The 57671-nt window shown below is 52.9% G+C and carries 46 protein-coding genes (1 of these 46 only partly in view); 19 read left to right on the forward strand and 27 right to left on the reverse strand.

Features of this window, described 5'->3' with window-relative positions:
* The 12 genes from J5069_RS12135 to J5069_RS12190 form a co-directional block, all read right to left on the reverse strand.
* A protein-coding gene (locus J5069_RS12135) for a DJ-1/PfpI family protein (protein ID WP_264644121.1) crosses the window boundary here: on the reverse strand, positions 1–64 show its beginning. The gene continues 512 nt to the left of window position 1, outside the view; 64 of the gene's 576 nt are visible here — the first part of the coding sequence; it begins with the start codon at positions 62–64; its stop codon lies off the left edge, out of view.
* A gap of 10 nt (positions 65–74) precedes the next feature.
* On the reverse strand, positions 75–374 hold the full coding sequence (locus J5069_RS12140; protein ID WP_264627160.1) for a BMC domain-containing protein: 300 nt from the start codon (positions 372–374) through the stop codon (positions 75–77).
* Between the two features lie 28 nt (positions 375–402).
* Complete coding sequence (locus tag J5069_RS12145; protein ID WP_264644122.1) at positions 403–1929, reverse strand: aldehyde dehydrogenase family protein; 1527 nt, start codon at positions 1927–1929, stop codon at positions 403–405.
* A gap of 50 nt (positions 1930–1979) precedes the next feature.
* Positions 1980–2765 carry a propanediol utilization microcompartment protein PduB gene (pduB, locus tag J5069_RS12150; protein WP_264644123.1) on the reverse strand — a complete coding sequence of 262 codons (786 nt, stop codon included), beginning with the start codon at positions 2763–2765 and terminating at the stop codon, positions 1980–1982.
* Between the two features lie 25 nt (positions 2766–2790).
* Positions 2791–3072: a propanediol utilization system shell hexameric protein GrpH gene (gene grpH / locus J5069_RS12155; protein WP_195312699.1), complete on the reverse strand. Its 282-nt coding sequence runs from the start codon at positions 3070–3072 to the stop codon at positions 2791–2793.
* 291 nt (positions 3073–3363) lie between these two features.
* Positions 3364–4563 carry a propionate kinase gene (gene tdcD / locus J5069_RS12160; RefSeq protein WP_264644124.1) on the reverse strand — a complete coding sequence of 400 codons (1200 nt, stop codon included), beginning with the start codon at positions 4561–4563 and terminating at the stop codon, positions 3364–3366.
* 53 nt (positions 4564–4616) lie between these two features.
* The gene (locus J5069_RS12165) at positions 4617–5126 is read right to left on the reverse strand and encodes a GlcG/HbpS family heme-binding protein (protein WP_264644125.1); all 510 of its coding nucleotides are present in this window, start codon (positions 5124–5126) and stop codon (positions 4617–4619) included.
* Positions 5127–5399, reverse strand: a complete 273-nt coding sequence (locus J5069_RS12170) for a EutN/CcmL family microcompartment protein (RefSeq protein ID WP_264644126.1) — start codon at positions 5397–5399, stop codon at positions 5127–5129.
* 9 nt (positions 5400–5408) lie between these two features.
* Complete coding sequence (locus J5069_RS12175) at positions 5409–6170, reverse strand: flavoprotein (RefSeq protein WP_264644127.1); 762 nt, start codon at positions 6168–6170, stop codon at positions 5409–5411.
* Positions 6167–6988 (reverse strand): ethanolamine utilization protein EutJ, encoded by an 822-nt coding sequence (gene eutJ, locus J5069_RS12180; RefSeq protein WP_264644128.1) that lies wholly within the window; start codon positions 6986–6988, stop codon positions 6167–6169. Before eutJ ends, J5069_RS12175 begins: the two co-directional genes overlap by 4 nt.
* Positions 6981–7670 carry a phosphate propanoyltransferase gene (gene pduL, locus J5069_RS12185; RefSeq protein ID WP_264644129.1) on the reverse strand — a complete coding sequence of 230 codons (690 nt, stop codon included), beginning with the start codon at positions 7668–7670 and terminating at the stop codon, positions 6981–6983. The genes eutJ and pduL overlap by 8 nt, the downstream gene beginning before the upstream one ends.
* Positions 7671–7852: 182 nt before the next feature.
* Complete coding sequence (locus J5069_RS12190; RefSeq protein WP_264644130.1) at positions 7853–8971, reverse strand: 1-propanol dehydrogenase PduQ; 1119 nt, start codon at positions 8969–8971, stop codon at positions 7853–7855.
* A 342-nt stretch (positions 8972–9313) separates the two neighbouring features.
* Between J5069_RS12190 and J5069_RS12195 the strand changes: the two genes are divergently transcribed.
* The 6 genes from J5069_RS12195 (at position 9314) to J5069_RS12220 (ending at position 21391) form a co-directional block, all read left to right on the forward strand.
* Positions 9314–12007: a hypothetical protein gene (locus J5069_RS12195; protein ID WP_264644131.1), complete on the forward strand. Its 2694-nt coding sequence runs from the start codon at positions 9314–9316 to the stop codon at positions 12005–12007.
* Between the two features lie 71 nt (positions 12008–12078).
* Positions 12079–14778: a hypothetical protein gene (locus tag J5069_RS12200; RefSeq protein ID WP_264644132.1), complete on the forward strand. Its 2700-nt coding sequence runs from the start codon at positions 12079–12081 to the stop codon at positions 14776–14778.
* A 725-nt stretch (positions 14779–15503) separates the two neighbouring features.
* Positions 15504–16871 carry an NCS2 family permease gene (locus J5069_RS12205; protein ID WP_264644133.1) on the forward strand — a complete coding sequence of 456 codons (1368 nt, stop codon included), beginning with the start codon at positions 15504–15506 and terminating at the stop codon, positions 16869–16871.
* 328 nt (positions 16872–17199) lie between these two features.
* Positions 17200–18846 carry a Na+/H+ antiporter gene (locus J5069_RS12210; protein WP_264644134.1) on the forward strand — a complete coding sequence of 549 codons (1647 nt, stop codon included), beginning with the start codon at positions 17200–17202 and terminating at the stop codon, positions 18844–18846.
* A gap of 363 nt (positions 18847–19209) precedes the next feature.
* On the forward strand, positions 19210–19902 hold the full coding sequence (locus J5069_RS12215; protein WP_264644135.1) for a response regulator transcription factor: 693 nt from the start codon (positions 19210–19212) through the stop codon (positions 19900–19902).
* A complete protein-coding gene (locus J5069_RS12220) occupies positions 19892–21391 on the forward strand; it encodes a sensor histidine kinase (RefSeq protein WP_264644136.1) in 1500 nt (499 codons plus the stop codon). The genes J5069_RS12215 and J5069_RS12220 overlap by 11 nt, the downstream gene beginning before the upstream one ends.
* An 18-nt stretch (positions 21392–21409) precedes the next feature.
* Here the strand turns inward: J5069_RS12220 and edd are convergent, their stop codons facing one another.
* On the reverse strand, positions 21410–23233 hold the full coding sequence (edd, locus tag J5069_RS12225) for a phosphogluconate dehydratase (RefSeq protein ID WP_264644137.1): 1824 nt from the start codon (positions 23231–23233) through the stop codon (positions 21410–21412).
* Between the two features lie 828 nt (positions 23234–24061).
* Here edd and gntR point away from each other — a divergent pair.
* Positions 24062–25057: a gluconate operon transcriptional repressor GntR gene (gene gntR, locus J5069_RS12230; protein ID WP_264644138.1), complete on the forward strand. Its 996-nt coding sequence runs from the start codon at positions 24062–24064 to the stop codon at positions 25055–25057.
* Between the two features lie 4 nt (positions 25058–25061).
* Here the strand turns inward: gntR and J5069_RS12235 are convergent, their stop codons facing one another.
* Entirely contained in the window at positions 25062–25589 is a 528-nt protein-coding gene (locus tag J5069_RS12235; protein WP_264644139.1) for a gluconokinase, read from the reverse strand.
* A gap of 297 nt (positions 25590–25886) precedes the next feature.
* Here J5069_RS12235 and gntT point away from each other — a divergent pair, with 297 nt between their 5' ends.
* Positions 25887–27221, forward strand: a complete 1335-nt coding sequence (gntT, locus tag J5069_RS12240; protein WP_264644140.1) for a gluconate transporter — start codon at positions 25887–25889, stop codon at positions 27219–27221.
* Positions 27222–27265: 44 nt separating this feature from the next.
* Here the strand turns inward: gntT and actP are convergent, their stop codons facing one another.
* From actP to acs, 3 genes are all read right to left on the reverse strand, one after another.
* A complete protein-coding gene (gene actP, locus J5069_RS12245) occupies positions 27266–28921 on the reverse strand; it encodes a cation/acetate symporter ActP (RefSeq protein ID WP_264644141.1) in 1656 nt (551 codons plus the stop codon).
* A complete protein-coding gene (locus J5069_RS12250; RefSeq protein WP_264644373.1) occupies positions 28921–29229 on the reverse strand; it encodes a DUF485 domain-containing protein in 309 nt (102 codons plus the stop codon). The genes actP and J5069_RS12250 overlap by 1 nt, the downstream gene beginning before the upstream one ends.
* 269 nt (positions 29230–29498) lie before the next feature.
* Positions 29499–31460: an acetate--CoA ligase gene (gene acs / locus J5069_RS12255; protein ID WP_264644142.1), complete on the reverse strand. Its 1962-nt coding sequence runs from the start codon at positions 31458–31460 to the stop codon at positions 29499–29501.
* A gap of 784 nt (positions 31461–32244) precedes the next feature.
* Between acs and J5069_RS12260 the strand changes: the two genes are divergently transcribed.
* The 5 genes from J5069_RS12260 (at position 32245) to J5069_RS12280 (ending at position 38197) form a co-directional block, all read left to right on the forward strand.
* Positions 32245–32643, forward strand: coding sequence for a transcriptional regulator (locus J5069_RS12260; RefSeq protein WP_264644143.1), 399 nt, complete (start codon positions 32245–32247; stop codon positions 32641–32643).
* A 294-nt stretch (positions 32644–32937) separates the two neighbouring features.
* Entirely contained in the window at positions 32938–35286 is a 2349-nt protein-coding gene (locus J5069_RS12265; RefSeq protein ID WP_264644144.1) for a TonB-dependent siderophore receptor, read from the forward strand.
* Positions 35287–35523: 237 nt separating this feature from the next.
* Positions 35524–36048 carry a sigma-70 family RNA polymerase sigma factor gene (locus J5069_RS12270; protein WP_264644145.1) on the forward strand — a complete coding sequence of 175 codons (525 nt, stop codon included), beginning with the start codon at positions 35524–35526 and terminating at the stop codon, positions 36046–36048.
* A gap of 8 nt (positions 36049–36056) precedes the next feature.
* On the forward strand, positions 36057–36992 hold the full coding sequence (locus J5069_RS12275; protein WP_264644146.1) for a DUF4880 domain-containing protein: 936 nt from the start codon (positions 36057–36059) through the stop codon (positions 36990–36992).
* 194 nt (positions 36993–37186) lie between these two features.
* Positions 37187–38197 (forward strand): AI-2E family transporter, encoded by a 1011-nt coding sequence (locus J5069_RS12280; RefSeq protein WP_264644147.1) that lies wholly within the window; start codon positions 37187–37189, stop codon positions 38195–38197.
* 45 nt (positions 38198–38242) lie between these two features.
* Here the strand turns inward: J5069_RS12280 and J5069_RS12285 are convergent, their stop codons facing one another.
* Entirely contained in the window at positions 38243–39769 is a 1527-nt protein-coding gene (locus tag J5069_RS12285) for an MFS transporter (RefSeq protein ID WP_264644148.1), read from the reverse strand.
* Between the two features lie 565 nt (positions 39770–40334).
* On the opposite strand from J5069_RS12285, the gene J5069_RS12290 reads away from it, so the two are divergent.
* Positions 40335–40544 (forward strand): helix-turn-helix domain-containing protein, encoded by a 210-nt coding sequence (locus tag J5069_RS12290; RefSeq protein ID WP_264644149.1) that lies wholly within the window; start codon positions 40335–40337, stop codon positions 40542–40544.
* A 41-nt stretch (positions 40545–40585) separates the two neighbouring features.
* Here the strand turns inward: J5069_RS12290 and J5069_RS12295 are convergent, their stop codons facing one another.
* Positions 40586–42076: a mannitol dehydrogenase family protein gene (locus tag J5069_RS12295; protein ID WP_264644150.1), complete on the reverse strand. Its 1491-nt coding sequence runs from the start codon at positions 42074–42076 to the stop codon at positions 40586–40588.
* 204 nt (positions 42077–42280) lie between these two features.
* On the opposite strand from J5069_RS12295, the gene J5069_RS12300 reads away from it, so the two are divergent.
* Complete coding sequence (locus J5069_RS12300; protein WP_264644151.1) at positions 42281–43564, forward strand: O-acetylhomoserine aminocarboxypropyltransferase/cysteine synthase family protein; 1284 nt, start codon at positions 42281–42283, stop codon at positions 43562–43564.
* Between the two features lie 88 nt (positions 43565–43652).
* Here the strand turns inward: J5069_RS12300 and J5069_RS12305 are convergent, their stop codons facing one another.
* The 6 genes from J5069_RS12305 to J5069_RS12330 all read right to left on the reverse strand — a co-directional run bounded on the left by J5069_RS12305 (position 43653) and on the right by J5069_RS12330 (position 49517).
* Entirely contained in the window at positions 43653–44690 is a 1038-nt protein-coding gene (locus tag J5069_RS12305; protein WP_264644152.1) for a L,D-transpeptidase family protein, read from the reverse strand.
* Positions 44691–44968: 278 nt separating this feature from the next.
* The gene (locus J5069_RS12310; protein WP_264628165.1) at positions 44969–45769 is read right to left on the reverse strand and encodes an amino acid ABC transporter ATP-binding protein; all 801 of its coding nucleotides are present in this window, start codon (positions 45767–45769) and stop codon (positions 44969–44971) included.
* Complete coding sequence (locus J5069_RS12315) at positions 45769–46671, reverse strand: amino acid ABC transporter permease (protein ID WP_264644153.1); 903 nt, start codon at positions 46669–46671, stop codon at positions 45769–45771. Before J5069_RS12315 ends, J5069_RS12310 begins: the two co-directional genes overlap by 1 nt.
* 64 nt (positions 46672–46735) lie before the next feature.
* Positions 46736–47614: an ABC transporter substrate-binding protein gene (locus J5069_RS12320; RefSeq protein ID WP_264644154.1), complete on the reverse strand. Its 879-nt coding sequence runs from the start codon at positions 47612–47614 to the stop codon at positions 46736–46738.
* Positions 47615–47688: 74 nt separating this feature from the next.
* Positions 47689–48492 carry a deaminated glutathione amidase gene (locus tag J5069_RS12325; protein WP_264644155.1) on the reverse strand — a complete coding sequence of 268 codons (804 nt, stop codon included), beginning with the start codon at positions 48490–48492 and terminating at the stop codon, positions 47689–47691.
* 41 nt (positions 48493–48533) lie between these two features.
* Positions 48534–49517, reverse strand: a complete 984-nt coding sequence (locus J5069_RS12330) for a nitrate ABC transporter substrate-binding protein (protein ID WP_264644156.1) — start codon at positions 49515–49517, stop codon at positions 48534–48536.
* 131 nt (positions 49518–49648) lie between these two features.
* Here J5069_RS12330 and J5069_RS12335 point away from each other — a divergent pair, with 131 nt between their 5' ends.
* On the forward strand, positions 49649–50980 hold the full coding sequence (locus J5069_RS12335) for an aminotransferase class I/II-fold pyridoxal phosphate-dependent enzyme (RefSeq protein WP_264644157.1): 1332 nt from the start codon (positions 49649–49651) through the stop codon (positions 50978–50980).
* 60 nt (positions 50981–51040) lie between these two features.
* On the opposite strand, the gene nifJ is transcribed toward J5069_RS12335, so the two are convergent.
* Positions 51041–54574, reverse strand: a complete 3534-nt coding sequence (gene nifJ / locus J5069_RS12340; protein ID WP_264644158.1) for a pyruvate:ferredoxin (flavodoxin) oxidoreductase — start codon at positions 54572–54574, stop codon at positions 51041–51043.
* A gap of 350 nt (positions 54575–54924) precedes the next feature.
* Here nifJ and J5069_RS12345 point away from each other — a divergent pair, with 350 nt between their 5' ends.
* The 3 genes from J5069_RS12345 (at position 54925) to J5069_RS12355 (ending at position 57024) form a co-directional block, all read left to right on the forward strand.
* Positions 54925–55353 carry a hypothetical protein gene (locus J5069_RS12345; RefSeq protein WP_264644159.1) on the forward strand — a complete coding sequence of 143 codons (429 nt, stop codon included), beginning with the start codon at positions 54925–54927 and terminating at the stop codon, positions 55351–55353.
* Positions 55354–55665: 312 nt separating this feature from the next.
* Complete coding sequence (locus tag J5069_RS12350; RefSeq protein ID WP_264644160.1) at positions 55666–56325, forward strand: metallophosphoesterase; 660 nt, start codon at positions 55666–55668, stop codon at positions 56323–56325.
* Between the two features lie 207 nt (positions 56326–56532).
* Entirely contained in the window at positions 56533–57024 is a 492-nt protein-coding gene (locus tag J5069_RS12355; RefSeq protein WP_264644374.1) for a GNAT family N-acetyltransferase, read from the forward strand.
* A gap of 52 nt (positions 57025–57076) precedes the next feature.
* Here J5069_RS12355 and J5069_RS12360 read toward each other — a convergent pair whose 3' ends face one another.
* A complete protein-coding gene (locus J5069_RS12360) occupies positions 57077–57454 on the reverse strand; it encodes a cytochrome b562 (protein ID WP_264644161.1) in 378 nt (125 codons plus the stop codon).
* Positions 57455–57671 lie beyond the last annotated feature (217 nt).

A 57671-nucleotide genomic window follows, 5' to 3' on the forward strand; every position in this document is an offset into this window, starting at 1 on the left:
GCCATGGCACAATGACTTCATAATCCTCAGAAAAATCACCCGCTAACAGCAGTATTTTTTTCATAGGTTGGTTCTCAGAACGCCGTGTTGTCATTTTCGATCATCCGCATGGCCTCGTTGACCGCAGCGACTTCGCCAAAGATTGCCAGCGTCGTGATGTGCTGAGGGCAACTGCCAAAGATTTCCGAAACCACCACATTGGCACTTTTGCTGGCCAGATCGGCATAGAAATAGAGATCCGGCACCGGCAGCATCAGTAGCCCAATGGCGTCAATGCGCAACAGATCGAGCCGTGAGCGGAATTCGCCGGGCATCCTTCGCTTCAGCATCGCCACAATGTCGGGTGTTGGTGCATTGATGATTCGTGTTTTCATTGGCAAATGACCCTCAGCCTCGCGACGATTAACGGATATTGAGCGATTCCACCATCACACAGCGGCGGGTGCGAGCAAACGACCGTGCGGACGTCAACCCTTCCCCGGTCGGCCCGGCGATAGTGAAAGTGGCATGCCCTTCGCCGCCGACGCCGATGCCGGCATAAGACGGCCCGTTTTTAACAAAGATGGTGGTTTGAATCAGCTTCGCCATCTTGGTCAGTTTTTCGACGTTGGTGGAGTGCATGATGGCGGTATGACGGTTGCCGTGTTCCACTTTAACGGCCAGGTCGATAGCGTCATCGACGTTATCAACGCGCACCACCGGCAGAATCGGCATCATCAGTTCATGCACAACAAAGGGGTGATTTTTTTCCGTTTCGATCAGGATAACTTTGGTGTCCGGTGCGCTGGAGATCCCCAGTTGTTGCAGGATGAAACGCGCATCTTTACCGACAAACGCGGTATTCGGACCGGTGCCTTTCTCATTCAGCACCAGCGTTTGCAACTGCTGGATCAACGGCTTGTCACACAGCAGGTAGGCGCCGCTTTTCTTCATGCAGTGGATCAGATAATCCGCTACCTGATTTACCACGATCACCTCTTTTTCGGCGACGCACGGCAGGTTGTTATCGAAGCTGCATCCCTTGATGATATCGCGCGCGGCCCGTTCGATATTGGCCGTTTCGTCCACCACCGCAGGCGGATTGCCCGCACCGGCTCCGATGGCTTTCTTGCCCGATGACATCACTGTTCTCACGATCGCCGGACCACCCGTTGCCACCAGCAGGTTGACGCGTGGGTCTTTGATCAAGGCATTGGTGTTGTCGATGGACGGGTTCGCTACGGTGACCACCAGATTGGCCGGTGCGCCCAACTGCGCCAGCTTCTCGTTGATCAGCCGCACCGCGAGGCGCGATACGTTGCGCGAACGCGGGTGCGGGCTGAATACCACGGTATTGCCTGCCGCCAGCATGCCGATGCTGTTGTTGATGATGGTTTCCGTCGGGTTGGTGGTGGGGGTGATGGAACCGACCACGCCGAACGCGGAGTACTCGATTAATGTCAGCCCACCGTCACCGCTACACGCCTGCGTTGCCAGATCTTCCGTGCCCGGCGTTTTCAGCGCTGCGATGCGATTCTTGGTCAGTTTGTCCTCGTAGTTACCCATGCCGGTTTCTTCGACGGTCATGCGGGAGATGTTATCCAGCACATCTTCTTGAAGAAACACCTCACGCACGCCCTTCACAAAGGCATCCCTGTCTTGCATCGAGCAGTGACGATACTGCACTTGTGCTATCGCGGCGGCGGCAATGGCTTCGTCCATGCTGTCGAAGATACCCGCGTCTTGCGCTGACGGTTGCGGTGCGGTGGTTGTCGGCTGTTGCTGCGCCAACACCTGCGCCACAATGCTGCTGACCAGCGATTGCTCGGTATGAGGTGCTGCTGTAGCGGCCGGTGTGGCGGCTGCGGCGGCACCCGCGCCGGAGGCGACGGGGTTACTGTATTTGCTCAGGATGGTGGAGACCGCCTGGGCGATTTCAAGGTCGTTCATCTTTTGGTTCCTTTCCTCACATCGCACGGCACGCGAGCGCGCCTGACGGATCAGATATACGGCGTGGTGGTCGATCTGATTTCCGCTGGATCTAACGTGGACAGCAATTGCAAACCGACTTCGCGGGCGGCGATCACCGCCTGGCGTACCGCGCCAGAATCGCCAGCGAAGGTGAAGATCACTTCGTTACTGTAGCTGGTGCCTTTGCTCGGGCTGGCATACCCGACCGGGTCGATCACCGCCGCCTTGGCAGCGGTATCTGCAATCAGCACACCGATAGCCGCCGGTGAGGCGCAGGTCATACCGAACGACTTACCGATAGGTGCGCCAAAGGCTTTGTTCAGGGCAAAGCTGGCGCGTGCGGTGTACTGGAATTCGAGATGACCAGCGGGAGAGCCGTAGACATCGCCCATGGTGCGGTCGATTTCGTTCAGGGCGACTTCCACGGCGCGGCGGGCGTCAGAGACGTCTTCTGCACCGAAGATGATCATACAGCCGTGCCCGCCACCGCCTTCGGTGTCGCGCGCCAGCTCGATGATCAACACTTCGCTGTTGGTGGCTTTCACCGCTTCATCAGCGGCAAAAATATGCGGACCCGCGCCGGTACGTGCGCCGATAATACCGATGGAGCGGAACTTCTTATCGATATTCATCAACTCATGCAGTTGGTGATCCACGTTGGCGATCACCAGACCGATGGTGTGGCCCAGTGCGGTGCCGACAAATTCTGTCAGCCCGCAGCCCGCGATGCTGCCGAGCGCTTTGCCAGCACGTGGCGCGTCGTTCTGCTTGTTCATCACGTCAGATATAATCTGTTCGACAAGATTATCTCTCATAGGAATAATCCTCGCGGTTTAGCGATCAGCCCAGTGCCTTCGGCAGAATTTTTTCCACTTCGGTATGCGGGCGAGGGATCACATGCACGGAAACCAGTTCACCGACTTTATTGGCGGCTGCGGAGCCCGCGTCGGTGGCCGCTTTCACGGCACCCACATCGCCACGCACCATCACGGTGACCAGGCCGGAGCCGATTTTTTCGTAGCCGACCAGCGTAACGTTGGCGGATTTCACCATGGTATCTGCGGCTTCGATGGCGGAGACCAGACCTTTTGTTTCAACCATACCCAATGCTTCTTGTTGCATATCAACCTCGACGTTTTGTAGTAAAAAACTGGTAGTAAAAAGTGCGGGGAATCTGTCCGGCGGACCGGGGTCTGCCCTCATTCCGCAACCGGCAACTCACCGATTTTGCTGTTTAGGATGTTATGAATATCCCGGCCAAATGTTTTGCCGATGAGCGAGACTTTTTTGTTATCACTTTCAGCGGGGCGACAATAAAATCCACGCTGGTTTATCAGGGCCGCAGCGGCGTAGTGCCGTGCTGCCCTAAACTGTTAAATGGGTCACGTTTCAATACGCTGGGGACGCGGCGCTTTACGCCAACTGCGCAATCTGTGCCGCGTCCATCGCGATCATTTTCTCTTCGTTGGTGGGAATAACCGCGATAGTGGGGAAGCCTTCGGCGGAAATTACACCGCTGCGCCCGCCTACCATGTCGCTGTTTTTTTGCTTATCCAGCTTCAGCCCCAACACCGACAGTCGTTCGATGGTCAACTCGCGGATCAGCGCCGAGTTCTCGCCGATGCCGCCGGTAAACACCAGCGCATCCAAGCGTGAGAGCGAGGTGAGGTGGGCGCCCAGGTGGCGCGCCAGACGATGCACCATCACATCAATCGCTAATCCAGCGCGCTCGTTGCCGTTTTCCCGTGCTTCTTGCAAGGTGCGGCAATCGCTGGAGATGCCGGAAATGCCGTACAGGCCGGAGGCGTTATTCACCGTTTGGTAGATTTTTTCGATGGGCTGCTGGGTGCAACTGGCGATATAGGCGGCGGCACCGAAATCAAGATCCCCACTGCGCGTGCCCATCACCAGCCCTTCCAGCGGCGTCATGCCCATCGAGGTATCGACGCTGTGCCCGTTTTTCACTGCGCAGATGGAGGAGCCGTTACCCAGATGAGCGACCAGAATGCCGTGATCGTCCGCCTTGAGATCCAGCATGGCGCGGGCTTGTTCCGCAATGTAGCGGTGTGAGGTGCCGTGAAAACCGTAACGTCTCACCTGATACTTCTGCTGATACTCATAAGGAATGGCGTAGGTGTAGGCGGCTGGCGCGAGCGTCTGGTGAAAGGCGGTATCGAACACCGCAATGTGTGGCAGTGACGGCAGCAGCGCCTGAGCCGCTTCGATCCCGGTCAGGTTGGCGGGGTTGTGCAACGGTGCCAGCACCGACAGCGCCTGAATTTTTTCAATCACTTCCGGTGTGATCAACACGGAGTGTTTGAAATCGCTGCCGCCGTGGGCGACGCGGTGGCCGATAGCGGCAAGTGAATCGATCAGATTTTTGCTGCGTAGCGTAGCGAACAGCACTTTCAAGGCTTCATGGTGGCTGGCGGATTCGAGCGACAGCACAGACTTGTTGCCTGCGCTGTCTTTGACGGTAATCACCGCGTTATCCAGCCCTAAGCGTTCAGCCAGGCCGAACAGTAGCGGTTGTCCGTCGTTGACGGGCATAACGGAAAACTTTAATGACGATGAACCACAGTTAATCACGAGCACAAGGGAAGATAAGGACATAAGCCCCCCGAAATAAGAGATGACAAAAAAATCCAGCGTGTTATTCGCGGCTGTCAGGCAAAAGGTGACAGGGAAAAACGTTGCTGAGTGAATTGGTGCAGAACGTGGCGCGCGATCGCGACATCTTCTTCGGCGGTGCCGCCGCTGATGCCGATACCGCCCAGCAGGTGTCCCTGATGCCAGCAGGGCAGTCCGCCACCGACGGCGCAGATATCGGCCTGTTGCTGTAGTCCAAACAGGGGTGCACCGGGTTGTACCTGTTCGGCCAGTTCGTGCGTCGGCATACGCAATGCCACGGCGCTGTAGGCTTTTTGTCCGGCGAGGCGGTGGCTGACCAACAGCGCGTTATCCATGCTGACGAAGTAACGTGGATGGCCGTGTGCATCCACCAGGCTGACGACAATCGCCAGGTGCATGGCGCTGGCTGTCTCCTGCGCCAACTGCGCCAGCAGGGCGAAATCGGCAACGGTCAATATCGTGTGGTCTGACTGAGGCTGGGCGGCAATGGCCTGCGTAATCCAACCGTCCAAATCGCGCAGTGCAGGGTGCTGTTGTGTCAACATTTAGCCCTCACTGTGCTCGGTGGCATCGACGATACCGACGATAGCGGCATCAATGACGGAATGCTCTTTGCTGTTGGTCATGCGCGCTGAACTGCCGGTGGCGACGATCACAATTTCTCCGTTGCCTGCGCCGACGGTATCCACCGCCACCTGCGTGCGTTGCGTGGGGTTCATGTGCTCATCCAGACGCGTGACGAGCAGCAGTTTCATGCCGTTCAACGATGCATGTTTGGTGGTGGAGACCACCGTGCCGGTGACTTGGGCCAGATACATGGTGCCTCCTCAGGATGCGGTTATTAACGTGATGCGGCGCGCGGCTAGCTCATCGCGTGCTGCCGGGGTAATCAGGGTGCCGGGTCGGACACTTAGCGTGTTTTCGCTATGCAGGCGTACATCGCGTGCGGTGAGTAATGACTTACCAACGGCGGCGACAGCGCGGTGTGGCACAGATGCCTGTGGTGCAGCCGGTTGTCCCATCATGCGAATGCCGAATTGGCGCAGCGTCTCCTGATAGCGCGAGAGTTGTGCCAGATAGGCGGCTGGCATGGCGGCATCAGGGTGATGCAGTGCGATGATGCGCACGTCCTGCGCCAGCGCCTGAAAGACCCATTGGCTGGCGGCGTTATCACGCAGGCCGAGCGCTATTTTTGCCAGACTGTTATCGGACAAGGCTGGCAGCAGCAGCGTATCGCCGCTGCGTAGCGTGGAGTCAGTGGCCTGTTGGCACGGCACCTGTGGTAGCAGGCGGTTCAGGGCATCGGCAAAGCGTGTGTGCAAGCGCTGTGCGCTGTGGGAGAAGTGCACGCTGAGCAGGCAGCCTGCCTGCGCCAGTGCTGCCAGATAGCGCAGCGTGGCTGGGAATGCGGCTGCATCATCGCCAGTGATCAGCACAAAGGTGGTTGGCTGCCGTGGGATGTCGGCCTGCGTGCTTTCGAACCCTAAACTTTCGATCCATAAAGTACGGCGGGCAAGCGCATCAGTGATGGCTTTGTCAATCAACGAAGAGAGCGTCTGGCTGTTCATGCTTCCTCTCGTGAACGTCATGGTGCCGCCTGCATGGCAATCCCCAGCGGGGTGACCAGCAGCGGCTCCACCGCAGGAATGATGTTTTTCCCGGTGACCTTGCGGAACACGCCGGGAAATTCGCTAAAGCTGCTGGCACCGCCCACCACGTGAATGTTTCTGACGTTATAGGCTGTCAGCCAGTCACGGGTCAGGCAGGCCATTTTTTCCACCACCGGGCGCACCAGCGGGAAGATATCCGCTTCTTGCGCCGGGTCGTGTTTTAACTGCTCTGCATCGGCATAGGCGAGACCCAGCGCGCCTGCCAGCACCAGCGTCATATGCGTGCCGCCGGTCGGTTCGTCGGCGGAAAAGAGCACCTTGCCGTTGCGCAGCACGCTAAGTCCCGTGGTGCCGCCGCCGACATCCACCACCGCGCCGTTACGCATATTCAGCGCCGTGGCGGCCGCCACCGGCTCATCGACCACATTCGTCACCAACAGTCCCGACGACTCCACCACGTTGGCGATCACCTTGGTATTGCCCTCGGAAATCCCCGGCGGAATGGCAGTAGCGGCGTGGGTCAGTGATTGGCCTAAGCGGGCTTCCAACTGCTGTTTCAGGTGCTTCACCACCCTGGTTGCAGACAGGTAGTCGACCACGATGCCGTCTTTCACCACGGAGGAAGGATAGGTAATGCCGGTGAGGGGGGCGTTGTGACGGTCTACCACCACCATGGCAATATTTGCAGTTCCCAGATCGACGCCGACTTTCAGCACGCCATCATGCTCACGGCATTCGGCATCGCGGATCAACTGTGCCAGCGTGCGCAGTCGCGTCTCAACGGAAACGTCAGCCATGGAGTTGCTCCGTGATAATGTTGACCAGATCGCCATTGCGCAGGCCGTAGGCATTGGCTTCTTCCACATCCACATGCAATTCCAGCACCGATGCCTGCGTGGCGCGCACCACCACGTGCTGCATGATGCCGGCACGCTGTCCCTGTGCCTGAATGCTCACTTCCATGCCGTCGCGCAGTGCGTGGCGTTCTGCGTCTTCCGGCGAAATATGGATATGCCGCCAGGCGACAATCGTGCCCGATGCTTTTTTTACGCTGCCTTTCGGGCCAACGATTTCAATACCGGGAGAGTCCTGAAGATCGCCCGACATGCGCACCGGGGCTTTCACGCCCAGCACAAAACTGTCGGCGACAGAAATTTCCACCTGCGTCGTGGGGCGCAGTGGGCCGAGCACACGCACATTCTTGATTTCTCCTTTCGGGCCGCGCAGCGTGACACACTCTTCGGCGGCAAACTGACCGGGCTGTTTCACGGCTTTCATGCGCGTTAGCGTCGCGCCGTAGCCAAACAGAATGTCCATGTCTTCCCGCGCCAGATGGATATGGCGATTGGAGATGCCAACCGGCACCTGAAGCGGCGCGCTGGGTGCGTTAAGGATTTCAGCGCGGACTGAGCCCTGTGCGGCCAGTTCTTGCATTACCTGCTGGGTGATCCATGCAATCTGTTGCTGTGTTGCGTTCATTGATTCAGTTACCTGCGTTTTCCTGTCTTTACGTCATACACCGGTGCCGTTGGTGCTGTTGTGGCACGTCACGGTGGTGCTATTCACCCTAATCAACGCGGCGCGCCCGCGTTTGTGATTCGCGAGGACTTTATTGCGCAGCCCGTGGCGGGCAGGACAATTTCGTCCAGTCGCGATTCTGGTTAGCCTGCAATCTGGCTTATCAACTGGCTGACCGCATCGCGGGTGGGCGCGTGTGGATTACTGGCGGTGCAGCCATCTGCCAGTGCGGCATCGATCAAGCGCGAGCGCTGTTGCTCAACGTCATGGGCGCTGATATTCAATTCTCGTAACGTTGCCGGGATACCGAAGCGTTGATTTAACGCGCGAATTTGTTGGGATAACTGCCGGATGCGCGTGTGCTGATCGCCCTGTTTAATGCCTGCTAACGCCGCGCAGCGCGCGTAGCGTTCGCGTGTGGCATCACTGCCGGTGGCCGCGTTGTAATCGATCACCAGCGGGAGCAGCATGGCGTTAATCTTGCCGTGAGGAATGTGGAATACGCCGCCCAGAGAATGCGCCAAACCGTGCACCAGCCCCAATCCCGCCGTGCTGAATGCCATGCCCGCCATGCAGGAGGCGTTGTGCATTTTGGCGCGCGGCGTAATGGCTTGCGGTTGCTCAAACACCTGTGGCAGATAGTCCCACACCAACAGGATGGCCTTTTCGGCCAGCGCGTCACTGAAATCGTTAGCCTGGGAGGAAACGTAGGCCTCAATCGCGTGAGTGAGCACGTCCATACCGGTATCAACGGCGATACCGCGCGGCACGCTCACCACCAGTTGTGGATCGAGAATGGCGATATCCGGCTGTAACTGGTCGGAGACCAGCGGGTATTTTTGACCGTGCTCGGGATCGGAGATCACCGCGTAGGTAGTCACTTCGGAGCCGGAGCCGCTGGTGGTTGGGATCGCCACCAATACTATCGGGTGCTCCGGGTGTAACGCTTCCAGCGTGACCTTGATGCCTTTGGCGGCATCCAGCGAGGAACCGCCGCCGAGCGCGATAATCACGTCTGGCTGTAGCGTTTTGAAGGCGGCGGCCCCGGCGTGCAGCACGTTAACATCAGGGTCGGGTTTAACGCCGCTGAAGATGCTGATGCGCGCCTGTGGCATAAAACCGGCGAGATAATCGGTTTTGCCGGATGTCGCCATAAAGTCATCGGTGACAATCGCGACGGTTTTATGGTTATAGGCGCGTAAGGCTTCCATTGCCGTGTCACCGAAATAGACGCGCGGCATGGCAAACACAGGAATATTCATGGCGTGATGTCGTTCCATGGGGGTGTCAGTGCCAACAGGCAGCAAACAGCGTAGGTTTCTCAATGAGGGCTAACCTAACATGCAGTGAAAAAGGAGCGGCAGCGGCAGCGTTGCGCAGGAGTTGGATTCTTTTGTCCTGTCGTAACGGGGATATCAAAATAATCCACGCAGGGAGGTTCGCTCACTGGCTAAACAAGGAGGTGGTGCGGTAGCGGGATGGCATCAGGAAGGCCTGTCACTAATCGATTGGAAATGCGCTTTTTTTGAAGCGGTCGCGCTTATTGATATACGCACTCACGGCTATTGTTTATTAATTGAGCAATCACACAGGGAGGTGAGCTTATGCCAATCAGCGCGCAGGATTTCAGGCGAAGTGCGGGATGCTACGATGATAAAATGCAAGGATATGTCGCAGACTCCATTATCCAACAGCGGTTAAATCGTATTTCTGCGTCGCAAACCCGTAAACTTCCTCAGCAGTTTGGATGGATGACGCTCTTGGCTTTACTGAGCGTGGTGTCAAATAATACGTTGCGCAGACATGTCTCTGAGCGTTTTTTTTCTGATTCAGAGTATTGTCGAAAAAGGGGAGAAGAAAATAACCCTGCTGCTTCTTATAATGTCACTGGAAATATTAAAAATGTTTTTCCGAATGATGTCACTTTATGTGATAAGTTCGATAGCCATTATTCTTCTACAACGATTGTTCCTCCGCTGAATCCACAGCAGTTGATGCATGGTTCATCCTCATTGAGGCAAACGAGAAAAAGTATTGAGGATTTCTTGCCATTCAGCTTTTACTCATTCGCTGATGCCTTTAGACGCTACGATCCATTATCTTTTCCTGGTACCCATGCCGCGGTTGTTGAGTCTACACTGGCGCCCCTGTCAACACCGTCGGATTCTGTTGCAACCGTCAAAAATGATTACACCTGTATTCATGCAAGACAAAACCTTTCTTCCCTCGATATTCTTTATCGTGTCGCGGATACGATCGATTATCCTATTTCTACTTTGGCGATAGAAATTAAGGTGATTACCTCTTATTTGCAAAGTGGCGTGTGCCCAACCGAAGCTTCGCTTTCTCATATTAGTGTCATCGCTAAATCTATCGATGCCATGCTGTCTTCAGTGTTGGGTTTTTTTTCGGAATTCAATCCGCTTGGAATTATTAGAAATATAATAACCCCTGCCATTAAAATGGTCGTGGATGATTACAGAGGTAGAGGAATTACTATTGATGATGCTTTATCTCTAAATGAAAATATTTTAAGTTATGCTCGAGGTGTGGTAGATATATCCACTAGAGAAATTGACAAAAAGTCTGGCATTAACACTGTGTTTGTGCCGCAAGGTATGTCGTTTGAAAATGATTATATTTATGTTCATATTAATAAAAAAATATGGAGATTAACAAAAGTAGACGGCAAGTTGTACGCGGCCAGAGACAATGTTTTATATAGAACCAGTTATGTTGAAGATACCGGTGTTTGGCATATTTATGAACAAGAGTTAATCAATGCTGAGAAGAATGACGATCTGTTTAATCAACTTTGTGAAAGCAGATATCGTCGAGGCGTATCTTCAGGAAAATTGTGTGGCACTTTTGCGATTGCTGATGCTTCTGAATCAGGTTCTTCGCACGCTTCAGCGTCCCAGCCGGTTACTGCGTCTGATTCTTATCCGTTTACCCACATTGAACGCGATATTATAAACAGACTGGATATAGGTTTAAGTCCACACTCATTTCGCGTGGATAAGGTTATTTTTCCTGATAATTGGGTCATATACCGTGTTCGTGATGAAGATAAATTGATTTCAACCGTCTACCATGCGGTAGAAATGAATGGAAAACTGGTGCCGATTAAAGCGACTGCTATCATAAACAATCATATCTCTTGCGAAATTTATGACTTGAAGGACTGGCATGCCAGTCATCGGGTTGAGTTTTATAATAATCAGTGGCGGTTTGAACCGGTTACCTCTTTTTATCTTTCTCATGACTTGAAAGAAGCCATTAGCCACTATGCCTATCATGCTATGTTTTATGATACTTTAGATTTAACAAAAATATCGATGCCTGGCCCTCATGGTTTGCAAGTGGATAAAAATGGTCATACCTATTTAAGAATTAATAACAAGTATATAAAAGTCCATCAGCATGATATCGATGCATGCTTAGCAGTGAAAAATGAAGGGCGAATATATATTACCAAAACAGACGGTAAGTTCCACTTGTCGCATGCTCGGCTAGAAAGAGGGAGGCTGGAAGTAAATGCCTTAACTATAAAAGAAGATATCAACCTGCATTCAAGTAAAGGGGTGAGTAGTAATAAAAATCATCTGCTAAATTATCATTGGAATTTAGTTCATGTTAATATAAAAAATTATAATTATCACACTTATAACTCCATTGGTTCAGAACTGGAAGTTATGCTAAGAATGAAATATAACGTTAATGGTTTTAGTGAATTTTTTGAACCACCAGATCTGCAATGGCATGAAATTATCAAGGTGGATGACGATGGGCAGGTGTGGCGGTTTGTTGCTGATATGTATCAGCATAATCGACACAGTCCGACATTTCTACCCTGGAATGAAAAATATCTTTTGGCTTATTCCTACACAAAGAAAGAGGTTAAGAACGGGTACAATGAACCGGCTCGAATTTATAACCATGATATGGAGCCCTTGGCACCTGATGCATTACCCAACGTACTTTCTAATGATGAAAAAATTGCGTGTGTGAAAAATTATCTTAAAAGAAACGGAGGGTTTCTTGATATTACTCTCAGTGATTATCCTAAATTACAGAATATAGATGCACATACCAACAAGGAACGATTGCTAAAAATAACTATCAGTTTTCTGGATAAGACGATTTTTTCCGTTAACCAGGGCATTGTGCTGCAGGAAGGCAAGCCGCCATTGGTGTTTGTCACCACAGGGCACAATATCAATGTTGCAGAGAGCCCGGTTAACGCTTCACCGCCTGAATCTGTCGCCAGAAAAAGAGTGAAAAAATCGCACCATTAAAAAAGGCGGGTATCAGAGATACCCGCATTTTTATCAACTTATTTTACAGGAATTAACCAAGGAGGTGAGGAATGCCTGTCAATATACAGCAGTATAGACGCGGCATAGGGCGTTTTGAATGTAGACGTCGAGATTATATGACGCAATATACTGTTCAGAAAAAATTAAATCGGTTATCAGAATTGCAATCAACCAAGCTGCCGACAAAATGTGGTTGTATGAGTATGTTAGCAATGATGGGCGTGCTATCTTCGTTGTCTCGTGGTGAAAACTCTGTGGATGAAATACCACAAAAAAGTGTTGGTAAATACCAAGTAAATCACGTTGATGGTGGTGTTTCACATCAAATAAGGTTTGTGGATAAACAACCCTGTTCGGCCTATAAAAATAGGTTAAGTCAGATGATCTACAATGAGTTCTGCTCTTCATCTCCCGTACCTCACGGTGTGCCGGAAAAAAAACAAAATACTCTTTTCCCAATGGGTAATCTGCAAGACAGCATCATCGATTCGATGAATCAAGCCGTAAAATCACTATCGGGTTTTATTGATTATTATGATCCGCTGCGTTTTCCCGCTGCTGATGCTGCCGTGCCAGTCGCAGTACCAACGACAACCGTCGTGCCACTCGGAGATGATGTAAAAATAAAAAAGCTGAATGTCGATTGTCTCGATAAAAGAAGGGCTCTTACCGTCAGTGATGTATTGAAAACCATTGCAGATTCTTTTGAGCGTCCTTTCGAATCATCGACAATCGAGTTGCAAGTGTTGTCCCATTATTTAAAAAGTGGCATCTGTCCTTCGGAAGCTGAGATAGAAAAAGTGAGAAAGATAACCACGGCGGTTGACAAGGTCTCTTCGATAATGTCTTCATTAGTCCCTGAATTGACATTTATCTCATTTGTACAACGTATTTTTTCTCCAACCATTAGGATGATCTCTAATGACATTAAAGGTGACTCAATGTCACAAGTAGATATTGAGTCTATTTATAATGAGGTGCTTGGGTTTTCTAAGGCTATGGTCGATATTACTATTCATGGAAATATTCATCCTACCACTATAGACGACGTTAGAATACCAAAGTCTCTATTTTTTGAAAACGATAGGGTTTGTATAAATCAAGACAATAAAGAATGGCTGCTTTTTCGTCGCGGTAATATGCTTTATGCTGAAAACGAGGGGAGGGAGCACCCTGTTGGATATCTTCAGTGGGAAGAAAAATGGCGCATTGATGAAGGTAAAGAAGTCGCCAGCGAACCTGAAAGCAGTGATCCTTTTTTTACCAACTGCGATCGAATAATTAAACGAGGCATAACGTTTGGGAAAATTTGCGGTAAACCGATGGAACGTGTGTATGATAGTGAAGGTAATTATTATTACGTTGAAAATGCTTCTCGGGATACACCGCGGATTGTTCCGTTTAACGAGTATCGCTTTAGTAATGCTGAGCAGGAGATCATTAAGCGATTTGATATTGGGCTTCCTGTAACATCGCCTCTTGTCAAGCAAGTTCATTTTGAACATTATGGTAATATATATCGTGTTTATTCTGATAATAAATTGTATCGCAATTTTTATAATACGATATCTATAGATAATAGGTTAGTGCCAATAAGGGCGAAACCTATTTATAAACATCATCTGGATTGTGAGATCTATGACTTGAAAAAAACACACGTTTCTTATTCCGTTGAGTATACCGGCGGACGATGGCGTTTTGAACCCTCAACCTCTTCATCAATGTCAGAGCAGTTAAAAAGTGCCATTACTCCTGCGATGTATGATAAAACAGTAGATATACATAAACTCTCTATGCCAGGAAGTCATGGGCTAAAATTTGATTGCCAGGGGCATGCTTACTTAAAACAAAATGGGGATTTGATAAGGGTACTTGATTTTGAATCAAAACCTTATATTAAAAATAATAAAGGTGACGAGTTGCATTTAATATATAAACAACATGAGTATTCATTGTCTCATGTTGACGCTTATAATAAAAAACTATCATTAACTGCCGAAGAGTATCTAAGGGATAAACAGTTGAATTCAGAGGTAGGGATTAGTAATGATAATATTATGCAATTGGACCCTCATTGGGATCTATTAAAAACACATGTTAGGTCGAGTTCCTATGATATCGGTGATTTTGTGGGTTCTAGTATCTATGTCACATTTAGGTTGAGGTATAAAAAAGGGTCCTCTTCATTTCATGAACCGCCTGATATGCAATGGAGAGAGTTGATTAAATGTTCAGATGGTAAAAATGTATGGCAATTTCAGGCAGATATGTATCAGCATAATAAAAATAGCGGAACGTTTTTTTCATGGCATTTGAAGTATTCTGAAGCTTATTATTATTCAAAGGCAGTGAATAAAGACACTTATAATGGGCTTGTGAAAATTTATAATAGAAATATGAAACCATTATCACCAAGCAGTTTACCAAGGGCGCTTGGCAGGGATGAACGGATAGAGAACGTACAAAACTATCTAAAATTGCACGGGGGTATTCTGGATGTGACTATTCAGGATAATCCCAGGATAATAAAGCGAGAACTTAAGTATAATAAAGAAAGGGTAATTAAGTTCGATTTGGCAATGAACGACAAAAGTCTATTAACGTTTAACCAAGGTATCTTTATTGCCGACGGGCAACCCTCTGTTGCTTTCGTGACCACGAGCGATAATATTGCCATTGCTTCTGGAGAGGTAAATGCTGAACCGCCTGTTGAAGTGAGTCGGCAACGGATATTAAAGCACCGCAAATAAAAAAAGCGGATATCAGAAGATACCCGCTTTTCAGTCGCACACTACGTTTTCGGCAGTGGCGGAAATTTGTGCTAATCGCGAGCGATTAACGGAAGATAGCGTAGGGAGCCAGACCGCGATAGGTTTTGCCCAACGCTTTTATTACTTTGTTGATATTACGGACAATACTCATCTTCTTATTCCTACGCTTTCTTGAATCTTAGTGGTTAGTGAACATGTTGAAGTTAACGCTAACGTTTTCGAACATGGCAACGATTTTTTTGATCAGTTTCATTTGTCTCTCTCCGAGTGATTGTTCATTTTTCTGTGATGCTCTTCACGTTTTTAAAGATACGCCGGTTGGCCGCGCTGGTCAACTTTTTTGTGAGCCTAATCACAAAAAAATGGTTCATGGGTTTTCTGTGCATGAAACGCCGTTCTGTTTTGTCGAGCGATAGATAAATTGTCTGGATTATCAGTTGAAATACACCGCCCAGAAGCAGGATAATCCCCCGTTTCTCCTCCGACCTGCCAAATGCACCTGTGATGCGTCCCGCAAGCTAATCGTTTGCGTCCATTTTCAGTGTGATGTGCATGGTGTTCGGGGGCGTCTGATATTTGCGCTGCGGCGCGGAAGCGCCGTTGTTGTGGGTGCGTGCAGCGATGGGAGATCGTCATGGCAGGCAAGGCCATATGCACCCTCCAGTTTTACTTTTACAAATAATGACATCTCAGGGGATACCACCATGTCAAATAGCACTCGTCAGGCTGGCAATGCGGCGCGTCCGCAAAGCTCACTTGATGCTTTTTTTCACATCACACAGCGCGGCAGTAATGTAAGACAGGAAGTGCTGGCCGGGTTAACCACGTTTCTGGCGATGGTGTATTCGGTCATTGTCGTGCCTGGCATGCTGAGCAAGGCGGGGTTTCCGCACACGCCGGTGTTTGTGGCAACCTGTCTGGTCGCAGGGCTGGGTTCCTTGCTGATGGGGCTGTGGGCCAATGTGCCCATGGCAATCGGCTGCGCCATCTCGCTTACCGCTTTTACCGCGTTTAGCCTGGTGCTGGGCCAACAGATCAGTGTTCCGGTGGCCTTAGGGGCGATCTTCCTGATGGGGCTGCTGTTTACCGTGATCTCGGTGACCGGCATCCGTTCCTGGATCCTGCGTAACCTGCCGTTGGGCGTGGCGCAGGGTACCGGTATCGGTATTGGCCTGTTCCTGCTGATCATCGCTGCCAATGGCGTGGGTCTGGTGATCAAGAACCCGATCGACGGTCTGCCTGTTGCGTTAGGTAACTTCACCTCGTTCCCGGTGATCATGTCGTTATTGGGACTGGCGGCCACCATCGGTCTGGAAAAACGTCGCGTGCCGGGCGGCATCTTGTTGGTGATCGTGGCTATCTCGATTATCGGCCTGATTTTCGATCCGAACGTGAAATTTCAGGGCTGGTTCAGCCTGCCGAGCCTGACTGATGAAAACGGTCACTCGCTGATGTTTAGCCTGGATATCATGGGTGCATTGCAACTGGCGGTGCTGCCAAGCGTGCTGGCGCTGGTGATGACGGCGGTGTTTGACGCCACCGGTACTATCCGCGCGGTTGCCGGGCAGGCGAACCTGCTGGATAAAGATGGGCAAATCGTTAACGGTGGCAAAGCGCTGACGGCTGACTCGGTGAGCAGCATGTTGTCCAGCCTGGTCGGGACGTCTCCGGCGGCGGTCTATATCGAATCTGCGGCGGGTACGGCAGCGGGCGGTAAAACCGGGTTGACGGCGACCGTGGTCGGTGTGCTGTTCCTGTGCCTGCTGTTCCTCTCTCCGCTGTCTTATCTGGTGCCGGGATACGCCACCGCACCGGCATTGATGTATGTCGGCTTGCTGATGCTGAGCAATGTCGCCAAGCTGAATTTTGATGACATTGTTGATGCCATGTCTGGTTTGGTGTGCGCGGTGTTTATCGTGCTGACCTGCAATATCGTAACCGGGATTATGCTGGGCTTTGGTGCACTGGTGCTGGGGCGTATTTTCTCGGGTGAATGGCGCAAACTGAATATCGGTACCGTGATTATCGCTATCGCGCTGGTGGTGTTCTACGCCGGTGGCTGGGCGCTCTGATTGTTCTGTAAGTGAGTCATTACGGGGAGCCTGGCTCCCCTTTATTATGCCTGCGGTTTCGCTGGCGTGGGTGATCAGGAGCTCTTTGCTCCATGACGCCACTCATCGTTTTGCCTCCTCCCTCATGCTTTCCTTGAAGTGCCCCGCCGCGGTGATTTTTTGACGTAATTATTTGCAGGGTATTCATGCAAAAAATATGCGTTTTACCCTGAAATTTTGCCCCGCTGAGCGATATTTTCATGTAAAAATAATGGGGCACCATCTCATAACGTACAAAGGGCAGCTCAGCACACGGTTAGGCCATTATTGGACATCTCCTAAGGAAAGCATGGAAATCTTTTTTACCATTCTGATTTTAACCCTGGTGGTATCACTATCAGGGGTCGTTACACGTATTTTACCCTTCCAAGTTCCGCTGCCCTTAATGCAAATCGCCCTCGGGGCTATTTTGGCCTGGCCCCAGTTTGGTTTGCATGTTGATTTCAACCCTGAACTGTTTATGGTGCTGTTTATCCCGCCGCTGCTGTTTGCCGACGGCTGGAAAACGCCAACGCGCGAATTTATCAAACACAGCCGTGAGGTGATTGGTCTGGCGCTGGTGCTGGTGTTGATCACCGTCGCGGGGGTGGGGTATCTGATTTACTGGATGATTCCGGGTATGCCGCTGGTGGCGGCCTTCGCGCTGGCCGCCGTGCTATCGCCGACCGATGCGGTGGCGCTGTCGGGGATTGTGGGCGAAGATCGCATTCCGAAAAAGCTGATGAGCATCTTGCAGGGCGAAGCGCTGATGAATGATGCTTCGGGTCTGGTATCGCTTAAATTTGCCGTCGCGGTGGCGATGGGCACCATGGTATTTACCGTGTCCGGCGCGACGCTGGAGTTTGTTCAGGTGGCGGTCGGCGGCCTGTTGGCGGGCGTGGGTGTAACCTGGCTTTACAGTAAATCATTGCGCATCATTAACCGTTGGAGCGGTGATGACGCCGCCACCCAGATTGTGCTCCTGATGCTGTTGCCGTTCGCCTCCTACCTGATTGCGGAACACATTGGGGTGTCAGGCATTTTGGCGGCGGTGGCCGCAGGCATGACCATCAGCCACTCTAACGTGATCAGTAACGCGCCGCTGGCGATGCGATTACGCGCCAACAGCGTCTGGTCGATGCTGGAGTTCGTGTTTAACGGCATGGTGTTTATCATGCTGGGGCTGCAATTGCCCGACATTTTGGAAACCTCGGTAACGCAGGCGGAGCTGGATCCCACCGTTGAAACCTGGATGCTGTTTACCGATATCGCCATTATTTACGGTGCGCTGCTGCTGCTGCGTTTCTGCTGGCTGTGGTTTATGAAATATTACAGCCGCCTGTTTCAGAAGAAACGTCCGATGCTGTTTGCTCAATACACTACGCGTGAAATCTGGATCGCTTCTTTCGCCGGGGTGCGCGGTGCGATTACCTTGGCCGGTGTGCTGTCCATTCCGCTGTTATTAAACGACGGCACCGCGTTTCCTTCCCGCTATCAGTTGGTGTTTATCGCCACTGGCGTCATTCTGTTTTCCTTGCTGTGCGGGGTATTGACGCTGCCGTTACTGCTGCGCGGGGTGACCGTGGTGGACAAATCGCTCTATAAGAAAGAAGAGCGGATGGCGCGCATGGCGATTGCCGAAGTGGCGATCCGCAGCTTGCAGAAAATGGAAGAGCGTCTGGCGGCGGATCGAGAAGAAAATATCGATGAGCAGGTGGTGCGCGAAGTCAGTGCGCGTGTCATCGGTAATTTGCGGCGTCGCGTCGTCGGCGAGAGCGATTTGGAACACAGCCTGGAGATTGAAAATCTGGAGCGCCGTTTCCGTTTGACTGCCGTCACCGCTGAACGCGGCGAACTTTACCACCTGCGCGCCACGCAGCAGATCAGCAACGAAACCCTGAAAAAGATGCTGCACGATCTCGATTTGCTTGAAGCCGTGCTGAGCGAGAAAGTGTAACCCTGCCTTTGTTTCGCGGATGCAGGCTCAATGTGCGTTGAGTCTGCGTCGCAACTCCACGCCTTGTTGATCCCGCGATAGCGTGTTCCGAAGCCTGTCAGAGAACGTATCTGCACGAGGAACGCACGAAAACCCCACGATCGCGGAAAAACCCTACAAAATCTGGCTAATTGTCAGCATTGTAAACTACTTGTCATTAAATGATAATGATTGTTATTATCCTATAACGCGTTGACGCATAAGAAGCCGCCAGACAGGTTATTGCCTGTGTCAGAGTGGCTCAGATCCTATTGTGGTGGATCGGGAGCACGTCAGTACGCGTGATGTGGTGTAAGCAACCATCACTTTGACAGAGGGAAAACAATGCGCGTTTTAGTGGTTGATGACGACTCGGTGTTGTGCCATTGGCTTGGTGCAAAGCTGCACTCACACGGTTATGCCTGCAATATCGTTCATGATGGCGAACATGCGCTTAAAGCCATTAAAGATGAAATTTATGACGTGGTGCTACTGGACCGAATGCTGCCAACGCTGGATGGTTTTAGCGTATTGCGTGAACTGCAAGGATTGCGTCACCCGCCTATTATGCTGCTTTCGGCGCTGGATCGCGATGTGGATCGCGTGATGGGGCTGGAACTGGGCGCCGAAGATTATCTGGGTAAGCCGTTTAATTTCAATGAGCTGCGTTTGCGCTTAGAGATTATGGTGCGCAGAGGAAAACCGCAGGAGGCACCGTCATCGCTGCTGACGTTTGAAGATCTGCAACTTGATCGTCTGCAACGGGTTGCCTGGCGTAGCGGGCAGCGCATCGATCTGACCGATAAAGAGATCAAGCTGCTGATCATTTTGATGGAGAACCCAGGGCAGGTGATCACACGGACACTGTTATTGGAACGCGTCTGGGGGTATCACTTCGATCCGCAGACTAACCTGATCGATGTTCATATGTCCAAGCTGCGGGCCAAGATCGACAAAGGCTTTCCCCGCCCGCTGATCAAAACCTTGCGATCGTTGGGCTACGCCCTGGGCGCTGTGGAAAAGACGGATGCCGCGTAGCGCACACAATGAACCCGCGCTGAGATGGCCGGCTAACGGATGGCGTGAGAAAATTCGCCATTTGTGCGTGCACGGCGCTAACCGTTATCCGGTATTTCTTCGCACCGCGCAGTTTCGCCAGTTTATTACGCTGGTGTTTCTGTTTTTGCTGATGGTGCTGTGCTGCATTGTCGGCTTCAGCGTATTGAGTGAAACGTTGATCCGCACCCATGTGCGCGACGTCATACTGGGCAATATCCATGACCATGCCACCCAAGCGCGGCTGACCGATACTTCTACGCTGATCGCTCAGCTCAAACGCGATAATCAGGCTAAAACCGATGAGTTGCCCCTGTTTCTGGTGATGAGTAAGCAGGGCGAGATCCTCTATCACAACGCGGGTTGGATGTTGTCTGGGCCAAGTCATACCGCGTGCAAAATGGACGTTCCTTGCCTGAAGGCGTTGTTGGTAGAAAAGGGCGCGCTGAAAGCCAGCGATCGAGGACGTAGCGCGCCCGAGAGTAACCTGGTCGGTATGTCGGTGGCGCTGGACGATGGCGGCGTGCTGTTCACCGCCTATAATCTGCGGCCGATGCTGGAACGTATTCGTACTATTCCACTGGTCGCGGGGGCAGGGCTGTTCGTGGTGCTGTTGTTTTCGCTGGTGGTCAGCCGACATTTCAGTTTGCGCAGCCTGCGCAGCGTAGAGCGCATCCGCACCGCGCTGCACCGCTACAGCGCCGGTGAGCAGTACGTTCGTATGCCGCTCTCAACGCGCGATGACGATTTTCACAGCCTGAGTCACGACATTAACCAGAACCTGGAGCGCATCGAACGCCTGATGGAGCAGGTGCGCAGCACCTCAAGCCATATTGCCCACGAATTGCGCACGCCGCTGACACACTTGCAAAACCGGCTGTACAACCTGACCGAGCGTCAAGGTCTTGAGCATGAGATGCGCGAGGAGTTGCATCAGGCAGTGGAAGAGGTGCACAAGATTTTGGGGCTGTTTCGCACCGTTATGCGCATCGGCGAGATTGAAAGCGGGCGCTGTGTTCATCAGTTTGCCCGCTTTGAGGTGCGCCCGTTGTTGGAAGAGGTGTCGGAGTATTATCAACCGTTAGCGGATGCACACCATTGCCAATTGCTGATTGATGCACCCGCCGGGACGCCGCTTTTTGGCGATCGGGCGCTGCTGTTTCAGGCGTTGGCGAATCTGATCGAAAACGCACTGAAGTATGCGGCTGAAGGTAAAGCGATCACCTTGAGCGTCACCCTTTATCGCGGCTGGACGGCACTGCGTGTGTCCGATCGTGGCCCCGGCATTCCTGAAAACCTGCACGCCACGGCGTTGGAGCGATTTCAACGCCTTGAAGGGACGCAGCAGCAGCCCGGTTTCGGGCTTGGCCTGTCTCTGGTGAAAGCCATCGCCGAACTGCACGGTGGTCAACTCAGCATGGCATCGGCCAATCCCGGTCTACATGTCTATTTGTGCTTAAAACGCACCTGACCGCTTACTGCGTCGATGCTACTGGGCGTAACGGTAGGGGATCGCGCTGGCACCCTGCTCCGCACCGGTAATGTTCTCGCGCAGTGCGGTAAACAGTTCGCGCCCCATTCCTACGTGGGAAGCGGACAAGTCCGGTTGTTCCGGGTGACGCTGCGCCAGCTCTGCTTCATCCACCAGCAGGCTGATCTCACCCGTGATGCCGTCAACGCGGATCATGTCGCCATCCTGAACTTTTGCCAGCAGGCCGCCTACGTAAGCCTCCGGTGTCACGTGGATGGCGGCAGGCACCTTGCCGGATGCGCCTGACAGGCGACCATCGGTGACCAGCGCAACGTTGATGCCTCGGTCCATCAACACACCGAGCGGCGGCATCAGTTTGTGCAGTTCTGGCATGCCTATCGCTCTTGGCCCCTGATAACGCACCACCACCACGCAATCGTTGTCCAGACGGCCCGTTTTAAAGGCGGCATCGACATCGTTCTGATCGTTGAATACGATGGCTGGCGCGACGATGGTTTGTCGCTCTTGCGGCACGGCGGAGGTTTTCATCACTGCGCGTCCCAGATTGCCGGAAAGCACTTTGGTGCCACCGTGTTTGGCAAACGGGGTTTCCAGCGGTGCGATCACTTCGGCGTCCAGCGACACCAGCGGGCCGTCGCGATAGACCAGTTTACCCTCTTCCAGGAACGGCTCCTGGGTGTAGCGATGCAGACCAAAGCCCGCCACGGTGTGGACATCTTCGTGCAGCAAGCCGCCGCGCAGCAATTCTCGCACCAGCAGCGACACGCCGCCTGCCGCCTGAAAGTAGTTGATGTCGCCAGGCCCGTTGGGGTAGATACGACACAGCAGAGGCACCACCTCGGACAGTTCAGAAAAATCATCCCAGGTGACGGTAAAACCGGCGGCTTTCGCCATGGCGACCAGATGCATGGTGTGGTTGGTCGAGCCGCCAGTCGCCAGCAGGGCGACAATACCGTTGACGATCACCTTTTCGTCCACCAGTTGACCGACGGGCAGATAATCGCCTGCGCTTTCCGTCATTCGGGTGACCTGACGCGCAGCGGCCTCTGTCAGCGCATCGCGTAACGGAATATCCGGGTAGACAAACGAGGAGCCGGGCAGATGCAGCCCCATGATCTCCATCACCATCTGGTTAGAGTTGGCGGTGCCGTAAAAGGTACAGGTTCCTGCGCCGTGATAAGCACTGGCCTCGGATTCCAGCAGCGCATCGCGGCCGACTTTTCCTTCAGCATACAGTTGGCGGATGCGCACTTTCTCTTTGTTGGAGATGCCGGTGCGCATCGGGCCTGCGGGCACGAAAACGGTCGGTAGGTGACCAAAAGAGAGGGCTGCAATAAACAGTCCCGGGACAATTTTGTCGCATACGCCTAAAAAAAGCGCGCCATCAAACATGTTGTGTGACAAGCCGATCGCCGCCGACATCGCAATCAAATCGCGGCTCAGCAGGGAGAGCTCCATGCCGTCTTGCCCTTGTGTCACACCGTCGCACATGGCAGGGACACCGCCCGCAACCTGACCGACAGCGCCCACGGCGTTCAGCGCCTTTTTAATCAGATCCGGGTAGCGTTCATAGGGCTGGTGGGCAGAGAGCATGTCATTGTAAGAGGTGATGATGCCGATGTTGCTTTTGATCATGTTCTTCAAATCGGCTTTGTCTTCGGGCGAGCAGGCCGCGAAGCCGTGTGCCAGATTGCCGCAGGCCAGCTCGGAGCGGTGTACGGTTTTGCTTTTGGCGGCGGCAATCAGTGCCAGATAACGGCTACGCTCGGCGTGAGAACGAGACAGGATGTTGTGGGTAACGCGTGCAACAATAGGATTCATGCTATGCCCCATGTGTTTAACATTGATGCTTTGCTTAATTAAAATCAAATGCCAATGACGTCGAGTGAAATAATTGGGCTACAGCAGCTAGCGGGTGTTTTAATTATTTTTAAGATGATAAAAACGCTCGTGCAAATAAACGCACGATACCAGATCGTCAATAAATAAAGAGCCCGTTGCTACGGTGAGTTACCGTAAAGGATAGGGGCGCATTACGGGGTGCTGATGGGGTTCATCGCAGCCTCATGTGATCCAGACTTTCATCTTTGCCGCTAGTGTTTCTCTCCAATAGGCTCGACATCAGGACACCCTGACGGTGATAAGACCACTATATACGCAAATGATACCGGTAACAATGGATTTTACGGTCACGCTTTACTCGATTCAGCCGAGGTGAAAATAATTTTGTGATGGAGATCACGTTGTTATATGCAGGGGGTAACAACGGTGCAAAAAGTGCGATATCGGCATGAGGGTAACGGGCGATAATATCTAAAATAATAATGGAAAAAATAAAAATTAGTTTGGTTTTTTTTAATATTGGTATCGGCAGGTAAATATTATTTTCTAGCAGAAAAGGAATGCGCCGCGCTATTAATTACGGGCAGTGAGGTGTTTTTTTATCACTGCGCAACCTTGATTATTTTTAGTGGCGTTTTTTTAACGGAAAATAAGGAAAACGCAGGGTTGTTTCATCATTATTGGCAGTTGGGTTGCTATGGTGGCTCGGGGATTGTACTGGTGACCATCATGTCACCGTCACACAGACAGCGCGGGTTTTCTTTGTTACACTAGAGGACCGGCCAACAATATTTCAATCGATTGAAAATGAAGAAGAAAAGACCAGGTTTGCAAGATGTGGCCAATCGTGTTGGCGTCACTAAAATGACCATTAGCCGCTACCTGCGCGATCCGCAGAAGGTATCGGCGGCACTGCGTGACAGCATCGCCGCTGCGCTGGATGAGTTGGGGTACATCCCCAACCGGGCGCCGGAGATTTTATCGAATGCCACCAGTCGGGCGATTGGCGTTCTGCTTCCTTCATTGACCAATCAGGTGTTTGCTGAAGTATTGCGCGGCATTGAACGCGTGACGGATGCGCACGGCTATCAGACGATGCTGGCACACTATGGGTATCACGCCGAGCGCGAAGAGATGCGCTTGATGTCACTGCTTTCCTACAATATTGACGGTCTGATCCTCTCTGAACGTTCCCATACGGAGCGCACGCGCAAGATGATTGAAGTGGCGGGCATCCCGGTGGTTGAAATCATGGACAGCGAGTCTCCCTGCATCGATCTGGCAGTGGGGTTTAACAACTTTGAAGCGGCCTACCAGATGACGCAGGTGCTGTTGGCCCGTGGGCACCGTTTTCCGGTTTATCTCGGCTCGCGTCTGGATGAGCGTACCTTGATCAAGATGCAGGGGTACGAACAAGCGATGCGCGATGCCGGGTTGACGCCGCGTGATGTCAACACCGATCGCCCCTCGTCCTACAGTCTGGGCGGTGAACTGATGAGAGAAGCGCGCGAGCGCTACCCGGAAACCGACAGCCTGTTTTGCACCAACGATGATATCGCGATCGGTGCAGCCTTTGAGTGTCAGCGGCAAGGGTTGCGCATCCCCGATCAAATGGCGATCGCCGGTTTTCACGGACACGATATTGGGCAGTCGATGGAACCGAAACTGGCCAGCGTGCTGACGCCACGTGAACGCATGGGGCAGGTGGCCGCAGAGCGGCTGCTGGCCAGGCTGCGCGGCGAGGTGGTTACCCCGCAGCGGTTGGATTTGGGCTTCACGATCCTGCATGGCGACAGCATTTAACCCGTTAGCGACGAGAAACGACACCCGCGTTGCGTAGTGCCGCCAGACCGCGGGCGACAACCTCATCAAAGCTGCCATCGATATCGATGCTCACCACGTCAGTTTCATCTGTCGCAGGCTCTTCCAGCGCATCGAACTGACTTTTGAGCAGATCGGTGGGCATGAAATGTCCGGCGCGCGCTTTCAGGCGTTGCAGAATAACGTCGAAACTGCCCTTCATATAAAGGAACAACATATCCGGGTTGCCCTGACGCAAGCTATCGCGATAGCGGCGTTTTAACGACGAGCAGACGATCAAACCCACTTCATTTTTGTGGCGCAGACTGTAGGCCGCATCGTTAAGACGCTCAAGCCACGGCGCACGATCGTTGTCGTCCAAAGGCTGGCCGCTTGCCATTTTCTGAATGTTGGCGCGCGGGTGCAGATCGTCGCCATCAATGAATTTAGCGCCCAGCGCATTTGCAATAGCCGCTCCAGAACTGGATTTACCACACCCAGATACGCCCATGATGATGATGCTTTGTCCCGCCATAGTTTGATCTCTATCTCAAAATGAATATTTAAGCCGATATGATAGTTTCGCATTTTATCACGTTACCGGTATCATGATACCGGTAACAAGCAGGGGTGTGACAAAAATCACAGATTACCGATGAGGCTAACGAGGGCATAAACCGCTACTCCAAGGCGTCAGGCTTTGGCCCCCAAAGCTCGGTAGCACGCGCTGCCAGGTAACAAAAAGAACGCTACGTTGATGCAAAAGTAGCATTTATAGATCTGACTGTATTAGTTAACAGCATCTGTACGATTCCTATATCGGAGAATTATTATGCCATTAATCATTGTAGCAATCGGGGTTGCCCTGCTGCTGCTATTGATGATCCGTTGCAAACTGAACGGGTTCATTTCATTGATTCTGGTGTCGCTGGCCGTTGGCTTGGCGTTGGGCTACACCTCTCAGGGTGGGTTTAACGTTAATGGTGTCATCACCTCCATCAAAAACGGGGTAGGCGGCACGCTAGGCAGCCTGGCGCTGATCATGGGCTTTGGTGCCATGTTGGGCAAACTGCTGGCAGACTGCGGCGGTGCCCAGCGCATTGCAACCACGCTTATCGATAAATTCGGTAAGGGGCGCATCCAGTGGGCGGTGGTATTAACCGGTTTCACCGTTGGTTTTGCACTGTTTTATGAAGTGGGCTTTGTGTTGTTGCTGCCGTTGGTGTTCACCATTGCTGCTGCTGCGCGTATCCCATTGCTGTTTATCGGCGTGCCGATGGCCGCTGCACTGTCCGTGACCCATGCGCTGTTGCCTCCGCACCCGGGCCCGACGGCTATCGCTATTCTGTTCAAAGCCGATATGGGCAAGACCCTGCTGTACGGGACGTTGATTGCTATTCCGACCGTAATTTTGGCCGGACCGGTCTATGCACGTTTCCTGAAAAGTATCGATAAGCCTATCCCTGCTGGGTTACACAACCCGAAAGTGTTTGCCGATCATGAGATGCCGGGCTTTGGTATCAGCGTGTTCACTACCCTGATTCCGGTTATCCTGATGACCGGTCGTGCGGTGGCAGAAATGACGCTGCAAAAAGGCCATCCGGTGCTGGGTTACGCTGAGTTCCTAGGCGATCCGGTGATGGCAACGCTGATTTCCGTGGTTGTAGCGATCTTTACCTTCGGGCTTAATCGCGGTCGCTCTATGGATCAGGTGATGGATACCATCAACGATTCCATCAAGATCATCGCGATGATGCTGATGGTGATCGGTGGCGGCGGGGCGTTCAAACAGATCCTGGTGGACGGTGGCGTTGCGAAGTACATCGAAACGCTGATGGCGGGCAGTACGCTGTCGCCGTTGCTGATGGGATGGGCGATTGCCGCTGCGCTGCGTCTGGCGCTGGGGTCAGCGACCGTTGCGGCCATGACCGCGGGCGGTATTGTGGCGCCGTTGCTCACCATTACCGGCGTCAGTCCTGAACTGATGGTACTGGCCGTCGGTTCCGGTAGCGTAATTTTCTCTCACGTGAACGATCCGGGTTTCTGGCTGTTCAAAGAGTATTTCAACCTGACGATTGGCGAAACCATGAAGTCATGGTCTGCGTTGGAAACCATTATTGCGGTATGTGGCCTGATTGGGTGCTTGCTGCTGAGTATGGTTATCTAAACGACAGGTTGTGGTTGCCTCCGTTTCGGAGGCAACCGAATCACTTAATGAGACACACTGCCTGATGCGCCTACGCCGGTTTGTGAGCGAACAAACTGCGCATAGAAACGTTCGCGTTCCTGCTTGCCTTCCTCTGAATTATCGGTAATCGAGAAGAACCAGATCCCGATAAACGCCACCAGCATTGAGAACAGCGCCGGGTATTCATACGGATAAATAGGCGTGGCGTGACCAAGAATTTTCACCCAAATGGTGGGACCCAGGATCATCAGCACGATAGCCGTCAGCAAACCCGCCCAGCCGCCCAACATTGCCCCACGCGTGGTCAGCTTCGACCAGTACATTGAAATAATGATGATGGGGAAATTACAGCTCGCCGCTATCGAGAAGGCCAGCCCGACCATAAAGGCAATGTTTTGTTTTTCGAACAAAATGCCCAAACCGATAGCCACCACGCCCAGCGCCAAAACGGTGAGTTTTGAGACTTTCAGTTCATCACGCTCCGTGGCCTGCCCTTTCTTGATCACATTGGCATACAGATCGTGTGAAACTGCTGACGCGCCTGCCAACGTCAGCCCGGCTACCACCGCCAGAATGGTGGCGAACGCTACTGCGGAGATAAAGCCGAGGAAGAAGTTGCCGCCCACCGCATCGGCCAAATGCACCGCGGCCATGTTATTCCCGCCAATCAATGCGCCTGCGGCATCTTTAAAGGCGGGATTGGCGCTGACCAGTACGATGGCACCGAAGCCGATAATAAAGGTCAGGAAGTAGAAATAGCCCATAAACCCGGTGGCGTAAAACACACTTTTACGTGCTTCGCGTGCATCGCTCACCGTAAAGAAACGCATCAGAATATGGGGTAAGCCTGCGGTACCAAACATCAGGCCCAGCCCGAGCGATAGCGCAGAAATCGGGTCCGAAACCAGTCCGCCGGGGCTCATGATGGCAATGCCTTTCGGGTGGACCGCTGCGGCCGCTTTAAACAAGCCGTCGAAGCTGAAATTGACCGATTTCATCACCATGACAGCCATAAAGGTGGCGCCAAACAGCAGCAGCACGGCTTTGATGATCTGTACCCAGGTGGTGGCGAGCATGCCGCCAAACAGCACATACATCACCATCAGAATACCGACCAGCACGACGGCAACGTGGTAGTTCAGGCCGAACAGCAGCTCTATCAGTTTGCCTGCGCCGACCATCTGGGCGATGAGATACAGCGCTACCACCACCAGCGAGCCGCAGGCGGAGAGGGTGCGAATCGGTTTTTGTTGCAGGCGGTAAGATGCTACATCGGCAAAGGTATAGCGCCCGAGATTGCGCAACCGTTCTGCAATAAGAAACAGGATGATGGGCCAGCCCACCAGAAAGCCCAGCGAATAGATCAGTCCGTCGTAACCGGAGGTATACACCAGCGCCGAAATGCCGAGAAACGACGCGGCAGACATATAGTCACCCGCAATCGCCAATCCGTTCTGAAAACCCGTGATATTGCCGCCTGCCGTATAATAGTCGCTGCGCGAACGTGTGCGCTTCGAGGCCCAATAGGTGATGTAAAGCGTGCCGCCGACAAACAGCAGGAACATGACGATGGCCTGAATATTCAGCGGCTGGCGTTGAACGTCGCCGGTGAGGGCATCCGCGTAGGCCATGACAGGGAGCATCAGACCAACAAGCGGTAATAACAGACGCGTTTTCATTACTTAACCTCACTCAGCAGCTTTTTGGTCATACGGTCAAATTCTCCGTTGGCGCGATAGACATACACCCCTGTCGAGATAAACGAGATAACGATAAGGCCAATCCCGATGGGAATGCCGCGCGTAATCGTTGCGCCGGGAGAGATGGGGGTACCCAGCCAGGCGGGGGCGAAAGCAATCAGCAAAATAAAGCTGATGTATAACACCAGGATGATCAGAGAAAGCGAGACGGCAAAAAGCTGACGTTTGCGCACCAGTTCCTTAAACACCGAGTGGTTGCCAATGCGTTGGTAGAGGACGTCATTCATCATAAATCTCCGGTAAATGGGTCTGGTCTGTATCCGGTTGCAAGTAAAAGCGTTGCCGATTTCAGGGTACAGCCCACTCAGCCAGACCCGTTGGGTCTGGCGTTGTCTGCTATCGGTTCGCTTAGCGCATACTGCGTTATACCCGTCATACTTCGAGTTGCAGATGCGTTGGCTGCGTTCTCTCACCCGAATCACTTACCTAAGTAAGCTCATCGGGGTTCGTTCGCTTGCCGCCTTCCTGCAACTCGAATTATTTAGGGTATAGATGTTTAAGACTGTGGCGTGTCCATGGTTTGTTTCTCTTCCAGCAGTTTTTCAACGACGCCAGGATCGGCAAGCGTGGAGATATCCCCCAGATTACTGGTGTCTCCCGCCGCGATTTTGCGCAGAATGCGCCGCATAATCTTGCCGGAACGGGTTTTCGGCAGCGAATCCGTCCAGTGCAGGATATCGGGCGTAGCAATCGGACCAATCTCTTTACGCACCCAATTGCGCACTTCCGTGTAAAGCGCACTGGAGGGCTCTTCACCGTGGTTGAGCGTAATGTAGGCGTAGATAGCCTGGCCTTTCAGGCTGTGCGGGATGCCCACTACGGCGGCTTCGGCAATCTTCGGGTGCGCCACCAGTGCAGATTCTATTTCCGCCGTGCCCAGACGATGGCCCGCCACGTTCAACACATCATCGACGCGGCCGGTAATCCAGTAGTAGCCATCTTCATCGCGGCGGGCACCATCGCCGCTGAAATACATGCCTTTAAAGGTCGAAAAATAGGTCTGTTCGAAACGCTCGTGATCGCCAAACAGCGTGCGCGCCTGTCCGGGCCAGGAGTCGGTGATCACCAGATTGCCTTCCGTTGCCCCGTCCTGCGGCGTGCCCAGGTTATCGACTAACGCAGGCTGCACGCCAAAGAAGGGAAGCGTTGCCGAACCCGGCTTGGTTTCGATCGCCCCCGGCAGCGGGGTAATCATTAACCCGCCGGTTTCCGTTTGCCACCAGGTATCGACGATCGGACATTGGCTGTTACCGATCTTGTTGAAATACCATTCCCAGGCTTCCGGGTTGATGGGCTCGCCCACCGACCCCATGATCTTCAGCGAACGCCGATTGCTGCCTTCGATGGCCTTGTCGCCGTCAGCCATCAACGCGCGGATTGCGGTGGGGGCGGTATACAGGATATTGACGTGGTGCTTATCGACCACTTGTCCCATACGGCTCGCATCCGGCCAGTTGGGTACGCCTTCAAACATCAGCGTGGTCGCACCGCAGGCCAGCGGGCCGTAGAGCAGGTAGCTGTGCCCGGTGATCCAGCCGACATCGGCGGTACACCAATAGACATCGCCGGGATGGTAATCAAACACATATTTGAAGGTCATGGCGGCATAGACCAGATATCCGCCGGTGGTGTGCAGCACGCCTTTAGGCTTACCGGTCGATCCGGAGGTATAGAGAATAAACAACGGATCCTCGGCGTTCATCGCTTCTGGCGGGCAGTGATCGTCTGCACCGACGATCAGATCGTGCCACCAGAGGTCGCGTCCTTCATGCCAATCGATAGCGGCACCCGTGCGTTGGTAAACAATGGTATGGGCCACCGTTTTAACGCCTGGGTTGCGCAACGCGTCATCAATATTCTTTTTCAGCGGGATAGTGCGCCCTGCGCGGATACCCTCATCAGAGGTAATAACCAGTTTGGCACTGGAATCGATAATACGCCCGGCGATGGATTCGGGAGAAAAGCCGCCGAAAATAACGGAATGAATGGCACCTATGCGCGTGCATGCCAGCATGGCAACCGCTGCTTCCGGCACCATTGGCATATAGATAGCGACCACATCACCCTTTTTAATACCTAGTGATTTCAATACATTAGCAAAACGACAGACGCTCTGGTAAAGCTCGCGGTAACTCACCGTTTTGCTTTGGCTCGCATCATCCCCTTCCCACACAATGGCGGTTTGATCGCCAAGCGTGGCTAAGTGTCGATCGAGACAGTTGGCTGCAACATTTAACGTGCCGTCTTCGAACCAGCGAATGCGGATATGACCTGGATCGAAAGAGGTGTTTTTTACCTCAGTGTACGGTTTGATCCAATCGACGATCTTGCCATGCTCCCGCCAAAAGTTTTGGGGATCATTGATCGATGCCTGATACCACTCGCGATACTGCTCGGGGTTAATCAGGGCGTTCTCCGCCACTGAGGCGGGTATGGTGTGTTTATTATATTGGCTCATAGCGCTCTCCTTAAACCTTGTTAAATGTATGTCAACAAATCGTTAAGTGTAGTGGTGCGCCAGAGTTTGTTTCTTTTTTGAGCGATGGATCACGCAATAAGGAGTAACGCAGTGAAAGGCAAAGCGTGGAGAATGGCGGGCCCAAAGCGTTTTCTGTTATTTATAAAAAAGCAAACCGGAACATGATTTGTGACATGTATCACATTATTGTGTCTGGCTTGCTCGTTCACATGATCGTAAAGCATATAACGATCAATTTATTATTTTCAATAGATTACAACTATTACTTTTTATTATTTGATCGTCCTTTACGATCAAACGGCATAAAGATACTGCTTATTCAGCCGATAGTGTGCATACCAACACGGGTATATTTTGATCCAGAAGATGCTTTTCGATCGTTTGATCGACAGGTACGTTAAAATTTTAGTACATATGTAAAAAAATGAGAGCGGTATAAGCGACGAATGTGGTACGGGTTCACGGGATCTTTTGGCCTTTTACTTCTACACTTGAATAGCAATTCGTCGATGCAGGCTTCAGCCTGATCGTTCGAGATCAAAATACAACGTCGCGCTGCTTGAACATTACGCTAACGGAAGTACAAGATATTTTATCTATTTGTTTTTATTGATTAATTACGGTTTGCGGTTTCGGGCTATTGGAAGCATCTACGCAATGCTTTGCGATCCTGCGTGTGAGTCGCGCAGATCGGTAGAGGGTTGACGCAGCTTCTCAGTGTGTCCGTGGAGTTATCTTGTCATAGCATGAAGCAGAGGAAACGATGAGTCTGATATTTGGACAAAATGAGATCATAGGCATGCTGAGCAAACCTGTACAAAATGACAGGCGTGCCGTCGCCGTTATTGATGATAAATGCAAGGTTCTCTGTGCTAACTCTGCATTTAATGCCCATTTCGGGCTGCATTCTGAGACGAACAATCCGGTATCTATCGATGATGTCCTGCCGATAAACGTGAAGTTTGCCTATCAGGACTTTCTGACCAACAGCGACGTGATGAGTACGCGTGTAGTGTCGGATCTTCTGTCGGATGGCTTCACGAAAAAGCAGCTAAGCACGCTCTCTTTTTCTAAGCTGAATGTTGAAAACCGTGTGTTTTCTCTGATGATCTTGAATCAAGAGATCAACGAACCGGCTCCTGCCATTAACCTTGTTTCTTAGGGAAATAAAACAAGGACGTTCGAAATTACTAACATTACGGAATTATTAATTGCCAATGGCAATATAAGCTACGTCTTTTCGGGCGTAGCGAATGTTATTAATGCAACTTAACGCAAATTATCGACCCTTTATTTTGTCCTGCCCGAACGAATAACCCCCGTTATCTACTAATTCATATAGCGTTATTTGTACGCCTGCCGTCAATACGCATTTTTTTCTTTTTCTGGTTCCCCTTTTGGTGACCGCCATTGGCATACCCATTAACAGCAATGAAAAACTGACAGGGGTATAACAATGAAATCATGGCGAACCGGGCCGGTAACGCTGGCGCTAAGAGCCGCACTTTGGGGAATGGCGCTGGGCGGTGCCGCTTCGGTCACGACCGTTTCGGCAGCAGCACAGGAATTTCATGTCACTGCGGGAAGCCTGGCTCAGGCATTAAACCAATTGGCGCAGCAATCCGGCGTTCTGTTGTCTTATGATCCGGCACTGACGGTGGGTAAACAGAGCAGCGGATTGCAAGGGCGTTATGAAGTGGAACAAGGGTTTGCGCAACTGCTGGCGAACAGCGGTCTGCGCGCCGAGCGCCACGCTGACGGCAGCCTCTCTATTGTGGCGCAGCCGGTAGCGCAAACAGCGGCTGCGGTGCCAGCGCGTAACGACCAGATCGTCGTCACCGCGCCGCCCAATACCGCGTTAAAGCTGGATGTGCCGGTTTCGGAAACGCCGCGTGCGATGTCCGTGGTGACACAGCAACAGATGGAAGAGCGCGGTGCCAAGAAGGTCGATCAGGCTTTGCGCTACAGCCCCGGCGTGCTGGCATCCTATTATGGGCCGGATAACAAAGCGGAATGGCTTTCTATCCGTGGCTTTAAGGATCAGTCACGCTTTCAAAACGGCCTTGCTGCTATTAATGAAAACGCGTATTTCGTTCAGCAGTTTGAAGCCTTTGGCGTGGATCGCGTCGAGGTTCTGAAAGGGCCTGCGTCTGTGTTGTATGGGCAAAACCCACCGGGCGGCCTGGTCAACATGATCTCCAAGCGACCAACGCGTTTGCCGCAGGGGCAAATATCTCTGGATTACGGCTCCAATGATTACCGCCAATTGGGCATTGATAGCGCAGGGCCGCTTAACGATGATGGCACGGTGCTTTATCGCGTTGTTGGCCTCGCGCGCGGCACGTCGGGTGAAATGGATCATGCCAAGAGTAACCGCTTCTATCTGGCACCCAGCATGACATTCCTGATGGGGGATGACACTGAACTGACCGTACTGGCAAGCTACATGGATACCCATTCCGATGTTACCAGCGGTTTTAAGCTGCCGTATGGCACGCTGCACAATACACCGTTTGGGAAAGTGGGTTACAGAACCTCACTGGGTGAACCCGGGCTCGACCGCAATAACACCCGCCAATTTACCTTGGGTTATGAGTTCACCCACCGTATTAACGATACCTGGACGTTCCATCAGAACACCAATTACAACTATCTGAATATGGATTTGCGTACTGCTTATGCTTCCTATCAGGTTAGTGAACGAGAAGCTCAGCGGGGCATGGTGTATCGCGATGGCTTTGCGCAAAACTGGGCGACGGATAACCGTATGGTTGGGGAGTGGCAGTGGGGAGATGTGGAAAACACGCTGCTGTTGGGGATTGATTACCGTCGCGCCAATTCACAAAGCCGCGATGGTGATTTCTACGGTATTGGTGCCATTGACATGTTTAACCCCGTCTATGGCAATGCCGTTCTGCCGCTCAACGATTTGTATTCTCACCGTACTGGACGCCACCAAATCGGTTACTACGTTCAGAACCAGTTTCGTTATGACGATCGCTGGATTGCCTTGATTGGCGGTCGTTACGATAAAGCGAAATCGCGCGATCAGAATCTGACTGATGGCAAGGGTAGCCGTAAGGATGACGACAAGTTCACCAAAACGGCTGGGCTGATGTACCTGTTTGATAACGGTGTTTCTCCCTACATTAGCTACTCTGAATCCTTTATGCCGCTTGTGGGCAATGATGGTAAAGGCAATCCCTATAAACCGACCGTGGGTAAGCAGACCGAAGTGGGGATGAAATATACGCCGCACGGCTTTAACGGTTATGCGACCGTAGCGCTGTATAACCTGGTTCAGGATAACGTATCGACCACTGACCCTGATCACTCAGGCATCTCAATGCAAACCGGGCAGGTTCGCTCTCGCGGTATCGAGTTGGAAATGAGCGGTGAGGTGGCGCGCGGCCTGACGGTGCTGGCCAATTATAACTATGGCAAAGTCGAGACCACCAAATCACTTGATCAAGCCGAAGTAGGTAAACGCTTTGTTGAGCAGCCATTACAACAAGCGTCCGGTTGGGTGAATTATGCGTTCCAGGGAACACTCTCCGGTTTATCTGTGGGGACGGGTGTGCGTTATGTCGGTAGTTCTTTTGGTGATTCAAAGGAAAGCCCCAACCTGAAATCCCCTGCCTATACCCTTTGGGATGCCATGGTAGCCTATGACTTCACCAAGGATTGGCGCTTGCAGGTTAATGCCACCAACCTCAGCAACCGTGAATATGTCAGCGTGTGTAACTTCTGGTGTTACTACGGTGAAGGCCGCGTGTTCAATGCCAACCTGAGTTACCGCTGGTAACTGCTGAGACTGGTGTTATTCGCACCCTCTAACCGTCATTCCCGCATACCACCCGTCATTCCCGCGCAAGCGGGAATCTCCCACAGGAAAAACAGATTCCGCCTGCAAGAGATCCTCGGCCTGCGCCGAGGATGACAATGAGTGGAAGGCTCTCTGCAAAAGTCATTGTGCGATAGTGATTGACTTTGCATTTAATGATAATGAAAATCATTTCATTGTTATTAAATGAGACACAACGTGAACGGTCACGCGGCTACCTATGCTGATCCCGTCGAATCTTTGGCGGTACAGCGAATTTATCACGAGCACCATGTCTGGTTACAGGCGTGGCTGCGTCGGCGTTTGGGATGCTCGCAGCAGGCGGCCGATCTGGCGCAGGATACTTTCGTGCGTTTGATCAGCACGCAGCAGGCTACCCAACTGCGTGAACCTCGCGCCTGGTTGACCACCGTCGCCCATGGTCTGGTGGTGAATTTCTGGCGGCGGCGCGACATTGAAAATGCCTATTCGCAGGTACTGGCAGAACAGCAGATTGATGTGGAGCCTTCTTTGGAGCAGCATGCCATCATTATTGATACGCTGCTGGAGATTGATCGTATGCTCAGTACGCTGTCTGCCAAGGCCAGGCAGGCGTTTCTGTGGGTGCATATTGATGGATTGACCTATCAGCAGGTGGCCGATCGCCTTGGTGTCTCCGATCGCATGGTGAAAAAATACATGGCACAGGCGATGTTCGCTTGCCTGACCTGCCAGGAGCGCTAATCCCTGCCATGCGATCCGACGATATTCCCCAGGACGTGTTCTACGATGCCGCAGAATGGTATGCCATTCTCTACGCGGATGATTGCACGGCAAATGAGCGCCACGCCTGGCAGCAATGGCTGAATAGTCATCCACTGCACCAGCAGGCGTGGCAGCGTGTCGAGCAGATTCATACCCGTTTTCATTCCGTCGATAGCCCGGTGGCGTCCAGCGTATTGAGCCGTCAGGGAACCGAACGGCGTCACCTGTTAAAACTGTTGGTGTTGATGACGCTGCTGGGCGGTGGGGCCTATAGCGTCCCCTGGGAAACCTATGCCGCTGACTATCGCACCGCCAAGGGAGAAAACCGACGCTGGGCGTTGGCAGAGGGGCTGACGCTGAACCTGAACACCGATTCAGCGCTCTCACGCTACGACCAGGACGGAAAGATTGCTTCTCTACGCTTGCTGAAAGGGGAGTGCTTGCTGGAAAGCGCTGTGCCTTACCCGCTACTGTTTTCCACCCCTCAGGGGGAACTGACGCTGAATTCACTCTGCCGGTTTGATGTGCGCTGCGATGACAGTGAAAGTACGCTGGCGGTGTTTCAGGGGGAAGTATTGCTCCGCCCGGCGCAGCAATTGCAGGCGGCTGTGCGCGTTCTCGCTGGGCAACAAGTCACCTTTACTGTTGCGATGAGTCAGCCTGCGCAACCGGTGGAAGGCTTCCGCCAAAGCTGGCTGGATGGCGTGTTGCTGGCGGACAATATGCGGCTGGATAGCTTGATGCGTGAATATGCGCGCTACCGTAACGGCTACTTTCCCCTCGATGCCAAGGCGGCAGCGCTGCGTATTTCCGGTGTCTTTCCCTTGCAGGATGATGCGCGTTTTTTCAGCGCCCTGACCCGCACCCTGCCCATTATCGTCGAACGACGCTTTTCCTGGTGGATTACTCTGCGCGCCCGCTAATCCCTTCTGGTTTTTAATGCTAAAAACGCTAAGAATAGGACGGAGAAAAAGCAGAATTATTACCGGGCTTGTTTCGTGCGACTTTTCTCATGCGTCTTTTCTGGTGCGCAGAGAATGGTGCGATAAACCGAGTGCTATTTTTGGTGTCGTAAGTACGTGTACAGGTCCGATCATTACGCATACAGGATGTCGTCATGCAGTTATTGAATTTAAAACAGGCCAGATGGCTGAGCCTGGGTTTTATGTTTGGGGGATTGCTGCTGCTGCTGTCGCTACGGCTGTTAACGTGTTTCGTTGCCGGATTTTTGGTGTATGAAATCGTCAATCTGCTGACGCCCCATTTCCAAAAAATTATCAGTGGCAAACGCGCGCGTTGGGTGGTGGTGGCGATCATCAGTACGCTGGTGGTGAGTCTGCTTAGCCTGCTGTTTGGTAGCCTGACCGGGATTGTGATGCAGGAAATGCGTGACACCTCGGCCTTCAATGCGCGTATCGGCTTGATTCTCAATGACGTACAACGGCACATCATGGTCTATTTGCCGGGTTACTTGCCGGTGAGTGTCGAAGAACTACAGCACGAATTTATGCGCTGGGTGCAGGAACATATCGTGATGCTGCAATCCATGGGCAAAGATTTTCTGCACGGTTTTGTCACCATGTTGATTGGTATGGTGTTGGGGGCGATCGTCTCACTGTACAACGTGCAAGAGGACACGGAAAAACCGATGCTGAAATCAGAACTGATGCGGCGCGTTTCGCTGCTGTCGATGTCATTTCGCAATATCGTGTTCGCCCAGGTAAAAATCTCTTCGGTTAACACCATTCTCTCAGCGGTGTTTATTCTCGGTGTTTTGCCCTGTTTTGGTGTGCATCTGCCGTTTGCCAAAACGCTGGTGGTGCTGACCTTCATCTTTGGGTTGATACCGGTGATTGGTAACCTGATATCCAACTCCATCGTGTTTATTTCTGGTTTGTCGATTTCCCTGCCGGTGGCATTGGCGGCGCTGGTTTATCTGATGCTGATTCACAAACTGGAATACTTCCTCAATGCACAGATTGTGGGCACCCGAATCAAGGCGCACGCGTGGGAAATCTTGCTGGCAATGCTGGTGTTTGAAGCGGCGTTTGGCATTCCGGGCGTGATTGCTGCACCGATTTACTATGCCTACCTGAAAAGTGAATTGAAGGAAGCGGCGCTGATTTAAGGTGGGAAAATAAGTCAGCCCGCGAGCGCGGGCTGACTGAAGGTATTAGCGTTCAGAAGTGGCAACTTGCGGTGCAGCGGCCTGCGGTTGTACGCCCAGCGGGTTATTCCCCCAGCACTGTTCGTATTTCCAACCGGTCAACTCTTCCGCGACGGCTCTGGCGTGTACCGGCACATCGGCGATAGCGCCACCGGCCTTGATACGCTCAATCTCTTCCAGCAGGATGGCGTGATTTTCACGATCAAGTTTCATTTGCGTGGTGTAGTAGATGGCTACCAGCGCCAGCCCGATAACCCCCAGCGAGAACACGCCGACAATCGCCAGCACGGCGCTTTCAGGCTGTGCGGCATGACCAGAAACAAAACCGAACTGCGTCAACGTCCATCCCATGGCAAACACGATTACTGAACGCACCATTTTGCCTGCGAAAGTCATGGCACCCGCATAGATCCCTTCACGACGGCGACCCGTCAACACTTCATCCACATCGGCCAGGAAGGTGTAGACCGTCCACGGAATGTAGTAGATACCGCCGGTACTCAGACCAAAAATAGCGGTAATACCAAACAGCACGGCGATCGTGGCGCCGTCTGACCAGTTGGCAAAGTACAGCGCGGCGTAAGCGATAACGCTCACGATCACCACCATCAGTGCCAAACGGAACGGACGCGCAAAGCCCATTTTCACGCAGATGCCGATGAACGCGGCGGTAGAGATAAGCTGCATGATGGAGCTAAAGCTGTTCAACTGCGAGACCAGCGCGGTGTTTTGCTTTAACCCAAAGACGATGAAATAGGTAAAAGCAGAAGCGAACAGCCATTCAGCGCCAAAACCGAACAGGTACATTCCCAGGTGCTTGCGGAAAATACGCAAACGGAAGGTGGAAAGCATGTCCGCGCTCAGTTTTTTCAGCGTTTGCCACAGGTTGGCGGTTTTTTCATGCACCAGTTCATTCAACGGGCGCTCCCAGGAGGTGGTGTACAGGGCAATCATTGCCGCGCACATGATGAACCCGTAGGTCAGGCCGGTGTAAAAGAATGGCGTGGCGGAGTCTTTACCATAGATGGCGATAAACTGGCCGGGGATAAAGGCTGCCAGGAAGTTAGCCAGCTTGCCGAAAATGGCTTTAGAACCGGTCAACTTGGAGCGGATCTTGAAGTCGTGCGTCATTTCGGTCGCCAACGTTTCGTATGGCACCATAATGGAGGTGTAAATCAGCTCAAACAGCACGTACGTCGCCATGTAGTACCAGAAGCCAAAGCCACTGACCCACAGCAACGGATAGACCAGCACCAGCGGCACACCCAGCAGAATAAAGAAACGGCGACGCCCAAACAGGCGGCCCAGCCGAGTATTATGAAAGTTATCACTGACATACCCCATCACCGGATTACTGATGGCATCAATGATACTGGCAACGGAGAAAATGGACGCGGCTTCAACCAGCGTAAGTCCACAGAAGGTGGTATAGAAATACATCAGCCATGCGCCGCTGATCGCCAGCGCACCGCTGCCAAGCAGGTTTGCGCTGCCGTAGCAGAACGTGTGCTTAAAGGAGATAGATTTACTCATGATCAATTTGCCTACATTTTTAAAACAATATTTCATTTGGTATGAACCGATATTCCTATCATTTGCTCTATTCCTATGAAAGTAAACTGACGATCACGCTTTTCGGGTGATTTAATGGCAATTTGTCAACTTGATCATGAAATTACATTTTCTAATTTGACCGTAGTTATTTGATATAAACTCTTATTTATAATCACGCAATGCGATAATTAATTATCGCAACGCAATAAAATTTGGTTTTATCTCATTCTGAATGAAGAACGTCTGGCGCTATTAACTGCTAAAAAAGGGTGATCTTCATCATAAAAACAGATGAATACGGGAAAGTGACATTTCATTGGCCTCCATGGCCTTCAGCCTGAGTGGTAAGTGGTGTCCGGCATACCGGGAACAGTGAGAGGGGGAGACGGGGCAAATACATCTGTCGCAAATGCTACCGGTGTCGCAGTTGCTACCACGATCGCAATCGTTTTTACTTACAAACTGATACCATCAGACAGTAGAATTCGTTGCTATCTCGGAGCAGCGGAAATAACACAGCCAATTAATTTAATTAAAAAACCCTATGCCAATAATAATAAATCTGGATGTGGTGCTGGCACAAAAGAAGATGCGATCGCGTGAGCTGGCCCAACGTATCGGCATTACCGAACAAAATTTGTCGTTATTAAAATCAGGTAAGGTGAAAAGCATTCGCTTTGCAACGCTGGAAAAAATCTGTGAGGTACTGGAATGCCAACCCGGCGACATCCTTGCCTGCCGCCGGGAAGCGTAGCGATGCGGTGTGGCGATTGCGTGTGGTGATTGAGTGGGGTGCTAGTCGCAAAGGCTTTGTGCCAGTTTAGTGACCGTCGCCAATGCGCCTTGGTCGCGTAGACGCAAGTAGGCGTCGGTCAGTGCCTGTACCAACGACGGGTCGGTGCGCAGGTCATCACCAAATACCGCCGTCAGCGTCAACAAGCCCTGCACGCGTCTTTCGTCGTCCGGGGTGGATGCCACTATGCTCTGTAAGGTGGTCTTTAGCGGATCGCGAATATCAATCGCCTCGCCGCGATCGTCGTGCCCGCCAATGTAGCGCATCCATCCGGCCACACCGAGGATCAGCGCTTCGCAACGGCTGCCATTGCGCCGATGCCAGCGCAATCCATCGAGCAGGCGCTGCGGTAACTTTTGCGATCCGTCCATCGCTATCTGCCAGGTGCGGTGGTGCAGGGCAGGGTTGGCAAAGCGCGTGAGCAGGCGTTCGGCATAGCCTGTCAGGTCAACGCCGCTGATGGTTAACGTCGGGGCTTGCTCTGCCAGCATCAGGTGGCGCACCGCACGGCGGAAGTGCGCATCGGCCATGCAGTCGCTGATATGGGCATAGCCCGCCAGGTAGCCGAGATAGGCCAGAAACGAGTGACTGCCGTTCAGCATTCTGAGCTTCATGGTTTCATAAGGTGCAACATCCGCCACCAGTTGTACCCCTGCCGCCTCCCAATGCGGTCGACCCAGCGTAAAACGATCCTCCACAACCCACTGAATATAGGGCTCGCAGGCGATAGCGCAGGGATCGTCAACGCCGACAGCTTCTGCCACGTCATGCAACGTTTGGGCGGTGGCGGCAGGCACGATGCGATCCACCATGGTGGAGGGGAAAGCCACTTCACGCTCAATCCACGCTGCCAGCGCGGGCGCAATCAGGCGTGCGAAATCAAGAATCGCGCGTTGGGCGGCCTTACCGTTTTCTGGCATGTTATCGCAGGAGAGCACGCTAAAAGGAGGGATGCCTAGAGCATGGCGTCTACGCAACGCTTCGGTAATGATGCCCGGCACCGACAGCGGCTCGCGTGGATAGCGCAAATCATGCTGGATGTGGGCATTGTCGGTGTCCAGATTGCCGTGCGCACCCGCCAGACAATAGCCTTTTTCCGTAATGGTCAGGGAGACAATCTCCGTTTGAGCATCGGCCAGCTGTGCCAAAATGGCCTCTTTGCCCTCAACGGCGGCGTGCAGCGAGGCGCACACCGCGCCCACTACGATAGCCTGATTGCCGCTTTCTCCCTTTTCCAGCACGGTAAACAGGTGCTGCTGCTCGCGCAGCGCTGAAATCAGGCTGTCATCGCTGAACAGCACCACTTCGCACAGCCCCCAATCGCCACCTTCCTGATTGAGGACGCGGTGCGTCAGCAGCGCCTGATGGGCACGGTGAAATGCCCCAAACCCGATATGCACAATACGCGGGCGTAGGGCCGTGCGATCGTAGAGAGGTACATCGACGTTATCCGGTAGGGTTACAGTGGCGATATTTTGCTTTTTATCAGTCATTTATTTGTTTTTTTAGCAGGTGATCATCAGCTAAAGGTAGCTGTGATTTTGCACCGGCGCAACTGGTGGACTCGAGAGGGGAAAACTTATGCTCGTTTCTCCTAACTTATCGCGTTTTCTTCTAGCTGTGGCTCAGTCGCTGTGATTTTTGTCTGCTATTTTAGGAAGATACCCACCATCCACACGCATAGAAAGGTCTGCGCGATGAAACTGGAATCCCTCGTGTTACACCATGGCTATACCTCGGAAGCAACCACCAAGGCTGCTGCCGTACCGATTTACCAGACAACCTCTTACACGTTTGATGATACGCAGCATGGCGCTGACCTGTTCGATCTCAAAGTGGCGGGTAATATCTATAGCCGCATCATGAACCCCACCAATGCGGTGCTGGAAGAACGTTTGGCGGCGATAGAAGGCGGGATCGGTGCGTTGGCGCTTGCCTCGGGCATGGCGGCTATCACCTATGCGCTGCAAGCGCTGACGCAGGTGGGAGACAATATTGTCAGCACCAGCCAACTGTACGGTGGCACCTATAACCTGTTTGCGCATACGTTGCCGCGTCAGGGGATTGAAGTGCGTATGTTTTCTGCCGAGGATTTTGCTGCGCTTGATGCGTTGATTGACGATCGTACCAAGGCGGTATTCTGTGAATCCATCGGTAATCCGGCGGGCAACGTGGTGGATATCGCACAGATTGCCGCCATCGCCCACCGCCACGGCGTGCCGGTGATTGTCGATAACACGGTGGCAACGCCAGTGTTGTGTCGCCCGTTTGAGCACGGGGCGGATATCGTGGTGCATTCCCTGACCAAATATATCGGTGGGCACGGCACCACGATTGGTGGCGCTATTATCGATAGCGGCAAATTTGACTGGGCTGCCAACAAGGCGCGCTTCCCGCTGCTGAGCGAGCCGGATCCCTCTTACCACGGCGTGGTTTATACCGAGGCATTCGGCCCGGCGGCGTTTATTGGCCGCTGCCGCGTCGTTCCCCTGCGCAATACCGGCGCGGCGCTGTCGCCGCACAGCGCCTTTTTGTTATTACAGGGGTTGGAAACGCTCAGCCTGCGCGTTGAACGCCATTGCAGCAATGCCGAAGCGCTGGCGGGCTACCTGTCGTCGCATCCGCTGGTCACCTGGGTCAACTATGCCGCCTTACCGAACAGTCCGTACAAACCGACCTGTGATAAAATTTCTGGTGGCAAGGCGTCCGGGATTATCAGCTTTGGCATCAAGGGTGGCAAAGCGGCGGGCGGCCATTTTATCGATGCGTTGCAGATGATCCTGCGACTGGTGAACATTGGCGATGCCAAATCTCTGGCGTGCCATCCGGCCACGACCACGCACCGTCAGTTGAATGCGCAAGAGTTGGCTCGCGCGGGCGTGAGTGAAGATCTGGTGCGTATCTCCGTCGGGATTGAGCACATTGACGATATTATTGCGGATGTGTCACAGGCGTTGGATGCTTCACAGCGCGGGGAGTAACAGGGCTTAGCCGAAGGGATGTGCGAAAAGGGATGTTCGATAAATTCCCCGGCTGATGCCGGGGATAGCAGGTAGATTACTGCGCTAATCAGGAATGATTGGCATCTGTCTGCGGTGCGGCAGCGTCAACCGGTTGCTGAACGTCATCCGGTACTGCAACCGGCGCGTCTTGCGGTGCCAGCGTTTCCAACGGCTGTGCAGGTTCCAGCGCACCGTTTATCTTGGTCGGCATACCGGAACGCGTTCTGATGGCGTTATCCACATCGCTGGTGTTCACGCTCGCGTCAGCAACCACTTTGCTGACTTTTGCAGTGATGCTGATCGGGGCCGGAGAGTCGGAGTGAAACTCTTCTACGGTACGAGACAGCGGATCGTGTACTTCAACGTAGCGGGAGCCGTCTGGCTCAACGGTGGCTTTTACCGGCTCATTGATAAACTGAACGCGAGTGCCAACCGGCACGTTGTTGAACAGGAATTTGATGTCGTCAGCGCGCAGACGCACGCAACCGTGACTCACGCGCAGGCCGATACCAAAGTTGGCATTGGTGCCGTGAATCGCATACAGGTTGCCGATGTAAAGCGCATACAGCCCCATCGGGTTATCCGGGCCTGCCGGATAGACTTTGGGCAGGTACTCGCCGCGTGCTGCGTATTCAGCGTGCATTTTGGCGGTTGGTGTCCAAGTTGGACCTGCTTTTTTACGCTGTACGCTGGTGGTCCAGTTGACCGGCGTATCTTTACCCAATTCACCGATGCCGATAGGCAGTACGATGACGGTTTTGCTGCCTTTCGGGTAGTAGTACAGACGCATTTCGGCGCTGTTGATAACGATGCCTTCGCGCGGCGCATCTGGCAGGATCAACTGCTGTGGAATAATCATCTTGCTGCCCGGCTGCGGCAGGTAGACATCCGCATTGGGGTTAGCTTCCATCAGGTTGCTCAGGCCCATTTGGTATTGGGCAGCAAAGGCTTCCAACGGCAGCGTGCTGTCGGTTGGAACGGTAATTTCCAGGTTTTCCCCGATCAGACGGCTGTTGGCCGGCGGCAGCGGATAAACAACGGCAAATGCTGATTGACTGAAAGCAGCAGCGGCCAGAAGGGTGGTTAAGATCGCGCGAATACTCATCTTCATATCTTTATTGAGTGTGTGATGCCCGAAGGGCTGTGGTGTCGGTTTTTGTTAGCGGCTGAACCGCCTGGATGCGCATTATATGGTCAGAACGGCCTCGGAGGGAAATGGCATGTGCAATGAATCACATTTTTTGCCTCCGGGATGCAAAAAAGGGGAGTAATGACCGTCATTCCCGCCTACATTCCCTCATTCCCGCGCAAGCGGGAATCTTCTGCAGGCTAAACGCGTTCCTTTTGCCAGAGGTCCCCGGCCTACGCCGAGGACGGCGGGGGTTAAATAAAACGGCTCAGGAAGGCTTGAGTACGCGGATGTTGTGGTGTTACCAGTACATCGTCCGGACGACCTTGCTCCACCACTACGCCCTGATCCATAAAGATCACCCGATCGGCCGCTTCACGTGCAAAACCGATCTCATGGGTGACGACAATCATGGTCAAACCTTGCTCAGCCAAGGAGCGCATGGTGGCCAGCACTTCACCCACCAACTCGGGATCGAGTGCCGAGGTGGGTTCGTCAAACAACATCACTTTCGGGCGAATAGCCAGCGCACGCGCAATGGCGACGCGCTGCTGCTGCCCGCCAGAGAGGTGGCGCGGATAGGCATCCGCTTTGTGCTCCAGCCCAACGCGTTTTAACAATTCTATGGCATACGCCTGCGCTTCATGGCGGTCCTGCTTATGTACACCGACCGGTGCTTCAATGATATTTTGCAACACGGTCATGTGGGGATAGAGGTTGAATTGCTGGAACACCATGCCGATATGGCTACGCTGGCGCGCAATGTCGCGTGCCGACAGGGCATAGAGTTTCTCGCCGCGCAATTGATAGCCGATCTGCTCATCGCCCATCATGATATAGCCTTCATCCATCTCCTCCAGATGGTTGATGCAGCGTAGGAAGGTCGATTTTCCCGAACCCGATGGCCCCAAAATCACCACGGTTTCACCGCTGTTCACTTCCAGATCGATGCCGCGCAGCACATGGTTGTCGCCAAAATATTTATGAACGTTTCGCGCGCGCACCAATGGCGTTTTTTCCGGATTTTCCGTCGCGGTCGAATGCAGTTTGCTCATTAAGACGCCTCCTTGCTGGACGCACTGGCTTTAGCGGGGGGCGTGCGGCGCGTTTCCGATGCCGGGCGACGCTCTCCGCGGGAGTAATAGCGTTCGATGGCAGATTGCCCAACGTTAAGTAGCGAGGTAATAAACAGATACCAAATCACTGCCACCATCAGCATCGGAATCACTTCAAACGTGCGGTTATAGATGGCTTGCACCGAGTAGAGCAGATCGCCCATGGCGATGACGCTGACCAGCGAAGTGGCTTTGATCATGCTGATCAACTGGTTACCGGTAGGCGGAACAATGGCGCGCATCGCTTGAGGAATGATGATGCGGCGCAGCGCACGGCTGCGGCTCATACCGAAGGCCTGTGAGGTTTCCACCTGACCGTTATCGACAGAGAGCAGGCCGCCGCGAATGATCTCCGCCATATAGGCAGCTTCATTCAATGCCAGACCGGCAATAGCGGCAGTGAGCGGTGTAATCAGATCGTTGGTGTTCCAGCTTATCCACTCCGGGCCAAAAGGAATGCCCAGTGAGACGCGTGGAAAGAGCGTGGAAAGGTTGTACCAGAAAATCAATTGCACCAGCAGCGGCGTGCCGCGAAAGAACCAGATGTAAAGGCTGGAAAGCCCGCTCAGCAACCGATTGCTGGACATGCGGCCAACCGCCAACAGCAGCCCCAATATAACGCCGATGATCATGGCCACAACGGTCAGGCCCAGGGTCACCGCCAATCCTTCGAGAACGGTTTTCTCGTTGAACCACTGATAAACCACATGCCATTCAAAGTTTTTATTGGTGCTGATGGACCAAAGGACATAAAAAGCGATAACCAGCGTTAAGCCCCAGGAAAGCCGCTGGCTAAAGCGGCTCGGTGGCAGGGCTCTGGCAACATTTCTCAGTGTATCCACGACGAAAGAATACCTCTCAACGTTGTTGGCGGTGTAATAAACGGTTTCTACCAAGAAACGTTAATTACTTGGCTAAATTGACGCCCGGCGCAGGCAGCATGTTGTCCGACAAGTGCCATTTTTTCATGACGGCGGCATAGGTGCCGTTATCAAACAGTTGTTGATAGGCTGCTTGAATCACTGGCGTCAGCGGTGAACCTTTGGAAAACACCGATCCTTGGTAGAGATCGTTAAAACCGTTGTGTTGTCCGGTACCTGCCAGTTCGAGCTGTCCGTTGGTCTGCTCAACGAAATAGGTCAGCGGTGCCTGAGAGGAGAAGAAGGCATCTGCACGGCCAGAGCGAACGGAAAGAATTGAGGTGGGCTGGTCAGTGTAAGACTGCACCGTAATCGCAGGTTTTCCGGCGGCAGTACAGGCTTCTGATTGCTTGACGATCACTTGTTCAGCGGAACCGCCGGACATCACGGCAATACGTTTACCGCAGGTATCGTCCAGCGTATTGATTTTTTCCGGGTTACCGCTTTTCACTGCGAACACTACAAATTCACGCACAAAATCGACGAAATCATTTTTCTCCTGACGCGCAGGGAAATCACCGATTGGCCCCAGCGCAAACTGGTAACGGCCAGACTGGATGCCGCTCAACAGGCCAGATAGCCCACTGACGGAAGCATGCTCGATTTTAACGCCCAGCAGTTCGCCCAACGCTTTAGCGAGATCGGCGCTGGCTCCATCGAGAGAGTGTGTGCCGTTAACAATCTGGTAAGGAGGGAATGAGCCATTATTGACGGCATTCAGCACGCCGGTTTTTTTCACATCATCCGGCAAGCGATCGTGCAAACTTTTGTTCAGGGTTTGGGTCGGTATGTCAGCAGCCAGCGTGCTTGCAGAAAACAGTGAACCCATGAGTAGCGCGGTATATCCCAGTCTTTTCAGTGTCATGCTGTGTTCTCCTCTGCCTTTGTTGGAATGCAGATGTCAGTGATGGTAGTGAAAATCAGTGATGGTGATGAAAACTATCCTTGTATTTCATGTGGCAAACGCGGTGCTACAAAACGGCGGTTAGCCAGTGCCGGTAAAATATCACGGGCATAGGCAGTACGTTCAGGATCGATATCAGCATAGACCAGCGCGGGCGTTTCGGGTGCCTGAACAACCACGACGCCGAGGGGATCGACGACCATGCTGTTGCCAATGTTGCGCACACCGCACTCACCCACCGCTACCACATAGGTGGTGTTTTCCAGAGCGCGTGCGCGTACCAGCAGTTCCCAGTGTGTCTCTTTCAGCGGCCCTTTCACCCAGGCAGCGGGCAGCACCAGCAGATCGGCACCGTCCAGTACCAGACGACGAGCGAGTTCGGGGAAGCGGACGTCGTAGCAGGTCATCAGTCCAACGTTCAATCCGGCAACGTTGACCAACGGTGGAACCTCTTCGCCGGGCACCACGTTTTCCGATTCCTTCATGGCGAACGCATCGTACAGATGTAATTTGCGGTACTGCGCGACGATGTCGCCGTTGCGAACGGCAACCAGCGTGTTCCACACTTTTTCTGTACCGTTAGGAACATGGATGCTCATCATGGTGGTCATGTTGTTGCCCTGACTGGCTGCCAGCACCTGCGTCATAAACGGGCCATCAAGGGGTTGCGCGGCGGTTAGCACCAGCTTGGGATTGGTGATATCACGGGCCAGAATACCTTCAGGTAACACCAGAAGATCGGCCCCGGCCCGTTCGGCCTGTTCCATCAGCGAGAGCGTGGTGGTGACATTGTTTTGCCACTCTTTATCTACCGCAAATTGTCCCAACGCAACTTTCATAGCAACCCCTGTTATCCATCACTTAGTTAAGGTTCACATCACTACCGGCACGACCACGGGAACAGCGCTTCAGGGGTTAAACATTCCTCTGTGAGCTTCTGCGCATGCAGTTCTCGGGCGAAATCAGCGATCATCACTTTATTCACCTCAAAGCCGTTATCATTCCAGTTGGCGGGCAAATCCTGCGCAGTTCTACGCAAATCGTCCAGCAGCCACGGCGTGGTGTCGGCGTACTTGATGCGTTTGTTCATCCACATGGCGTAGGATTGATCAATGACCTCGCTCAACGCTTCCGGCAACCAGGGGTGCTCTTGGGCTATCTCTGGTTTGATGCCAAGCACGTGCATTCCCGGGTTGTAACCCACCGCATGGAAGTAATCCAATTCAGCCTGACGGAAATCCCGTTGCAATTGGCGTAACCCGGAATGCCCGCTAAAATACCCGTCTGGCATAAAGGGGGTGAAGATGGCATCCAGTCCGCCATTTTTCAGCAGCGTGATCAGCGGTTGTTCGCCGGGCGCGGCTTCAATTCTTCCCGGTTGACCAAACTTGCCGAGTCGGTCAACGATCGGATGTGCGTCAGTCAAACGGCCGGCATACCAGTACGCATCTTCCGTTTCCACCCCTTCGCGACGCAGCAACGCGCGCGTCCAGGTATTGCCAGAGTCCTGCCAGCCAGTAACGCCAATACGTTTTCCTGCCAACTGCGATAACTCGGTCAACGGGCTCTCTTCCGTTGTCAAAATGCAGCGCTGGCGGAACCCCCGCATCAAGAAATGCGGGAGTGCCAGCAAACTTTCATCGCCACGCGCACGACTTTGCGCGTAGCGGCTGAAAGAGACTTCGCCTGCATCGTAATGCGGGCTGTGGGCTAAATCGTCGGGCAGTGTGCCTACCCTGTCGATCGCCAACGTAAAGCCTTTTGGTTTGATGTCGCCTAAAGCGAGTGGGGTAAAATAGTCCCAATCGCGTACAGCCAATCTAATTGTTATTGTCACGTTGTTTTCCCCGGTGAAGGCTAACAAATCCGCACATCTCTTATTATTCGCTTGCTTACATTTGCGCACTTTTTATACGTAATGCGACTTTTTTTGATACTAGATCGTCATTTGTATGTGTACAATAAGATTTTTGTTATTGAACAAATTATTTTTTTATGACCACAAAAATCGATCCTAACTGGCTGGCAGGAATGCTTACCAACCCCACGATTCGGGGGATTGCGATGGATATCGCTGCATTGATCCGTGAAGAGCGCATCGCCATTGGTAGCCAGTTGCCGTCAGTTCGGGAACTGGCTGAAGTGCTGGGCGTGAGCCCGGCAACCATCTCGGCTGCCTGGTCTCAACTGCGGCGGCAGAAGGTGATTGCCGGACGCGGCAGAACCGGGATGTGGGTGTGTGGTCAACATGTTTCACCTCGGCCCGAGCGTTTCGAGAAGATCGGCAATTTTGGCAACACGATATTGGCCGATATGACACTTTCAGCGCCAGACCCGGCATTGCTGCCTGATCTGTCGGCCGCGCTATGCCATGGTCTGTTAGCCCCAAATTTGAACAGCTACCAGCGCACTGCCATCATTCCGGAATTGGAACAGACGGTGCGCCGCCATTGGCCTTATCCGGCGGAGGCGTTTATCACCTCGGATGGTGGGTTTGATGGTATGTATCTGGCATTGCAGGCACTGCTGTTTCCGGGCTCGTCGGTGGCCGTCGAAAGCCCTACCGCGGCGCGCGTGCTGGATATGCTCGATCATCTGGGCATGAATGCCATTATGGTGGAGTGCGATGAGCACGGCCCTGAACCGGAAGCGCTAAAACAAGCGTTGCTGCAAAAACCGACGGCGTTTATTTTCCAGCCCAGAACGCATTCGCACACGGGTAATGCCATGAGCCAGGAACGGCTGGCCGAGTTGGCCGCGCTGCTTGCTGTCCACGACAATGTGTTGATTCTGGAAGATGATGGCGTTGGCGAATTATCGACACACGCGGCGATCAGTCTGGGGCGCTACTATCCCGATCGCACGGTGCACATTCGATCCTACTCGAAAGCTTATGGACCGGATTTACGTTTGGCAGTGATATCGGGCAGCAAAACCTGTATGGGGCAGATTCAATCCTTCCGACATTTTGGCGCGGGATGGAGCAGCAGAATACTGCAAGGGGCGCTGGCCTATTTATTGACGGATGCACAAACTCAGCAGAGCATCGCGCATGCGCAAGAGGTTTATCACCAGCGGCGACAGGCGTTAGCCGATGCACTAGCACGGCGCGGTATTTATGTGCCTGAAAACGACGGGCTCTGTATCTGGTTACCGGTGCCTTCGGAGCGTTATGCGTTGGTGACATTGGCCGCACGCGGTATTGCCGTGCAACCGGGGGAGCGGGCTGGAGTAAAAAGCGGGCAGTTTATTCGGCTCAGCATCTGCCAACTGCCCGATCATCTGGTAGAACCCGTGGCCGAAGCCGTCAGCCAGATCTTTCGCTAACGCCCATTTTCCCGACGAGATCCTCGGCTTGCACTGAGGATCTCGTCGGGCAGCACGGCCTTATTCTTGCGAGTTCTTCTCTGCTTTGCCTGCCATCATCGTCAGGAAATCAAAGCGACGCCGCAGATCCAGTTCCGCTTCTTCATACAACCGCGCGGTCTCTTCCGGCATTTGCGTATTCAGCCGACGGAAGCGTTGCTCTTTCAGCAGCGTCTCGCTCAGGCTGCTGGAGGGCGGACGGGAATCCGTGACCAACGCCGGTTTGCCTTCTTCCACACGACGCGGATCGAAGCGATAGAGCGGCCAGAATCCGGTAGCCGTCAGCTGACGCATCTGATCGTGACTGAACGCCAGATCGTAGCCGTGCTCTTCACAGGGGCTGTAGGCAATAATCAGTGACGGGCCAGGCCAGGCTTCTGCTTCCTGAATCGCTTTCACCGTTTGGTTAAGCTGTGCTCCCAGTGAAATCTGCGCAACATAAACGTGGCCATACATCATCACGTTGATACCCAGATCTTTACGCGCCTTACGCTTGCCTTTTTCACCAAATTTGGTGACCGCACCCAACGGCGTTGCCTTGGATTGTTGGCCGCCGGTATTGGAATAGCACTGGGTATCCAGCACCAGCACGTTGACGTTTTCTGTCAGGCTCATCACATGATCCAGACCACCGTAGCCAATATCATAGGCCCAACCGTCACCGCCAATCAGCCAAACGGATTTGTCCACCAGGTGGTCGGCATCGTGGCTGAGTTCCCGCGCTGCCGGTTCATTGAGGCTGGCAAGCTGTTCACGCAGCTGTGCAATTTGCTGGCGGCGCAGATCCGGCGCAATGTTCTCTTCCTGCAAGGCGCTTACCAGATCGGCGGGGAGTTGCGGTGCCAACTGCAAGAGCTGACGCAAGGCGCGCTGGCGATGTTGATCCACGCTGAGACGGAAACCTAAACCAAATTCGGCGTTATCCTCAAACAGCGAGTTGGCCCAGGCGGGTCCGCGTCCATTGGCATCGGTGGTCCACGGCGTGGTAGGCAGGTTGCCACCGTAAATAGACGAACACCCGGTGGCGTTGGCTACCAGTAAACGATCGCCATAGAGCTGCGTTAACAGTTTGATATATGGCGTTTCGCCACAACCGGAACAGGCACCCGAGTACTCGAACAGCGGCGTAATCAACTGTGACGTGCGGATATCGATACGTTCCAGCTTGTTCTTGTCGATTTCCGGCAATTGCAGGAAGAAATCAAAGTGGGTTTTTTCCACGCTCAGGTTATCCAGGCGGGACTCCATATTGATGGCTTTGATCTCAGGGTTTTGACGGTCTTTCGCCGGGCACACCTCGACGCACAGGTTACATCCCGTGCAATCTTCCGGGGCAACTTGCAGTACGTACTTCTGACCACGCATATCACGTGCTTTCACATCCAGCGATTGCAGTGAATCGGGCGCGTTGCTCATCGCCTCGGCAGGCACCACTTTGGCACGGATAGCCGAGTGCGGACAGGCGGCGACACAGTGGTTACACTGCGTGCACAGCTCTGGTTTCCAAAGCGGAATGGCTTCCGCGATGTTGCGTTTTTCCCACTGAGTGGTGCCGGTGGGCCAGGTGCCATCGGGCGGCAGGGCGGAAACGGGTAAGGTGTCGCCCAGTCCGGCCAGCATGGTTGCCGTCACTGTTTTAACGAAGTCCGGCGCAGCATCGGACACCACGGGCGGGCGCTGCGGGCTGTCTGGATTAACCGCTTCCAGCGCAACGGATTCCAGCGCTGCCAGCGTGGCTTCCAGCGCCTTCCAGTTGCGCGCGACCAGCTCTTCACCTTTGCTACCGTAGCTCTTTTCGATGGCGTTACGCAGTTTCTCTACCGCCACGTCACCAGGCAAAATCTGCGAGAGATGGAAGAACGCCATCTGCATCACGGTGTTGATACGTGCACCCAACTGACATTCACGGGCAATTTTTGCCGCATTGATGCAATAGACCTTTGCCTGATGTTGATTCAGCCCGGCTTGCACCTCTTGTGGCAGGCGGTGCCACAGATCGTCGGCGCTGTAAGGGGTGTTAATCAGGAAGATACCGCCGGGTTTCAAGCGTTCGACCATGGCGTACTTATCGATAAACTGCCACTGGTGGCACGCCACAAAATCAGCCTGATCGATCAGATAGGCCGAATTGATCGGGTGCGGGCCCACGCGCATGTGCGATACCGTCAGACTGCCCGCTTTTTTGGAGTCGTAGACGAAATAGCCCTGCACAAACATCGGTGTGCTGGAACCCACAATTTTGATGGCATTTTTGGTGGCGGAAACGGTGCCATCGCTGCCGAGTCCGTAGAACAGCGCTTCCAATCCGGCACTGGAGGGGAAGTGTTGCTCCGGCAACGGCAGTGAAAGGTGGGTCACATCATCATAAATACCCACGGTGAAACGTGGCCTTGGGTTAGCAAGTGCTAACTCATTAAAAATAGCCTGCACACACTGCGGTGTGAACTCTTTGGATGACAAGCCGTAGCGGCCACCAATGGTGCGCGGCAGCGTGGCACGTTCGCCACGGGAAAAGGCTTCCGCCAGTGCGGTCATCACATCCAGATAAAGCGGTTCTGCCAGGGCTCCGGGCTCTTTGGTGCGATCGAGCACGGCGATGCTCTGCGCGGTGTGCGGAATGGCGGCGAGCAGGTGCTGTGCCGAGAACGGGCGATACAGACGCACTTTAAGCACGCCTACTTTTTCACCGCGGGTCAGCAGGGAGTCCACCACCTCTTCGCACGTGCCTACGCCCGATCCCATCAGCACAATCACGCGCGTTGCTTCCGGGTGTCCGTAATATTCAAACGGTTGATAGCGACGCCCGGTGGCTTCAGCAAAGGCATCCATCGCCTGCTCAACGTGAGAGTAGGTGTTGTTGTACCACGGGTTGGTGGCTTCGCGCGCCTGGAAGAAGGTGTCTGGGTTGGAGGCGGTGCCACGGATCACCGGACGTTCTGGTGTAAGCGCTCGCTCACGGTGCGCGGCAATCGCATCTTGAGGCAGCAGTTTTAGCAAGACTTCATCACTAAGCGGTTCCACTTTATTAATTTCATGTGAAGTGCGGAAACCGTCGAAGAAATGGATAAAGGGCACGCGGCTGTTGAGCGTGGCGATGTGTGCAATCAAGGCGAAATCTTGCGCTTCTTGCACGGTGTTGGCACAAAGCAGGGCGCAGCCCGTCTGGCGCACCGCCATCACGTCAGAGTGATCGCAGAAAATGGAGAGCGCATGGGTGGCAACGGTACGGGCGGCAACGTGCAGCACGAAAGGGGTTAACTGTCCGGCCAGCTTGTAGAGCGTCGGGATCATCAGCAGCAATCCCTGCGATGAGGTAAACGATGTCGCCAGCGCACCCGTCTGCAACGCCCCGTGCACGGTGGCAATCGCACCGCCTTCCGACTGCATTTCGATCACCCGGGGGGGATCTCCCCACAAGTTCTTACGTTCATCGCTCGACCACGCGGCAGCTTGTTCAGCCATGGAAGAACTTGGGGTTATCGGGTAGATGGCGATGACGTCGTTTGCTCGCCAGGCTACAGAAACGACTGCGCTGTTACCGTCAGTGGTGATCATGATTTAACCTTAACTTGCTTGCTCACAAAATGAAATACGATTGCTTTTTTGCATTATCGCATCAGAGAAAAGGGTTTGGATGAACCATAATGTGCTCAGATGGATAAATTCGCGCAAATGAGCATCTTTGCAGGAGAATGTATCACATAACCCCGTTACCGCCTATCTTGCGGAGGGCATCAGAACCACATAAAAAATAGGGATATCAATAAAAATCAGTGAGTAACGCCGCTATATTGAAAATTGTTAATTTTTCTCTTAAACCGATATTGCCCTGACAAAAAATGCGATATGTTACCTAAACCTCGGCGATGCAAAACCATTGACCAGGGGCATAATAAGAGGACAGGATGATGGCAGATGAGTTGCAGAACAAACTCGTTACGGCGTTAACGTCTCTGCGCGATCAGGGGAAAACGCCGACGCAGGCCGTCGAGCATATGATTCAGGCATTGGGCGGGCACTATCATGATATTTCCCGCATTAGTGTATTAAATGCCAAACTGATTGCCGATGTACTGTATACGGTTTATCAGGGAAAGATCGTCGCCCATGAATTGGCGGTGTTATTGCGCAATATGTGTTATGGCGGGCCTGATATCGCTCTGGCGCTTCGGACCACCTTCACGATGCTGGATGCGCAAGCGATTGGGGCGCTGCTGCTGGATACGCAGGTTTATCCCGAGAGTGACAAACAACAGGTGCACCATGCGTTGCACTATGCAAAATTTGCTGTACCTGAATGCGATCGGGCGGTGGAGGCGCTTTACGCCGCTTAGCCCCCTAACTGCGTTGCCGCCATCCCGGCTTTCGGTGTGGCGGTGTGAATCCCTTTCTCGACTTCCCTCCAGGGCATTATCAGGCCTGTATTATCAATAACAACACCGCATGACCCGGCGTTCCTTTGTTATAAAAATCGCTATTTTTCATGTCTCGGATATTTTTCATGCTGGTCGACTGCGATCTGTTACGCATAATTATGTGTGTCTGTGTGATTTTGCGATTTTGTGGTTTTTACTCCTTGATTGCATGAACAGCGCCGCTGGCGCGCGACACTCTTTTAAGGCGTCATTGCAGTGCTGGAGGGGAAAATGCAAGAGGTTGTTCGCTACCGCAGTATTCGTGGAGATGATTATCGCCATGTGTGGGTGGTTGGGGATCTTCATGGCTGCTATCAACAATTGAAGCAGCAACTGATTGCACGAAAATTTGATGAACGTTGTGATCTGCTGATTGCTGTCGGCGATCTTATCGATCGCGGCCCGGACAGCCCTGCGTGTCTGGCTCTGTTGGATGCGCCCTGGTTCATTTCGGTGACAGGCAATCATGAGTGTATGGCGCAAGCGGTGTTGCAAGGAGAGAGTAGCGATTGCTGGCGCAACAATGGTGGTGGCTGGTATTTCGACTTGAGTCCGGTACATCGTCATTCCATCGATCGACTGATCCATCTGTCGGCGTCATTGCCGCATGTTCTGGAAGTCAACGTGCAAACGCGCCTTTATGTTATTGCTCACGCGGATTATCCGTCTGCTCGTTATGGTTTGGATCTACCGGTCGATGTGGATGACGTCGTGTGGGGGCGTACGCGGTTGCGCCAAGCCCAGGCTGGCGACTATCAACGGATCGAGGGGGCTGATCGTTTTATCTTCGGACACACGCCGCTTAAAAAGGTGTGCGCGTATGCCAATCAGATCTATCTCGATACGGGGGCCGTGTACGGTGGATCCCTTTCCATGGTGCGCTTGCGCTAGCAGGATGCCTTTTCTGCGCTTTGCTTGCTTTCTTGCATGCCCGGTTATCCCTCTTCGCACTATTTAACCCTGTTCACGCTGATATTCTCGTTCGAGATAGCGCCGTGGCGTGATTATTATCGCCCAATGAACAAAATGCTGTTCATACTGCAACCTCTCTAAGGTAGCATCAGGAGGCAATGTTGGCGTTTATAATAGGAAAGGATGATGAATATAACCATTTATCCCGCTCAGAAAGCTGATGCGGGCGCGATCTTGGATATGATTATTGAGCTGGCGGAATATGAACTTGCCCGTAATCAAGTGATTGCGACGCGGGAAGACATTGAAAAAACGCTGTTTGGCCCTGATACGCGCACGGAAGCCTTAATTTGCGCCATTGACGGGGTACCGGTTGGCTACGCGGTATTCTTTATGAGTTATTCCACCTGGCTGGGAAAGAACGGTATTTATCTTGAAGATCTCTATGTAGCCAAACGTTTCCGTCAGCATGGTGCGGGCAAAGCGTTGTTGGCACATGTAGCAAAATTGGCCAAAGAGCGAGGTTGTGGTCGCCTGGAGTGGAGCGTACTGGATTGGAACCAGCCTGCTATCGATTTTTACGACAGTATTGGTGCTAACGCACAAAGTGAATGGATTCGCTACCGTTTGGACGAACAAGGCATTGAGAACTTTTTGCGTAAGCACGTAAGAGCGTGAATTGAACCCTGCTTGCGATCCGGTGGCCCGCTGAGAGGCCACCGGACGAATGTTACACACCGAGCTTTTTGTGGTACTCCGCGCGGGTTTTTTTCAGGTTGTCTGTCGCGGTTTTCGCTTCAGATAATTTTCCTGCATCTACCAGCGCAATGGCATCATCGATTTGCGTAATCAGCTTGCCCAACCCTTCGTTAAACACCTGGCTGTCAGGCCCTTTGTTAAATTCCGGATCGGCTTTGGCCTTGGTGGCGTGTTCCTTCATGGTCTGCAATTCAGATTTTAGCGATGCCGCATCGCTGGCGCTGTTAGCCCCTTTGTAACTGCCCGCCATCGCACGCATTTCCTCTTTCACCGATGCCTGACTGGCCAGCGGCAGTGCCAGCGTGACGCTCGCCAGTGCGATGCTTACTGCGATCATTGCTCTTTTCATTGCTTACTCCTGTTGGGTGATGCTTTAACGGAAGGGATACCCTTGACGTTTTGTTATTGTTATGTGAAAGAGTATTCATGAGTCTGTGAACGGGGTCAAATGGTATATCTCATTCAATGCATAAGAAAAAAATCTTGTCTGACATCCTCTTTTTGTAGGAATTCTATGCTACGGAGTCTCATTTTTTATTAATTTTTGTTTGACGATTATTTAATCA

This window comes from Candidatus Symbiopectobacterium sp. NZEC127 (assembly GCF_025962675.1).
Classification (GTDB): Bacteria; Pseudomonadota; Gammaproteobacteria; order Enterobacterales; family Enterobacteriaceae; genus Symbiopectobacterium.

Coding starts and splice junctions, on each gene's coding strand:
- J5069_RS12265 (WP_264644144.1), top strand. CDS start 32,938: ATGAAATCATGGCGAACCGGGCCGGTAACGCTGGCGCTAAGAGCCGCA.
- J5069_RS12295 (WP_264644150.1), bottom strand. CDS start 42,076: ATGACTGATAAAAAGCAAAATATCGCCACTGTAACCCTACCGGATAAC.
- pduB (WP_264644123.1), bottom strand. CDS start 2,765: ATGAGAGATAATCTTGTCGAACAGATTATATCTGACGTGATGAACAAG.
- J5069_RS12290 (WP_264644149.1), top strand. CDS start 40,335: ATGCCAATAATAATAAATCTGGATGTGGTGCTGGCACAAAAGAAGATG.
- J5069_RS12215 (WP_264644135.1), top strand. CDS start 19,210: ATGCGCGTTTTAGTGGTTGATGACGACTCGGTGTTGTGCCATTGGCTT.
- tdcD (WP_264644124.1), bottom strand. CDS start 4,563: ATGTCCTTATCTTCCCTTGTGCTCGTGATTAACTGTGGTTCATCGTCA.
- J5069_RS12310 (WP_264628165.1), bottom strand. CDS start 45,769: ATGAGCAAACTGCATTCGACCGCGACGGAAAATCCGGAAAAAACGCCA.
- J5069_RS12285 (WP_264644148.1), bottom strand. CDS start 39,769: ATGAGTAAATCTATCTCCTTTAAGCACACGTTCTGCTACGGCAGCGCA.
- acs (WP_264644142.1), bottom strand. CDS start 31,460: ATGAGCCAATATAATAAACACACCATACCCGCCTCAGTGGCGGAGAAC.
- J5069_RS12350 (WP_264644160.1), top strand. CDS start 55,666: ATGCAAGAGGTTGTTCGCTACCGCAGTATTCGTGGAGATGATTATCGC.
- pduL (WP_264644129.1), bottom strand. CDS start 7,670: ATGAACGCAACACAGCAACAGATTGCATGGATCACCCAGCAGGTAATG.
- J5069_RS12205 (WP_264644133.1), top strand. CDS start 15,504: ATGTCAAATAGCACTCGTCAGGCTGGCAATGCGGCGCGTCCGCAAAGC.
- J5069_RS12140 (WP_264627160.1), bottom strand. CDS start 374: ATGAAAACACGAATCATCAATGCACCAACACCCGACATTGTGGCGATG.
- J5069_RS12275 (WP_264644146.1), top strand. CDS start 36,057: ATGCGATCCGACGATATTCCCCAGGACGTGTTCTACGATGCCGCAGAA.
- J5069_RS12280 (WP_264644147.1), top strand. CDS start 37,187: ATGCAGTTATTGAATTTAAAACAGGCCAGATGGCTGAGCCTGGGTTTT.
- grpH (WP_195312699.1), bottom strand. CDS start 3,072: ATGCAACAAGAAGCATTGGGTATGGTTGAAACAAAAGGTCTGGTCTCC.
- J5069_RS12325 (WP_264644155.1), bottom strand. CDS start 48,492: ATGAAAGTTGCGTTGGGACAATTTGCGGTAGATAAAGAGTGGCAAAAC.
- J5069_RS12235 (WP_264644139.1), bottom strand. CDS start 25,589: ATGGCGGGACAAAGCATCATCATCATGGGCGTATCTGGGTGTGGTAAA.
- J5069_RS12345 (WP_264644159.1), top strand. CDS start 54,925: ATGATGGCAGATGAGTTGCAGAACAAACTCGTTACGGCGTTAACGTCT.
- J5069_RS12305 (WP_264644152.1), bottom strand. CDS start 44,690: ATGAGTATTCGCGCGATCTTAACCACCCTTCTGGCCGCTGCTGCTTTC.
- J5069_RS12190 (WP_264644130.1), bottom strand. CDS start 8,971: ATGAATATTCCTGTGTTTGCCATGCCGCGCGTCTATTTCGGTGACACG.
- gntT (WP_264644140.1), top strand. CDS start 25,887: ATGCCATTAATCATTGTAGCAATCGGGGTTGCCCTGCTGCTGCTATTG.
- J5069_RS12210 (WP_264644134.1), top strand. CDS start 17,200: ATGGAAATCTTTTTTACCATTCTGATTTTAACCCTGGTGGTATCACTA.
- edd (WP_264644137.1), bottom strand. CDS start 23,233: ATGAATCCTATTGTTGCACGCGTTACCCACAACATCCTGTCTCGTTCT.
- J5069_RS12195 (WP_264644131.1), top strand. CDS start 9,314: ATGCCAATCAGCGCGCAGGATTTCAGGCGAAGTGCGGGATGCTACGAT.
- J5069_RS12170 (WP_264644126.1), bottom strand. CDS start 5,399: ATGTATCTGGCCCAAGTCACCGGCACGGTGGTCTCCACCACCAAACAT.
- J5069_RS12355 (WP_264644374.1), top strand. CDS start 56,533: ATGAATATAACCATTTATCCCGCTCAGAAAGCTGATGCGGGCGCGATC.
- J5069_RS12175 (WP_264644127.1), bottom strand. CDS start 6,170: ATGACGTTCACGAGAGGAAGCATGAACAGCCAGACGCTCTCTTCGTTG.
- actP (WP_264644141.1), bottom strand. CDS start 28,921: ATGAAAACGCGTCTGTTATTACCGCTTGTTGGTCTGATGCTCCCTGTC.
- J5069_RS12220 (WP_264644136.1), top strand. CDS start 19,892: ATGCCGCGTAGCGCACACAATGAACCCGCGCTGAGATGGCCGGCTAAC.
- J5069_RS12165 (WP_264644125.1), bottom strand. CDS start 5,126: ATGTTGACACAACAGCACCCTGCACTGCGCGATTTGGACGGTTGGATT.
- J5069_RS12250 (WP_264644373.1), bottom strand. CDS start 29,229: ATGAATGACGTCCTCTACCAACGCATTGGCAACCACTCGGTGTTTAAG.
- J5069_RS12145 (WP_264644122.1), bottom strand. CDS start 1,929: ATGAACGACCTTGAAATCGCCCAGGCGGTCTCCACCATCCTGAGCAAA.
- J5069_RS12200 (WP_264644132.1), top strand. CDS start 12,079: ATGCCTGTCAATATACAGCAGTATAGACGCGGCATAGGGCGTTTTGAA.
- J5069_RS12360 (WP_264644161.1), bottom strand. CDS start 57,454: ATGAAAAGAGCAATGATCGCAGTAAGCATCGCACTGGCGAGCGTCACG.
- J5069_RS12300 (WP_264644151.1), top strand. CDS start 42,281: ATGAAACTGGAATCCCTCGTGTTACACCATGGCTATACCTCGGAAGCA.
- J5069_RS12320 (WP_264644154.1), bottom strand. CDS start 47,614: ATGACACTGAAAAGACTGGGATATACCGCGCTACTCATGGGTTCACTG.
- eutJ (WP_264644128.1), bottom strand. CDS start 6,988: ATGGCTGACGTTTCCGTTGAGACGCGACTGCGCACGCTGGCACAGTTG.
- J5069_RS12335 (WP_264644157.1), top strand. CDS start 49,649: ATGACCACAAAAATCGATCCTAACTGGCTGGCAGGAATGCTTACCAAC.
- nifJ (WP_264644158.1), bottom strand. CDS start 54,574: ATGATCACCACTGACGGTAACAGCGCAGTCGTTTCTGTAGCCTGGCGA.
- gntR (WP_264644138.1), top strand. CDS start 24,062: ATGAAGAAGAAAAGACCAGGTTTGCAAGATGTGGCCAATCGTGTTGGC.
- J5069_RS12260 (WP_264644143.1), top strand. CDS start 32,245: ATGAGTCTGATATTTGGACAAAATGAGATCATAGGCATGCTGAGCAAA.